The 57,671-nt window shown below is 52.6% G+C and carries 54 protein-coding genes, 1 tRNA gene, 2 pseudogenes and 1 riboswitch (1 of these 58 running past the window's edge); of the genes and pseudogenes, 48 read left to right on the forward strand and 9 right to left on the reverse strand.

Features of this window, described 5'->3' with window-relative positions:
* Positions 1 to 123 precede the first annotated feature (123 nt).
* Positions 124 to 1,092 (reverse strand): annotated as a pseudogene (locus DS743_RS05140) (amino acid permease); the annotation flags it as partial.
* Between the two features lie 77 nt (positions 1,093 to 1,169).
* On the opposite strand from DS743_RS05140, the gene mmuM reads away from it, so the two are divergent.
* From mmuM to mscL, 5 genes are all read left to right on the forward strand, one after another.
* Positions 1,170 to 2,102 carry a homocysteine S-methyltransferase gene (gene mmuM, locus DS743_RS05145; protein WP_035183916.1) on the forward strand — a complete coding sequence of 311 codons (933 nt, stop codon included), beginning with the start codon at positions 1,170 to 1,172 and terminating at the stop codon, positions 2,100 to 2,102.
* 513 nt (positions 2,103 to 2,615) lie between these two features.
* Positions 2,616 to 3,062: a MarR family winged helix-turn-helix transcriptional regulator gene (locus DS743_RS05155; protein ID WP_035183914.1), complete on the forward strand. Its 447-nt coding sequence runs from the start codon at positions 2,616 to 2,618 to the stop codon at positions 3,060 to 3,062.
* On the forward strand, positions 3,059 to 4,066 hold the full coding sequence (locus tag DS743_RS05160) for an asparaginase (RefSeq protein WP_171030685.1): 1,008 nt from the start codon (positions 3,059 to 3,061) through the stop codon (positions 4,064 to 4,066). Before DS743_RS05155 ends, DS743_RS05160 begins: the two co-directional genes overlap by 4 nt.
* Positions 4,067 to 4,182: 116 nt before the next feature.
* Positions 4,183 to 5,013, forward strand: a complete 831-nt coding sequence (locus DS743_RS05165) for a Cof-type HAD-IIB family hydrolase (RefSeq protein ID WP_035183912.1) — start codon at positions 4,183 to 4,185, stop codon at positions 5,011 to 5,013.
* A gap of 85 nt (positions 5,014 to 5,098) precedes the next feature.
* Positions 5,099 to 5,575: a large conductance mechanosensitive channel protein MscL gene (gene mscL / locus DS743_RS05170; RefSeq protein ID WP_035183909.1), complete on the forward strand. Its 477-nt coding sequence runs from the start codon at positions 5,099 to 5,101 to the stop codon at positions 5,573 to 5,575.
* A gap of 79 nt (positions 5,576 to 5,654) precedes the next feature.
* Here the strand turns inward: mscL and DS743_RS05175 are convergent, their stop codons facing one another.
* Both DS743_RS05175 and DS743_RS05180 read right to left on the reverse strand, forming a co-directional pair.
* Positions 5,655 to 7,088 carry a nicotinate phosphoribosyltransferase gene (locus DS743_RS05175; protein WP_035183907.1) on the reverse strand — a complete coding sequence of 478 codons (1,434 nt, stop codon included), beginning with the start codon at positions 7,086 to 7,088 and terminating at the stop codon, positions 5,655 to 5,657.
* 68 nt (positions 7,089 to 7,156) lie between these two features.
* Positions 7,157 to 7,711, reverse strand: a complete 555-nt coding sequence (locus DS743_RS05180) for a cysteine hydrolase family protein (protein WP_035183906.1) — start codon at positions 7,709 to 7,711, stop codon at positions 7,157 to 7,159.
* Positions 7,712 to 7,963: 252 nt separating this feature from the next.
* Between DS743_RS05180 and DS743_RS05185 the strand changes: the two genes are divergently transcribed.
* Complete coding sequence (locus DS743_RS05185; protein WP_035183905.1) at positions 7,964 to 8,821, forward strand: hypothetical protein; 858 nt, start codon at positions 7,964 to 7,966, stop codon at positions 8,819 to 8,821.
* Here DS743_RS05185 and DS743_RS05190 read toward each other — a convergent pair.
* Positions 8,814 to 9,080 (reverse strand): DUF1294 domain-containing protein, encoded by a 267-nt coding sequence (locus DS743_RS05190; protein WP_035183903.1) that lies wholly within the window; start codon positions 9,078 to 9,080, stop codon positions 8,814 to 8,816. The two genes, DS743_RS05185 and DS743_RS05190, sit on opposite strands and share 8 nt — an antisense overlap.
* Before the next feature lie 93 nt (positions 9,081 to 9,173).
* A complete protein-coding gene (locus DS743_RS05195) occupies positions 9,174 to 9,944 on the reverse strand; it encodes an NUDIX hydrolase (protein WP_035183902.1) in 771 nt (256 codons plus the stop codon).
* Between the two features lie 89 nt (positions 9,945 to 10,033).
* On the opposite strand from DS743_RS05195, the pseudogene DS743_RS05200 reads away from it, so the two are divergent.
* From DS743_RS05200 to DS743_RS05215, 4 genes and pseudogenes are all read left to right on the forward strand, one after another.
* Positions 10,034 to 10,561 (forward strand): annotated as a pseudogene (locus tag DS743_RS05200) (RNA-guided endonuclease InsQ/TnpB family protein); the annotation flags it as partial.
* A 269-nt stretch (positions 10,562 to 10,830) separates the two neighbouring features.
* Positions 10,831 to 11,118 carry a bacteriocin immunity protein gene (locus tag DS743_RS05205; protein WP_035183900.1) on the forward strand — a complete coding sequence of 96 codons (288 nt, stop codon included), beginning with the start codon at positions 10,831 to 10,833 and terminating at the stop codon, positions 11,116 to 11,118.
* Positions 11,119 to 11,303: 185 nt separating this feature from the next.
* Positions 11,304 to 11,432, forward strand: a complete 129-nt coding sequence (locus DS743_RS05210; RefSeq protein ID WP_257786106.1) for a hypothetical protein — start codon at positions 11,304 to 11,306, stop codon at positions 11,430 to 11,432.
* 317 nt (positions 11,433 to 11,749) lie between these two features.
* The gene (locus tag DS743_RS05215) at positions 11,750 to 12,418 is read left to right on the forward strand and encodes a CPBP family intramembrane glutamic endopeptidase (protein WP_013439073.1); all 669 of its coding nucleotides are present in this window, start codon (positions 11,750 to 11,752) and stop codon (positions 12,416 to 12,418) included.
* Positions 12,419 to 12,489: 71 nt separating this feature from the next.
* On the opposite strand, the gene DS743_RS05220 is transcribed toward DS743_RS05215, so the two are convergent.
* Positions 12,490 to 12,560, reverse strand: a tRNA-Gly gene (locus DS743_RS05220).
* Between the two features lie 180 nt (positions 12,561 to 12,740).
* Here DS743_RS05220 and trpS point away from each other — a divergent pair.
* The 13 genes from trpS to DS743_RS05285 all read left to right on the forward strand — a co-directional run bounded on the left by trpS (position 12,741) and on the right by DS743_RS05285 (position 27,040).
* Positions 12,741 to 13,766 (forward strand): tryptophan--tRNA ligase, encoded by a 1,026-nt coding sequence (gene trpS, locus DS743_RS05225; RefSeq protein ID WP_002878734.1) that lies wholly within the window; start codon positions 12,741 to 12,743, stop codon positions 13,764 to 13,766.
* Position 13,767: 1 nt separating this feature from the next.
* Complete coding sequence (locus tag DS743_RS05230; RefSeq protein WP_035183896.1) at positions 13,768 to 14,250, forward strand: deoxycytidylate deaminase; 483 nt, start codon at positions 13,768 to 13,770, stop codon at positions 14,248 to 14,250.
* Positions 14,231 to 14,845: a hypothetical protein gene (locus tag DS743_RS05235; protein WP_016395861.1), complete on the forward strand. Its 615-nt coding sequence runs from the start codon at positions 14,231 to 14,233 to the stop codon at positions 14,843 to 14,845. The genes DS743_RS05230 and DS743_RS05235 overlap by 20 nt, the downstream gene beginning before the upstream one ends.
* Positions 14,846 to 14,950: 105 nt before the next feature.
* Positions 14,951 to 15,114, forward strand: a riboswitch (M-box (ykoK) riboswitch).
* A gap of 87 nt (positions 15,115 to 15,201) precedes the next feature.
* Positions 15,202 to 17,892, forward strand: a complete 2,691-nt coding sequence (gene mgtA, locus DS743_RS05240; protein WP_035183894.1) for a magnesium-translocating P-type ATPase — start codon at positions 15,202 to 15,204, stop codon at positions 17,890 to 17,892.
* A 135-nt stretch (positions 17,893 to 18,027) separates the two neighbouring features.
* Positions 18,028 to 20,010 (forward strand): methionine--tRNA ligase, encoded by a 1,983-nt coding sequence (gene metG, locus DS743_RS05245; protein ID WP_035183892.1) that lies wholly within the window; start codon positions 18,028 to 18,030, stop codon positions 20,008 to 20,010.
* A complete protein-coding gene (locus tag DS743_RS05250) occupies positions 20,010 to 20,789 on the forward strand; it encodes a TatD family hydrolase (protein ID WP_002878718.1) in 780 nt (259 codons plus the stop codon). Before metG ends, DS743_RS05250 begins: the two co-directional genes overlap by 1 nt.
* Complete coding sequence (rnmV, locus tag DS743_RS05255) at positions 20,773 to 21,345, forward strand: ribonuclease M5 (protein WP_035183890.1); 573 nt, start codon at positions 20,773 to 20,775, stop codon at positions 21,343 to 21,345. The genes DS743_RS05250 and rnmV overlap by 17 nt, the downstream gene beginning before the upstream one ends.
* Positions 21,320 to 22,210: a 16S rRNA (adenine(1518)-N(6)/adenine(1519)-N(6))-dimethyltransferase RsmA gene (gene rsmA, locus DS743_RS05260; RefSeq protein WP_035183888.1), complete on the forward strand. Its 891-nt coding sequence runs from the start codon at positions 21,320 to 21,322 to the stop codon at positions 22,208 to 22,210. The genes rnmV and rsmA overlap by 26 nt, the downstream gene beginning before the upstream one ends.
* 59 nt (positions 22,211 to 22,269) lie before the next feature.
* Positions 22,270 to 22,521 (forward strand): Veg family protein, encoded by a 252-nt coding sequence (locus tag DS743_RS05265; RefSeq protein WP_002878713.1) that lies wholly within the window; start codon positions 22,270 to 22,272, stop codon positions 22,519 to 22,521.
* A gap of 106 nt (positions 22,522 to 22,627) precedes the next feature.
* A complete protein-coding gene (purR, locus tag DS743_RS05270; RefSeq protein WP_035183886.1) occupies positions 22,628 to 23,458 on the forward strand; it encodes a pur operon repressor in 831 nt (276 codons plus the stop codon).
* A gap of 61 nt (positions 23,459 to 23,519) precedes the next feature.
* Complete coding sequence (gene glmU / locus DS743_RS05275; RefSeq protein ID WP_002878710.1) at positions 23,520 to 24,905, forward strand: bifunctional UDP-N-acetylglucosamine diphosphorylase/glucosamine-1-phosphate N-acetyltransferase GlmU; 1,386 nt, start codon at positions 23,520 to 23,522, stop codon at positions 24,903 to 24,905.
* 169 nt (positions 24,906 to 25,074) lie between these two features.
* A complete protein-coding gene (locus tag DS743_RS05280; RefSeq protein WP_003616888.1) occupies positions 25,075 to 25,830 on the forward strand; it encodes a hypothetical protein in 756 nt (251 codons plus the stop codon).
* A gap of 229 nt (positions 25,831 to 26,059) precedes the next feature.
* On the forward strand, positions 26,060 to 27,040 hold the full coding sequence (locus DS743_RS05285) for a ribose-phosphate diphosphokinase (RefSeq protein ID WP_016395853.1): 981 nt from the start codon (positions 26,060 to 26,062) through the stop codon (positions 27,038 to 27,040).
* Positions 27,041 to 27,111: 71 nt separating this feature from the next.
* Here the strand turns inward: DS743_RS05285 and DS743_RS05290 are convergent, their stop codons facing one another.
* Positions 27,112 to 28,425, reverse strand: coding sequence for an HD domain-containing protein (locus tag DS743_RS05290; RefSeq protein WP_035183881.1), 1,314 nt, complete (start codon positions 28,423 to 28,425; stop codon positions 27,112 to 27,114).
* A gap of 138 nt (positions 28,426 to 28,563) precedes the next feature.
* Here DS743_RS05290 and DS743_RS05295 point away from each other — a divergent pair, with 138 nt between their 5' ends.
* From DS743_RS05295 to alr, 9 genes are all read left to right on the forward strand, one after another.
* Positions 28,564 to 28,962, forward strand: a complete 399-nt coding sequence (locus DS743_RS05295) for a YwiB family protein (protein WP_002878700.1) — start codon at positions 28,564 to 28,566, stop codon at positions 28,960 to 28,962.
* A gap of 45 nt (positions 28,963 to 29,007) precedes the next feature.
* A complete protein-coding gene (gene rpoE, locus DS743_RS05300) occupies positions 29,008 to 29,577 on the forward strand; it encodes a DNA-directed RNA polymerase subunit delta (protein ID WP_003616896.1) in 570 nt (189 codons plus the stop codon).
* Between the two features lie 116 nt (positions 29,578 to 29,693).
* Positions 29,694 to 31,313 (forward strand): CTP synthase, encoded by a 1,620-nt coding sequence (gene pyrG / locus DS743_RS05305; protein ID WP_002878695.1) that lies wholly within the window; start codon positions 29,694 to 29,696, stop codon positions 31,311 to 31,313.
* Positions 31,314 to 31,433: 120 nt separating this feature from the next.
* Positions 31,434 to 32,705 (forward strand): UDP-N-acetylglucosamine 1-carboxyvinyltransferase, encoded by a 1,272-nt coding sequence (gene murA / locus DS743_RS05310; protein ID WP_003616900.1) that lies wholly within the window; start codon positions 31,434 to 31,436, stop codon positions 32,703 to 32,705.
* 99 nt (positions 32,706 to 32,804) lie between these two features.
* Complete coding sequence (locus DS743_RS05315; RefSeq protein ID WP_002878693.1) at positions 32,805 to 33,056, forward strand: type B 50S ribosomal protein L31; 252 nt, start codon at positions 32,805 to 32,807, stop codon at positions 33,054 to 33,056.
* A 107-nt stretch (positions 33,057 to 33,163) separates the two neighbouring features.
* Positions 33,164 to 34,531: a UDP-N-acetylmuramoyl-tripeptide--D-alanyl-D-alanine ligase gene (locus DS743_RS05320; protein WP_002878688.1), complete on the forward strand. Its 1,368-nt coding sequence runs from the start codon at positions 33,164 to 33,166 to the stop codon at positions 34,529 to 34,531.
* A 9-nt stretch (positions 34,532 to 34,540) separates the two neighbouring features.
* The gene (gene cshA, locus DS743_RS05325) at positions 34,541 to 35,986 is read left to right on the forward strand and encodes a degradosome RNA helicase CshA (RefSeq protein ID WP_035183879.1); all 1,446 of its coding nucleotides are present in this window, start codon (positions 34,541 to 34,543) and stop codon (positions 35,984 to 35,986) included.
* Between the two features lie 85 nt (positions 35,987 to 36,071).
* On the forward strand, positions 36,072 to 36,497 hold the full coding sequence (gene acpS / locus DS743_RS05330; protein ID WP_013439088.1) for a holo-ACP synthase: 426 nt from the start codon (positions 36,072 to 36,074) through the stop codon (positions 36,495 to 36,497).
* Positions 36,481 to 37,611, forward strand: coding sequence for an alanine racemase (gene alr / locus DS743_RS05335; RefSeq protein WP_002878684.1), 1,131 nt, complete (start codon positions 36,481 to 36,483; stop codon positions 37,609 to 37,611). The genes acpS and alr overlap by 17 nt, the downstream gene beginning before the upstream one ends.
* Before the next feature lie 53 nt (positions 37,612 to 37,664).
* Here the strand turns inward: alr and cbpA are convergent, their stop codons facing one another.
* Positions 37,665 to 38,363, reverse strand: a complete 699-nt coding sequence (cbpA, locus tag DS743_RS05340) for a cyclic di-AMP binding protein CbpA (protein ID WP_141372479.1) — start codon at positions 38,361 to 38,363, stop codon at positions 37,665 to 37,667.
* Positions 38,364 to 38,528: 165 nt separating this feature from the next.
* Between cbpA and pth the strand changes: the two genes are divergently transcribed.
* The 16 genes from pth (at position 38,529) to DS743_RS05420 (ending at position 57,323) form a co-directional block, all read left to right on the forward strand.
* Positions 38,529 to 39,086: an aminoacyl-tRNA hydrolase gene (pth, locus tag DS743_RS05345; RefSeq protein ID WP_003612856.1), complete on the forward strand. Its 558-nt coding sequence runs from the start codon at positions 38,529 to 38,531 to the stop codon at positions 39,084 to 39,086.
* Between the two features lie 16 nt (positions 39,087 to 39,102).
* A complete protein-coding gene (mfd, locus tag DS743_RS05350; RefSeq protein ID WP_072544246.1) occupies positions 39,103 to 42,579 on the forward strand; it encodes a transcription-repair coupling factor in 3,477 nt (1,158 codons plus the stop codon).
* Between the two features lie 68 nt (positions 42,580 to 42,647).
* Positions 42,648 to 42,890 (forward strand): RNA-binding S4 domain-containing protein, encoded by a 243-nt coding sequence (locus tag DS743_RS05355; protein ID WP_002878680.1) that lies wholly within the window; start codon positions 42,648 to 42,650, stop codon positions 42,888 to 42,890.
* 65 nt (positions 42,891 to 42,955) lie between these two features.
* A complete protein-coding gene (locus tag DS743_RS05360) occupies positions 42,956 to 43,336 on the forward strand; it encodes an FtsB family cell division protein (protein ID WP_002878679.1) in 381 nt (126 codons plus the stop codon).
* The gene (locus DS743_RS05365) at positions 43,336 to 43,689 is read left to right on the forward strand and encodes a S1 RNA-binding domain-containing protein (RefSeq protein WP_002878677.1); all 354 of its coding nucleotides are present in this window, start codon (positions 43,336 to 43,338) and stop codon (positions 43,687 to 43,689) included. Before DS743_RS05360 ends, DS743_RS05365 begins: the two co-directional genes overlap by 1 nt.
* Before the next feature lie 45 nt (positions 43,690 to 43,734).
* Positions 43,735 to 45,030 carry a tRNA lysidine(34) synthetase TilS gene (gene tilS / locus DS743_RS05370; protein ID WP_072544245.1) on the forward strand — a complete coding sequence of 432 codons (1,296 nt, stop codon included), beginning with the start codon at positions 43,735 to 43,737 and terminating at the stop codon, positions 45,028 to 45,030.
* A gap of 71 nt (positions 45,031 to 45,101) precedes the next feature.
* Positions 45,102 to 47,216 (forward strand): ATP-dependent zinc metalloprotease FtsH, encoded by a 2,115-nt coding sequence (gene ftsH, locus DS743_RS05375; protein ID WP_016395842.1) that lies wholly within the window; start codon positions 45,102 to 45,104, stop codon positions 47,214 to 47,216.
* 44 nt (positions 47,217 to 47,260) lie between these two features.
* On the forward strand, positions 47,261 to 48,142 hold the full coding sequence (gene hslO, locus DS743_RS05380) for an Hsp33 family molecular chaperone HslO (protein ID WP_035183870.1): 882 nt from the start codon (positions 47,261 to 47,263) through the stop codon (positions 48,140 to 48,142).
* A 484-nt stretch (positions 48,143 to 48,626) separates the two neighbouring features.
* Positions 48,627 to 50,252: a peptide ABC transporter substrate-binding protein gene (locus tag DS743_RS05385; RefSeq protein ID WP_035183867.1), complete on the forward strand. Its 1,626-nt coding sequence runs from the start codon at positions 48,627 to 48,629 to the stop codon at positions 50,250 to 50,252.
* A 9-nt stretch (positions 50,253 to 50,261) separates the two neighbouring features.
* Complete coding sequence (gene pepT / locus DS743_RS05390; RefSeq protein ID WP_002878670.1) at positions 50,262 to 51,548, forward strand: peptidase T; 1,287 nt, start codon at positions 50,262 to 50,264, stop codon at positions 51,546 to 51,548.
* Positions 51,549 to 51,667: 119 nt separating this feature from the next.
* Positions 51,668 to 52,696, forward strand: coding sequence for a tRNA dihydrouridine synthase DusB (gene dusB, locus DS743_RS05395; protein WP_002878669.1), 1,029 nt, complete (start codon positions 51,668 to 51,670; stop codon positions 52,694 to 52,696).
* Between the two features lie 16 nt (positions 52,697 to 52,712).
* Positions 52,713 to 54,236, forward strand: a complete 1,524-nt coding sequence (gene lysS, locus DS743_RS05400; RefSeq protein ID WP_035183865.1) for a lysine--tRNA ligase — start codon at positions 52,713 to 52,715, stop codon at positions 54,234 to 54,236.
* A gap of 151 nt (positions 54,237 to 54,387) precedes the next feature.
* A complete protein-coding gene (locus DS743_RS05405) occupies positions 54,388 to 54,792 on the forward strand; it encodes a hypothetical protein (RefSeq protein WP_002878666.1) in 405 nt (134 codons plus the stop codon).
* Between the two features lie 12 nt (positions 54,793 to 54,804).
* Positions 54,805 to 55,053 (forward strand): GGDEF domain-containing protein, encoded by a 249-nt coding sequence (locus DS743_RS05410; RefSeq protein ID WP_141372481.1) that lies wholly within the window; start codon positions 54,805 to 54,807, stop codon positions 55,051 to 55,053.
* Between the two features lie 59 nt (positions 55,054 to 55,112).
* Positions 55,113 to 55,283: a hypothetical protein gene (locus DS743_RS05415; RefSeq protein WP_181406074.1), complete on the forward strand. Its 171-nt coding sequence runs from the start codon at positions 55,113 to 55,115 to the stop codon at positions 55,281 to 55,283.
* Between the two features lie 747 nt (positions 55,284 to 56,030).
* The gene (locus DS743_RS05420; RefSeq protein ID WP_035183863.1) at positions 56,031 to 57,323 is read left to right on the forward strand and encodes an O-acetylhomoserine aminocarboxypropyltransferase/cysteine synthase family protein; all 1,293 of its coding nucleotides are present in this window, start codon (positions 56,031 to 56,033) and stop codon (positions 57,321 to 57,323) included.
* A 62-nt stretch (positions 57,324 to 57,385) separates the two neighbouring features.
* On the opposite strand, the gene DS743_RS05425 is transcribed toward DS743_RS05420, so the two are convergent.
* Positions 57,386 to 57,671 carry the final stretch of a DUF5052 family protein gene (locus DS743_RS05425; RefSeq protein ID WP_003616936.1) on the reverse strand. Its footprint extends 341 nt past the window's final position, so 286 of the gene's 627 nt are visible here — the last part of the coding sequence; its start codon lies beyond the right edge, outside the window; its stop codon occupies positions 57,386 to 57,388.

The raw sequence follows: 57,671 nt of genomic DNA on the forward strand, positions 1-57,671 counted from the left end.
ACTCTTCAGCCATAAGTGGTTTGTCCTTTCGTCTTTGTTAGTTATATTTTTGCACAGAAAAAGACACTAGTAAAGGCTAACGACTAGCATTTAAACATATTTTGACATTTAAATCGCCTACTGCAAGATACCCTCATTGCCCAGGGACCAGAGCATTCTGGTTGAGGCATAGAGGCCGGAATTGCCGGCAGAGATGATGGCCGTCAAAACGACGAAGTTCATCAAGTCGCTGGCAAAAGGAATCCCCATCATGTTAAAGACGTGGACGAAGGGACTTTCGGTAACGCCGGCTTGCTTGTAGGGGATAAGGCAGGCCATGATGAAGATGGAGCCGATGAAGAAGATGATCAGCCGCCATAAGGTGGTGTGGATGGCCTTAGGCAGGGTCTTTTCCGGTTCCTTGGCTTCCCCGGCCGTGATCCCGATCAGTTCCGTCCCCGAGAAGGCAAAGTTGACCGTGAGCATAGTGGTAAAAACCCCGCCAAAACCAGTCGGGAACCAGCCGTCCTCGGTCAGGTTGGTCAAACCTGGTGCTCCCTGGCTGCCTTTTAAAGGAATAACTCCGACCACCGCCAGTCCCCCTAAGATGATGAAGGCGACGATTGCCGCCACCTTGACGGCCGCGAACCAAAATTCGCTTTCCGCGAAAATCTTGACCGAGAAGAAATTGGAGAGGAAAATCAAAATCATGAAGACCAGGCTCCAGATCCAGACGGGGACAGAGGGAAACCAGTGCCGCATGATAATCCCCGCCGCGGTAAACTCGCTGCCCAGGGCAATAGTCCAGGTCAGCCAGTAGAGAATGGCGACCGTAAAGCCGGTGGCCGGATTAAGCAGGTTCTTAGCGTAAACGTGGAAGGAACCCGTGTAGGGCATGGCCACCGACAATTCACCCAGGCAGAGCATGACGGCGTAAACCAGGATCGCCCCGAAGAAATAGGCGATAATCGTGCCGATGGGTCCGGCCTGGCTGATGGTATAGCCCGAGCTTAAGAAGAGGCCGGTCCCGATGACCCCGCCCAGGGAGATCATCTGAATATGCCGGGCTTCCATCTTCCGCTCGAGGTGGTCGACTTTTTCTTGTTGAGCCATAAAAATACCTCTTCAAAACAGATTGGTTTTTTATTAAAATAAACAGTAACATGATAACACATGATGGAGGAAAAACGATGGCGGATTTACCAACCCTTCTGACCCAAGGCCCGGTGACTTTGGACGGGTCCATGTCCACGCCGCTTGAAGCCTGGGGCGAAGACACCAATTCCGACCTCTGGACGGCCAAGGCCCTCGCGGATAACCCAGACCTGGTCTACCGGGTCCACCAGGAGTACTTCAAGGCCGGCGCCCGAGTCACGATCACCGACAGCTACCAGGCCAGCCTGTCGGCCTTCATGAAGCACGGATTAAGTGAGGACGCGGCTCGAGGCTTAATCAGAGAGTCAGCTGCCGTGGCCATTAAGGCCAGAGACGACTTTGAAAAAGCGACCGGCATCCACAACTTCGTGGCTGGTTCAGTTGGCCCTTACGGAGCCTACCTGGCTGATGGCAGTGAATACCGGGGCGACTATGCTTTAAGCCATGAAGAATACGTGGACTTTCACGCCCCGCGGATTGAAGAATTAGTTGCCGGCGGGGTGGACTGCCTGGCGGTTGAGACTCAGCCTAAGCTGAGCGAAGTCAGAGCTATTCTGGACTACCTCAAGGCCAAGTACCCGGACCTGCCGGTTTACGTCAGCTTTTCCTTAAAGGATCCGGCCACTATCAGCGAGGGCCTGCCTTTAACTGAAGCGGTCGAGGAAGTCAGCGCCTATGCTCAGGTCTTCGCGGCCGGGGCCAACTGCTTCAAGCTGGCCTGGACTGTCGATGTGGTGAAAAATCTCCGCGCTTCTAAATTGCCAATCGTCGTTTACCCCAATTCCGGGGCCGAATATGATCCTTCTGTTAAAAAGTGGGTCTACCCCCCGGAAGCCGCGGACTTTGGCCAGGCGGGGGCTGACTGGCTGGCGGCCGGGGCAAAACTGGTCGGGGGCTGCTGCACGACGATGCCGGAAGATATCGCCGGACTTGTCGCCGCGGTCAAAAAGGTTTATACTGCTTTTTAAAATATTTCTAATCTTAGATTAATAAGCTTCTTGAGCAGAGAAAGCAGTCTACCCGGCAGCTGGCTCAAGCAACAGCGCTGTCCGCTTGACCATCCCGGCTCTGGAAAAATACTCTGACTATACGGCCTGGGTGGACGTGACCAAGACAGCTTAAGCAAAATAAAGAGAAACAAAAAACGCGAACCGGCTGGTTCGCGTTCTCTGTGATGTGAAAAATTACACTGATAACAATAACAATTTGCCACAGATAAAGTTCAGCGTTTGGTGTTACGCTCAACCTAATCGTAATTTTCTCATCTTAATGATAATACTTTCATTTTATTTCGTAAAGTACTAAGGGTGCTTTTTTAAAAATACTTGGAAAATAGGGGACTTTTGAGGAAAAAATGGCAGATTTAAGCAAGTTGCGGGAGCAAATCGACCAGGCTAAGCGGCTGGAAGAGGACTTTTAACCGGTAAAAATGGTAAAATAGGCTCTTAGGTATTGTTGGTAGATTAGGAGCCGAGGAAACGATGGATTTAGGGTTAAGAGTCAAGAAGATCAATGATTTGATGGCCAAAAGGGGCAACTATGAGCTCAAGAAATTGGGCCTGACCTTTTCACAGTTTCACTGCCTGGTTTATCTGGAGAAATGCGCGGGCCAGCAGGCGCCTTTAAAGCAGCTGGAAAACCACTTTGAAGTGGCCCAGGCCACCATGGCTGGGATTGTCGGCCGCCTGGAAGGCAAGGGCTATGTCAGAAGCCGCCTGGCGGAAAGCGACAAGCGGGTGAAGATCGTCTGCCTGACGGATGAGGGCCGGCAGATTTGCGCCAGCGCTAAAAAGGGGATGCACAAGCTGCAGGAAAAGGTGGAGCAGCTCTACAGCCAGCAAGAACTAAGCCAGCTGGAAAAGTACCTGGATCGTTTGTATGAGCTTTTGGCTGAGGAAAATCGGGAAGCATGCGAGGAAAAAAGATGACCAATAAGAAAATATTGCTACTGTCGACTGGGGGGACGATCGCGTCCGTGGCTTCAGAAGAGGGCTTGATCCCGGGCAAGTCCGGGGCGGAATTGCTCCATACCCTGGGCGGCCTGCCTTATGAAGTCGAGGTCAAGGACATTTTGTCTTTGGACTCTTCCAACATCCAGCCGGAAGAGTGGGCTTTTATCGCCGAACAGATTTATAAATTGCGCCGGGGCTTTGACGGTATCGTCGTCTCCCACGGGACTGACACCATGGCTTACACGGCGTCTATGCTCACCTTTATGTTGCAGGGAATTGACCTGCCCGTTGTTTTAACCGGGAGCCAGGCTCCCATGCAGGCCATCTTAAGCGATGCTCCAGATAACCTCCGGGTTGCTTTTGCCGCGGCCGCAACCTGCAAGCCGGGGATCTATATCGCTTTTAACCGGCAGATCATGCGGGGCTGCCGCTGCGTTAAGATCCGGACGACCGGTTTTGACGCCTTCAAGAGCATCAACGTTGACCCGGTGGCTATGGTGACTTCAGACGGCATTGATATCAAGCACAAAGACTTTGAATACGTGCCAAGCGAGCACGCCATCTGCACTTTGAACACCAAGGTGGAGACCCAGGTGGCCATGATCAAGCTTTTCCCAGGCTTTGACCCGGCGGTTTTGTCCGCCATGGTCGACAGCGGGGTCAGGGGGATCGTCATCGAAGCCTATGGCCTTGGCGGCATGAACTACATGCGGCGGAACATGGTTAAGGCGATCGGGGAGATCATCAAGCGGGGAGTCCCCGTAGTGGCCTGCAGCCAGTGTTTGTATGAACGGACTGACTTGACCAAGTATGAGGTTGGCCGGGCGGCTATGCTGGAAGGGGCGATCAGTGGCCGGGACATGACCAGTGAAAGTGCTGTAACCAAGCTGATGTGGGCCCTGGGCCAGGGGATGGACCTGGAGGACGTCCGGGCCTTTTTCAACAAGGATATTGCCGGTGAGGTAACCATCACCGATTAAGCTGCGGTAAGGCGGCTTTTTTATTTTTTCTTTCCATTTTCTTTTTCATTTTTGTTTTCTTTTTGCTCCTAAAAACGCTATCATACTGGTAGAAAAATGATGAGAAAGGAGGAAAAATGATGATCAAACTGATTGCCAGCGACTTAGATGAGACCTTGCTGGGGCCGGGCAGCCGGGTAGTAGAGGAAAATCTGCGGGCTATTAAAAAATGCCAGGAACTGGGCATCAAATTCGTGCCCGCTACAGGGCGCGGCTTTTACTCTTTAAGGCAGACGCTAGAAGAACTGGGCCAGGCGGATCAAGCTGGCCAGTACACGATTTGTTACAACGGCGGGGCGGTTTTTGAAAACAAGGGGCCGCGCCTGATCTCCTTTACCGGGATGGACGGGGACCTGGTTGAGGAAATCTTCAAACGGGGGCAGGAATTAGGTCTGGGGATGCATATCTACACTGAGGACCAGGTTTACGGCTACCAGCTTACGCAAGAAGAGATCGATTTTTGCCAAGGCCGGGCCGACTTCGCGGCTTTGCCAGGCGGGGACTTAACGGCCTTGCGGGCCAGCGGAGCCCGTTTTGCCAAGATTCTTTACGTCGATACTAATTTTCCCCGCTTGAAAAAATTGCGGAAGGACCTGGCAGATTTTGAAAAAGTCAGTGAGATGAGCTTTTCATCCAACCGCTACCTGGAATTCAACCCGCCCAAGGTGAACAAGGGGACAGGCCTAAAGAAACTGTGCCAGGAGCTGGGCTATCAGCTGGATGAGACCATGGCGATCGGGGACAGCTTCAATGACCTGGCCATGATCAAGGCAGCCGGCACCGGCGTCGGGGTGGCCAATGTCAGCCCGGAAATGCGGGCTGACTGCGATAAGATTACGGAGAAGACCTTTGACCAGGGGGCGGTGGCGGAAGCGATCGGCCGCTGGGTTTTGCCAGATTGTGAGTAAGAAAAAACTTGTTAATTTTTCCCTTAGAATGATATAATTAATTCGCTAATTTATATAAGTACTAAATTATGTTTGGGAGTATCCTATGCCAAATCGAATTAATCTGCCAGACGGCCAGCAGGCTGTCGAATCTACTAAGGGCTTCTTCGGGGAGTTCAAGGCCTTCATCTCTAAGGGCAACGTGATGGATATGGCCGTCGGTATCATCATCGGCGGTGCCTTCACCACCATCGTCAAGTCCCTGGTCAGCGACATCATCAGTCCGCTTTTAGGGGTGGTCGGTGGGATGAATTTTGACCAGTTCTCACTGAAATTTGCCGGGGTAACCCTGGCATATGGGAAGTTCTTGACCGCGGTCATCAACTTCTTGATGATGGCCTTTGTCCTGTTTTTGATCGTCAAGGCCTTCAACCGGGGCGGGTTCTTGATCAAAAAGGAAGAAGAGGTTGAAGAAGAAGCAACGACCAAAGTCTGCCCTTACTGCAAGAGCGAGATCGACATCGAAGCCAGCCGCTGCCCGATGTGTACGTCACAATTGGAAGAAAAAATGGCTGAACAATAAAATAGCAGGCAAAAGAAAACGAAGCTGCTCTACTTGAGCAACTTCGTTTTTTGTTTATGCAATTAAAGCGATGACTTACTCAAAGCTTGTGGTCCTTGATCATCTTGGCTTGCAGTTCAGCCAGGGCAGGAGTCAGGTAAACTGGGTAACGGTCTGGGTTAAGCAATCTTTGCGTTTCTTCAGGCAGTTCAGCCAGCTTTTCGTACATGTGCTTTTGAATCTTAAAGGTGTCAGTTTCAATTGACTGAGCTCTTGGCCCAACTACGACTTGCGTCAGCAATTCAGCATCGAAGTCCTTTAAGTCAGCTTCGGTTTCAGTCATCATTGGGTCCATGTTGATCCCAACAAATTCTTCAGGCAATTCTTCGTCGGCCAGGGCGATCACGTCCGCGAAGGCGTTTCTCGTGCCCTTGTGGTAGAGACGGTAAGCCTTCTTTTCCCCTGGTAGGGTGATCTTTTCCTTGGAGTTGGACAGCTTGATCTTTGGCTGCCATTCCCCGTCGCCAATCTTCAAAGCGGCCAGCTTGAAGACCCCGCTCAGAACCGGTGAGCTGGAGCTGGTGATCAATTGTTCACCAACGCCGAAGCTGTCAAGCGGCGCGCCTTCTTGGAGAAGGGAGTGGATGACGTTTTCGTTCAAGGCATTGGAAGCAGTGATGGTTGCTTCCGGGAAGCCGGCGTCGTCCATCATCTTGCGGGCCTTGCGGGACAATTTGGCGATGTCGCCGGAGTCGATCCGGATACCGAACTTCTTGTGGCCCTTGGCGCGGAGCTCTTTGAAGACTTTGATAGCGTTAGGCACGCCGCTAGTTAAGACATCGTAAGTGTCGACCAAAAGCAGGGCGTTGTCCGGGTAGACTTCCGCCCACTTTTCAAAGGCTTCGAGTTCGGTTGGGTAGCTTTGAACCCAGGCGTGGGCCATGGTGCCGGCAACCGGGATGTTGTACTTGGCTGCTGACAAGACGTTGCTGGTTGACCCGCAGCCGCCGATAACGGCAGCTCTGGCGCCCAGAACGGAAGCGTCCGGGCCTTGGGCCCGGCGGGCACCAAATTCCATGACTGGCCGGCCAGCCGCGGCCAGGTTGATCCGGCGGGACTTGGTGGCGATCAAGGACTGGTGGTTGATTAGGTTAAGGACGAAGGTTTCCAGCAATTGACATTGAATCAAAGGCCCCTTGACCGTCAGGATTGGCACCCGCGGGAAGACCGGGGTGCCTTCTGGAATCGCGTATACGACGCAGTCGAAGGTCATGGTTTCCAGGTAGGAAATGAATTCAGCGCTGAAGAGATTGAGGGACTTCAGGTAGTCGATGTCTTCCTTGGTGTAGTGGAAGCCCCGCAGCTGTTCAACGACTTGTTCCAGGCCGGCGGAGACGACGAAGCTGCCGTTGTCTGGAACAGTCCGGTAAAAGACGTCGAAGACGGCTTCGGTATCTCTTGGCAGGGTTTCAAAGTAGCCGTTAGCCATTGAGAATTCGTACAGGTCGGTAATTAACGCGTGTGATAGAGACATAGTGTAAAAATCTGCTTTCTCAAAAATATAACTGTTAAAAGTAAAAATAAAAACTTAAACGGTAAAGGTTAGTCGACGACTTCAGCGCCCAAGCAGGACTTGAAGTGGTTCAGTGCCCATTCCTGTCCCGCGTCGTTTAAAGCGGCAACCGCCTTTTCGTGCACCGTGATGTCGTAGCCATGGTTGTAGGCGTCCATGGCGGTGTGCAGGACGCAGATGTCCGTGCAGACCCCGGCCAGGTGAACCCGGCTGACCTTGCGTTCACGCAAGAAGAGGTCCAGGCCGGTAGCGCAGAAGGCAGAGTAGCGTGACTTGTCCAAGACAAGGACGTGCTCGTCGTCTTGATGTTTATTATACCAAGTTTGCAGGGGTCCGTAGAACTCCCGGCCCCAGGTATTTGGCAGGTTGTGGGGCGGGAAGAGCTTGGTTTCCGGGTGGTAGGGGTTGCCCTTAAAGTGCTTGTCGGTTGGCAGGATAACCCACTTGCCGGCGGCCAAAAACTGGTCGGCTAAGCTGACGATCTGGCCAGCCAAGGCCTGGGCAGGTGCCCCGCAGGTCAGAGCGCCTTTGTCATCTACGAAGTCATTGGTATAGTCAATGATCAAGAGTGCTTCATTTTCCATCTTTTTCTTCCTCTTTTGTTAAAAGTATAACTTACCTAAAATAGAATAAAAACAAAAAGTAAAATAAACTTTTACTCGCTTGACGTAAACTTTACTCCAGAAAAGATTAATTTGCAAGTTTTTCAGACAAAGAGGGTAAATTAAGCGATTTTTTACCAACAAAAACGGAACTTTCTTTATACAAGATCCGGCAAGATCTATAATTAGGAGTGGAAAGCAGGAATAATTATTGACAAAGAAAGAGTGTAAAAAATGAAGAAGAACAGGAAAAATTTGGCCCTGCTTCTGCTGGCGGCCAGCTTGCTTGCCGGTTGCGCGGGTCAAAGCAATAGTCAGTCCAGTCAATCCAGCCAGGCTAAGAGCGAGAAGAAGGCGGAAAGTAAGGCCAACTCTAAGTCGGCGGCTAAATCCGCGGCCAGTTCTGCCGTTAGTTCGACAAAATCCTCCTCAAGCCGGGCCAGCTCTAAGTCCGCGGCTTCCAGCAGCCAAAGGGCAGATGCAAACCGGATGGGGACTTTAACTAGTCAATTAAGGGTCAAGCTGCCGGGGATGCTTTTGCCGGCGGCTGACGGCTTAGGCCAGGGCAGCAGCAACTTGAATATCCGCTACACCAGCTCAAGCAGCCAGAATGTTGTTTACTACAGCGTCGGAAATAGCCCGCTGGCCTTAAATGACAGCCGGATTGCCAGTGAGAAGCCATATGCCGTTTTAACGGAAAAAAAGAATGTGGCTGACGCCAGCAGCTTGATTAATTACCAAGAGCCCAAGACTGGTCTGCCAGCGGTTAAGATTGCCGGCAATGTGACTGGGACAGAAGAAGGGGCGGCTGGGTCGACTTATCTGCAGTTCAATCAGGGCCAGTGGTCCTTTGTCGTCCGGGCAAGTAATGTCCAGGGGCAAAAGCCGCTGCCAACGGCGAAAAAGCTGCTGGCGCTCTACCAGCAATATGGTCTGCCGGATACGGCGGCAAAGTCCAGCGTGCAGGTTGATGTTGGCGAAAGCCTAGGTTCTTTGAACACGGTGATCACCTGGGCCAAAGGGTCCAGCGTTTATCAGCTTAAGGCCCACAGTACGGAGACCGCCTTTAAGATGCTCAAGAGCCTTAACTAAATCTGAGAATAAGGTAAGCAATCGCGGCCCAGAGGATAAAGCCGGCGAAGATTGCTAAATAGAAGTAGGCCTTGCGGACCTTGTGGTGAAAGACCAGCATGCCTAGGCCGGACCCGGCAGGGGCCAGCAGGCCGCAGGTAAGCAGCAGCCGTTCGGGTATGCGCCAGGCGTGCATCCGGGCTTTAGCCTTGTCGATGCCGTAGAGGGCAAAGGCGATTAAGTTGATAAGCAGCAGGCTGCTTTGCCAAAAGTTGTTCATGTCGTCTCCTGGTTATTTCCTAGTTATTTTTAATAGAATTACAGGCCATTCTGCTTAGGCAGGATGGCTTTTTTGCAAAAATAAAAGCAAGGACTAGCCTTGCTTGTCGTTAGCCTTGCCCCAGAGGATATTGTTTTGCGTTTCCTTAAGGCAGTAGAGCTTTGGCGGCCGTCCGCTCTTGTGGTAATTCTTCTGCACGCCCAGCTCGGTAAAGAGGGAGCCATGGGTCTTGCGGAAGTTGGAGTTGTCGATCTCATCGACTGTGGTCTGGAAGAAGGGGGCGTAGACCTCGCGGGCTTCGCGGAGGGTGAATTCGGGGCCAAGGATCTGCAGGATGCTGGGCTGGTAGTCCAGTTTGTTGCGGATGCGCTGGATGGCCACGGCGATGATTTCGTCATGGTCAAAGGCCAGGGCGTGGGAATTTTCCGCTAATTCAAAGGTCAGGTCCTTGTCAGCGGAAAAAAGCTCATACTTGTGGCCGAAGTTTTCAAAGGCGAACCAGGCAACATCGCTGGCTCCGTAGCCGGGCCGCAGGTTTGGCATGGCGGGCAGGTAGGTCATGTAGGTTAAGGCCAGGGCCCGCTCGCCGGGCGTCCGGTGGGGGGAGGTAAAGGTGGCCAGCTGTTCGGTGGAAGTTTCCGGCAGGTCAAGGCCGATTTTTTCTTTGATCAAGCGCACGGCAGCCTGGTCGGCACTTTCGTTTTCCCGAAGGAGGGTTTCCGGCAGGGCCCAGCGGTCCGCGAAAGGTTCGTCCTTGCGCTTGACTAAAAGCAGCTGAACCCGGTGTTTTTCCTTGTTAAAGCTCCAGATCAGGTTGGTGATGGTGATCAAGGGGCGTTCGACTATCTTTTCTAATTCAGGCATCAAAACGTCTCCTTTCAGTTTTACTACTATCATTATATCATCATTGCGAAGGTGGATTGCTCGTGGAAGAGGGATGAAAAATCAGTCTGATTGCCAAAAAGCGAGTTAGAAATGGAGAAGCTGCTTGCGAAAGCAAGAACTACTTGAAGACGAAAGCCAAGCTTCAAGCATGCTATCGCAAGGCAAGCAATATCCAAAACGACTTGATGCACAAGTTTACGACCGAACTGGTTAATGACTACGACAAGATAGTGATCGAAAATCTGTCGGTTAAGGGTATGCTGATGAGCTATATAGCTTCAAAGGGTGTTCATCGGTCGATGTTTGGCAAGTTTAAGCAGATCTTGACTTACAAGTGCGATTGGTACGGCAAAGACCTTATCCTGGCAAATAAGCTGTATCCGTCTACTCAGCGTTGTGCGGCTTGTGGCAATGTCAAAAAGGGCGATGACAAGATCACCCTTTACGGAAACAAGAAGCATGGTACTAAACACAATGAGTACATCTGCTACAACAAAAAATGCCCGAACTACAATAAAGTCGTAGATCGGGACAAGAATGCGATGCTTAGTCTTTTAGCGCTGACTGAGCATCCAGAATTAAATCATGCGCTATAAATATTAAAGAAAGGAGAGTTAATGGCTAAGGCCCTGGCCTTAGCCATGCGGGTTGGCTGTACCCGAGGATTGGCGAGAGCCTTTCCATGAAGTTGCAAGAGTGGTGCTTCGGTACCTGCGCTGGTCAATGCGGTTACCCCCTTGTTGGGATATCGGAATACCGGTGATGACGGCAATAAGAAAAATATCTGTATTTATGTCTTCGGACATACGTAGTCAAAGATTACTATTTGGCTACATTGCACACGTTTTTTGCAGCAGGCTGTACGATGTTTTTTAACAAGAAAGAAAACGAAGCAGAAGAAGCATTTAAGAAGCAATTGGAAACTGTCGCAAATGACCCGGCAGTCAAGGCAAACGCGGCTTTGAGCAAGCTGATTGAAGCAGCTGTTAAGAAGGCTGAAAAGTCAGAATCAATTCGCTCAATTGCGTCTAACCTGGATACCCAATTGCGGTCCAACTTTGCTGAAAACGAACTGCCAAAGGCCGTTATCAGCCTGCAACTGGACTTGGCTCGCTACTCTGCGGTTGGCGCTAGTGGAGTAGTTCTGAAATAATCTACTGAAAACTTAATCATATTAAAATAAGTGCTGCTGAAGCTTGGTATTCCTTCTTCAACAGCACTTATTAATTTATTTTGAGCAAAAAGTGAAAAAGCGCTACGCTTTGCTCATGATTGGTGCTACAATTGTCGCAAATAAAGCAGATTAGGTATGATGTTTGATTTTAAGGAGGAGTTGCTATGTACCAAGCTTCACGCCTTCCACTTTGGGAACGTGTTTTCCATATTGTCGGTGACAGCACGATTTTCTGGCTGTGGCACCACCTTTTAATCGTGGCTTTAGGCCTTTTAACCTTGCTTGGCTTGTGATCTACCTGGTTGTCAGCGGTATCCGGCAAAAAACGTCGCTAAAGCTGTCTGGCCAGTCGTCATTTTCTGTTCCTGCCTGGGCCTGGTCTACTTTGCCATGAGCTACGCAATTATCGACTAAAATAGAAAAAGCAAAGTGCTGCTTGAGCCAGATATTCCGGCTTTGGCTGCACTTTTTTCATCCCTCCACGTAAAAAGCATGAAACATTGTCAAGCAAAAGTAACCAAAAATATTCATACAAAGGCCAAAAAGGGCCCGATTTCTTTGGTATAATAAGATAATTACAAATGTTTCACGGAGGAGTGAGTGGAATAAGATGAATACGCCACGATCACGCGAAGGTAACCTTGTCCGTTACCTCGTCTATTTTGTAGTTTTTGTTTTCACGGCCCTGGCCGACAACCTGGCGATCAAGAGCCCGTCCATCAGCATCTGGAACGTGATCCTGTTCCTGGTTCTGGCGGCCATGTGCCTGCTCTTTTACATTTACCGCTACAACCGTGAACAGCGCTTCTTCGATTCACGCTTCAATGTCCCCTGGCTGAGCAGTTTCAACTTCACCTTGCTCTTAAGCTTCGTGGTTGCCGCCGGCCGGATCGGGATTTCCTACCTGCAGCTCTACAAAGGCATGCCTGCCTCGGGTCTGCAGCTGGCCTATGCCTCTCATTCCACCAGCGCCTTATACTGGTTCATGATGCTAGCCAATGGGTTAGTCTTGCCGATCCTGGAAGAGTACCTCTGCACCGGTTTCTTGTTCAACTACTGGTTCAGAACTGAGAAAAAGGGCGTGGCCTACGTCGGCATAATCTGCTCGGGTCTCTTTTACGCTATCTTGACCTTCCAGTTCACTCCCGCAATCTTTGCCTTCAACTTTGCCTTTGGCATGCTTTTCGCCTGGAGCTACCTCAGCACCCAGACCATCTGGCTGCCTCTTTACCTGGCAGCCTTAAACGGGGTCTTGACGGTTGTGACCATCGCCGTTTAACTGAAGAGAGTAAAAAATAAGCGGGGCCGTTTGGCCTCGCTTATTTTTTTGTTAATTTATGGTATAAAAAAAGCGGATAGAGTGAATCGAACCCTCATCTCTAGCTTGGGAAGCTAGCGTTCTACCATTGAACTATACCCGCAAGATATTTTAAGTATAGCATGGAAAAAAACTTTCGCCAAGTCCTTTTAGCAACTTTTTTCAAAAAGATTCTTCCGGCCCGGCGGGAGTGGTTTAATCTATTTGTTATTTTTGCTAAAATGATAATAATAACGCCCGATAGAAACAATTTAACAAAGAATTTAGCAAAGGAAAGCGAAGAATGACGAAAGAAATTATTTTGACTGGCGACCGGCCAACCGGCAAGCTGCACATCGGCCACTACATCGGCTCCTTGAAGAACCGGGTCATGCTCCAAAACACCGGCAAGTATGACTCTTACATTATGATTGCTGACACCCAGGCCTTGACTGACAATGCCCGCAACCCGGAAAAGATCCGCAACTCCCTGATCGAAGTTGCCCTGGACTACCTGGCTGTTGGCTTGGATCCGGAAAAGTCAACCATCTTTGTCCAGTCCCAAATCCCGGCCCTGTTTGAACTGACCACTGACTACATGGACCTGGTAACCCTGTCCCGGCTGGAAAGAAACCCTACTGTTAAGACGGAAATCAAGCAAAAGGGCTTCGGTGACTCCCTGCCAGTAGGCTTCTTGACCTACCCGGTTGCCCAAGCCGCTGACATCACTGCCTTCAAGGCGACCTTAGTCCCAGTCGGCGATGACCAGGAACCAATGCTGGAACAAACCCGGGAAATCGTCCGCAGCTTTAACCGGACCTACAATGTCGACGTCCTGGTTGAACCAAAGGGCTACTTCCCGCCTAAGGGCCAGGGCCGCCTGCCAGGACTGGACGGCAACGCCAAGATGTCCAAGTCCCTGGGCAACGCCATCTACCTGTCTGATGATGCGGAAACGGTTAAGAAGAAGGTTATGTCCATGTACACCGACCCTAACCACATCCACGTGGAAGACCCCGGTCAGGTTGAAGGCAACACCGTCTTCACTTACCTGGACGTCTTTGACCCGGACAAGGACACTGTTGCCCAACTTAAGGAAGACTACCAAAAGGGCGGGTTAGGTGACGTCAAGATCAAGCGCTACTTAAACAAGGTCCTGGAAGCTGAACTGGCCCCAATCAGAGAACGCCGGCAAAAGTACGCTGAAAACCTGGATGCCGTTTACGACATGCTCTACCAAGGTTCACAAAAGGCCAACCAGGTGGCTGACCAAACCTTGCAGGAAGTCCGTGACGCGATCGGCTTCAACTACTTCAAGAACCGAGGCTAATATGACGCGCAAACGAATTCCCTGGAAACAGTACTTTATGATGCAGGCCCTGGTGATCGCCCAGCGGTCAACCTGTGACCGGGCCCTGGTCGGCAGCGTCCTGGTCAAGGACAAGCGGATCCTCAGCACTGGCTACAACGGGTCAGTTTCCGGCCAGGACCACTGCGATGACGTGGGCCACCAGCTGGTCGATGGCCACTGCGTGCGGACGATTCACTCTGAAATGAACAGTCTGATTTCCTGCGCGAAAAACGGGGTCTCAACCGACAACACGGAAATCTACGTGACTCACTTCCCATGCTACAACTGCACCAAGCACCTGCTGCAGGCCGGGGTGATCAAGATCAACTATTATTATGATTATCACGACAGTCCTTTGGCCATTCAACTGCTGCGTGATAGTGGAGTACCTTATGAACAAATTAAGCTTGACCGCCAATTCGTCGAAGAACTGGCACACAAACTTGAAGACAGCAGCGACTAGGCTGGCCTGGCTCCTGGCCTTAGTCTGCCTTTTTCCCCTGGTGACCGGGGCCAGCAGCTTCTTCGTCCAGGACAATGCCGGCATCATCAATTCCGACACCTGGAAAATGGTTGACCAAAAGAATGCCAAGTACCAGAAGTCTGACCAGCACCCGATCGTGATCGTCGAGACCCTGCAAAATGCCAAAAAGACCCAGCCGGCCGGCTTGAGCAAGGCAAGCAGAACCCTCTATATTGTGATCAACGTGCAAAAGGACGGGACTAAGAAGGCCTATCTTTACAGCAGCAGCGACCTGCACAGCCAGTTTACCGCCCAGGTCCGGGCCAACATCCTCAGCCACACGGCTTCCAAAATCACGGCTGATGACCCGATCGCCTTCAATGAAGGGGTGCAGGAGCTGTTCAAGATTTCCGTGACCTTGATCGACCAAAGCCTCGGCTTTAAAAAGGACTCCCTTGACCTGTCCAGCGAGGAAGTGAACCGGGTGATCAAGCCAGCTGACCTCAGAATTCCGATCATGCTGGCCCTGTTGGTCTTGATCGCGGCCGTGATCATCTTCCTGCGCTTTACGATAAGACGGCAGGCTAGAAAATAAAGGTTTTTCACAGAAAAAACAAATAAAAACGCTAACTTTACATATAAGTGGTTTACAAGCCTGCTTTAAGCGTGTATAGTCTTCTATGTAAAGTTAAAAAGAGAGCAAATGAACTGTTAGGTGAGACTCCTACGTGAACACACGCTATCGCCCAGAAACATCCAGAGATGCCAACGGGTTAAATAGAAATTGTCGAAATAAGGCACTTTCCAGGTAGCTAGCATGTGCTTACGTCACGTAGTGTTAAAGCTGAGCGATTAGTTAATGGCGTGGCCCTATTTGGAAGGTCCCCCTTACGGTTTGTAAGGGGGATTTTTTGGTTCGTTTGCGAAGTTGTCATAGAGGGGAGAACTATTATGCTCAACAAGACAATGAACAAAGCTGCCAGCGATGACGCAAAGCGGGTTGCAAGAATTGCCCTGGAAAAGCGGAGCGTGACTTTGGCCCAATTGCATACCAACAGCAACGGCCTCAGCACTGAAGAAGCAGCCAATATCCGGAAAAAGACCGGAACCAACGAGATCGCGAGCAGCAGCCAAGCCAGCAAGCTCCACTTCCTGGTCGAAGCTTTCCTGACTCCGTTTACCCTGGTCCTGCTCATTTTGGCGACGATGTCCTTGTTCACCAACTACATCTTCGTCCCGCAAAGGGAAAAGGACCTCAGCACCGTTATCATCATGGTGGTCATGGTCCTGGTTTCCGGGATTACGTCCTTCATCCAGAACGTCCGCACTTCCAACGCCGTCCGGTCCCTTTTGAAGATGGTTTCTGTCACGACCAACGTGCGCCGGGACGGCAAGGACCAGGAAATCCCGACCAAGGACGTGGTGGTCGGCGACATCATCAACGTTTCAGCCGGGGACATGGTTCCAGCTGACATGAAGCTTTTGTCCAGCACTGACCTGTTCTGCTCAGCCAGTTCCTTGAACGGGGAATCAACGCCGACGGAAAAGAATGCCAACTTTGTCCCAACCCCGGACAAGATGGAAAACTACCTGGACTACCCAAACATCCTTTTTAAAGGCACGACTATTGTCTCCGGCTCCGGCCGCGGGGTGGTCTTCGCCACTGGCGAGCACACCGTGTTCGGCAAGATTGCAGCTCAGATCGCCGACACCGAAATGAAGGAGACGACTTTTGACACCGGGATCAAGAACATCTCCAAGCTGCTCTTGACCATGACGGCCATCATCACGCCTCTGGTTCTCGTGGTCAACGGCTTGACCAAGGGCAACTGGACTGATGCCTTGATCTTCGCCATCGCTACGGCGGTGGGCCTGACGCCGGAAATGTTGCCAGTCATCGTGACCACCAACCTGGTCCGGGGCAGCCTGGAAATGAGCAAGCACCAGACCATCGTCAAGAAGATGAACTCTATCCAGAACTTCGGTTCAGCCGACATCCTCTGCACTGACAAGACCGGGACCTTGACCCAGGGCCAGGTCATCCTGGAAAAGCACTATAACCTGGAAATGCGGGAAACCGACCGGGTTTTGAAGATGGCCTACCTGAACTCTTACTACCAGACCGGGATGAAGGATCTGATCGACCAGGCAGTCATTGACGTGGCTGATGACGACCTGGACACCAGCGAAATCCAGCGGGACTACCACAAGATCGACGAAATTCCTTTTGACTTCCAGCGCCGGCGGATGAGCGTGGTGGTTGCCAACTCTGACCAAAAGCACGGCGAGCACCTCCTGGTTACCAAGGGGGCAGCTGAAGAAATGTTGGCCGTCTCCAGCCAGGTGGAAATCGGCGGCCAGATCCTGCCTTTGACTGAAGAAAGAAAAAAGCAGATTTTTAAAGATATCGACGACTTGAACAGTGACGGGATGCGGGTTATCGTCTTGGCCTACAAGGTTGACCCGTCTCCAGTCGGCAAATTCACGGTTGATGATGAAAGCGACTTGATCGTGATCGGCTTCTTGACCTTCCTGGATCCGCCAAAGGAAAGCGCCAAAAATGCCCTGGCTAGCCTCAACCGGGACGGCATTACCGTTAAGATTTTAACCGGGGACAATGAAGCCGTTACCCGGGCCGTGGCCTTGAAGGTCGGCCTTAACATCGATACGGTTTACGGGCAAAAGGACCTGATCGGCAAGAGCGATGAAGAACTGGCCAAGATCGTTGAAGAATGCGACATCTTCGTCAAGCTGTCACCGGAATGGAAGACCAAGATCATTGATGTCCTGCAGAAAAACGGCCACACGGTCGGCTACATGGGTGATGGGATCAACGATGCCCCGGCCATGAAGCAGGCGGACGTCTCTATCTCAGTTGACTCAGCTGTCGACGTGGCCAAGGAATCAGCGGACATCATCCTTTTGCAGAAGGACTTGAGCGTCCTGGAGCACGCGGTCCGGATCGGCCGCAAGACCTTGACCAACACCATGAAGTACATCAAGATCACCCTGTCTTCCAACTTCGGGAACATCTTGTCCATCATGGTCGCCTCAGTCTTCCTGCCGTTCTTGCCAATGCTGCCGCTGCAGCTCTTGATTTTGGACCTGCTCTACGGAACCAGCTGCCTGGCTTTGCCCTTTGACAGCGTGTCTGAAGACTACCTGCACGTGCCGCGGGAATGGGCAACCAAGAACATGCCGAAGTTCATGTTATACTTTGGGCCGACGTCATCAATTTTTGACGTCATCACCTTTGCCGTCCTCTTCTTTGTAATCTGCCCAGCCCTTACTGGCGGCAGCTACGCTTCCTTAGGACCGGCAGGGCAGCTGGCCTTCATGACCATCTTCCACACCGGCTGGTTCGTGGAATCCCTCTGGACCCAGGAAATGGTCATCCACGCCTTGCGCGACGAACGTCTGCCGCTTATCCAGCAGCGGGCATCAAGCACAGTCATGCTTGCTACTTTCGGGGCTGCTATCTTCGGGACCCTGCTGCCATTTTCAAAATTGGCCGGAGCCATGAAGTTCGTCCACTTGAACGAAGAATTCCTGTGGATCGTGGCTGGCCTCCTGGTCTGCTACCTGCTTTTGACGACAGTCGTCAAGCACTTCTACATGAAGAAGGAAAAATTCTTGATTTAACTGAAAAAGAACGGTCTTTAGTAAAAAGGCCGTTCTTTTTTGCCCGAAAGCCCGTTAAATCGCCGATTGGCTTTATAAGGTAAGGCTTTTTGTTGTATGATAGAGAGTATAGAATTTTTGAGGAGATCAAGCACTATGGCAGATAACAAGAAAACTTTTTACATTACCACGCCAATCTACTATCCGTCTGGCCGTTTGACCATCGGCAACGCCTACACGACGGTAGCAGCGGACACCATGACCCGCTACAAGAAAGCCCGCGGCTATGATACCTTCTTCTTGACCGGGACCGACGAACACGGCTTGAAGATCGAACAAAAGGCCGAAAAGCTGGGCATGAAGCCAAAGGCTTACCTGGACGGCATGGTCAAGGACATCAAGGAACTGTGGAAGAAGCTGGACATCAACTACGACAAGTTCATCCGGACCACTGATGAAGAACATGTCAAGGCTGTCCAGAAGATTTTTGAAAAGCTGAAGGCCTCAGGTGACATCTACCTGGGTGAATACACCGGCTGGTACTCGGTTGAAGACGAAGAATACTTCACTGAATCCCAGCTGAAGGAAGTCTTCAAAGACGACCAGGGCAACGTTGTCGGCGGGATCGCCCCATCTGGCCACGAAGTTCAATTGGTCAAGGAACCATCCTACTTCTTCAAGATGAGCAAGTACGCTGACCGGCTTCTCCAGTACTACAAGGACCACCCGGAATTCATCCAGCCAAACTCCCGGGAAAAGGAAATGGTGAACAACTTCATCAAGCCGGGCCTGGAAGACTTGTCAGTTACCCGGACCACGGTTGACTGGGGGATCCCGGTGCCAAGCGACCCGAAGCACGTTGTTTACGTTTGGATCGACGCCTTGGCCAACTATATCACTGCCTTGGGCTATGGGTTAGAAGATGACTCCCTCTTCAAGAAGTACTGGCCAGCTGACGTCCACCTGGTCGGCAAGGAAATCGTCCGTTTTCACACCATTTACTGGCCAATCATGCTGATGGCCCTGGACTTGCCGCTGCCTAAGCAGGTCTTCGGCCACGGCTGGGTCTTGATCTACAAGGACAAGATGTCCAAGTCCAAGGGTAACGCCGTTTACCCGGAATCCTTGATTTCCCGCTACGGCCTGGACCCGGTCCGCTACTACCTGATGCGGGCCATCCCATTTGGAGCTGACGGTTCCTTTACCCCGGAAGACTTCGTTGAACGGACCAATTTTGACCTGGCCAACGACCTGGGCAACCTCTTGAACCGGACTGTTTCCATGATCAACCAGTACCAAAAGGGCCTGGTTGCCCCGGTTGACCAGGAACAGGACAAGTACGGCCAAGACCTGGCTGACGTTGCTGCCAAGGCCATCAGCGACTACTACGGCAACATGGACAAGATGCACTTCTCCAATGCTTTGGAAAATGTCTGGCAGCTGATTTCCCGGGCCAACAAGTACATCGATGAAACTACCCCATGGGTGTTGAACAAGGAAGGCAAGACTGAAGAACTTTCCAGAGTCATGAGCAACCTGGCGGAAAGCCTGCGCCTGGTAGCCATCATGATCGCTCCGGTTATGACCGAAACTCCAGGCAAGATGTTTGCCCAGCTGGGCCTGGACTGGGAAGACGAAAGCCAGAAGGACTTGCAGTTCGGCGGCTTTGCCTGGGACGTAAACGTCGTTGCCAAGCCAACTCCAATCTTCCCACGCTTGAAGAATGACGAAGAAGTGGCCTACATCAAGGAAGAAATGAAGAAGGCCAAGCCAAAGAAACAGTCAAGAAGAGAACAAAAGCAGGAAGAAAAGCAGATCACGATCGACGACTTTGCCAAGGTCAAGATCCAGGTCGGCAAGATCCTGTCTGTTGAACCAGTCAAGGGATCAAGCAAGCTCTTGATGTTCAAGCTAGACTTCGGCAAGACCGGCGAGCGGCAGATCTTGAGCGGGATCCGCAAGTTCTACCCAGATGAAAGCATCCTTTTGGGCAAGAAGGTTCTGGCTGTAACCAACTTGAAGCCGCGCAAGATGCTGGGCCACGAAAGCCAGGGCATGCTTTTGTCCAGCGAAGCTGACGGCGATGTTAAGCTGGCCCTGGTCGGCGACGAACACCCGGTAGGGGCTGAACTGGGCTAATGAAGATCTACGACAACCATACCCACTTAAACGACAAGCCTTTTGCCGGCAAAGAAGCCGATTATATCCAAAAAGCCAGGGACTTGGACGTGGTTGGGATGAACTGCGTGGGCCAGGACCCGGAAATGAACCTGGGCGCCCTGGAATTAGCTAAGCGCTTTGCCAATGTCAAGGCCATCATCGGCTACTGCCCGGACGTGGCTAAAGACTATGACCAGGCAGCTGAAGACCTGCTGGTTGAGCAAGTTAAAGGCGGCCAGGTAGTTGCTATCGGGGAAATCGGCCTGGACTACTACTGGGATGAGTCTCCCCGGGATGTGCAAAGGAAAGTTTTTGCCCGGCAGATTGAAGTTGCCCGCGATTTGCAATTGCCGGTAAATATCCATACCAGGGACGCCTTCGCGGACTGCTGGCAGATCTTGAAAGAAGCAGACCTGGAATACGGGGCGGTTTTGCACAGCTACAACGGGGGCCCTGAATGGACGGAAAAGTTCCTGGACTTGAACGTGAACTTTTCTTTCTCCGGGGTCGTTTCCTTCAAGAAGGCCGCGGAAGTGCATGAGTCAGCCAAGCTGGTTCCTTTGGACCGGCTTTTGGTTGAAACTGACGCGCCGTTTTTGACTCCGGTGCCTTACCGGGGACGGCAAAACGAGCCTGGCTATGTCCGCTACGTTGCCCAGGCGGTCGCGGACTTGAAGGGGCTGGATCTGGCCGAAGTTGCGGAAGCAACTTATGCTAATACAATGAGGATTTACGGATTAAATGCAGAAGAATTTTAACGCCGTCGTTGTCGTGGAAGGCAAGGACGATACGATGCGCTTAAAGCAGTTTTTTCCAGGAATTGAGACGGTCGAGACGAATGGCTCGGCCGTTTCTGATGCGGTCCTGGCCAAGCTGAAGAAACTGGCCCAAAGCCGCGAGATTATTGTTTTTACCGATCCTGACGTCAATGGCGAGCGGATCCGCCGGATAGTGACCGAAGCCGTGCCAACGGCCAAGCAGGCCTTTATTACCCGCAAAGAAGGCGAACCGCAAAAAAAGGGGAGCCTGGGGGTAGAGCACGCTTCAAAGGAAGCTTTAGAGCGGGCCTTGAGAGACTTACGCGAGGTCCAAGCCCAAAAGGCTGACTTTGACTACGGGGACTATGTCGACTTGGGCCTGGCCATGGGTCGCCAGTCCCGGCAATTACGGGAGGCAGTCGGGATCAAGCTGGGGATCGGCTATGCCAATTCCAAGCGTTTTTACCAGCGCCTGCAGACTTTTGGCATCAGTTTGGCTGAACTTAAGCAGGCAGTAGAGGAGGCGGAAAATGACCAACAGAATTCCAATCGCTAGTCCGGTAAGGACGGCGGCCATCGTCAATCGTTACTTTGTGCACGCCAAGAAGAACCTGGGCCAGAACTTCCTGGTTGACCTGGATGCCGTCCAGGGGATCGTCCGGGCAGCCGGGATTGAGCCCGGCGACCAGGTAGTGGAAGTCGGCCCGGGGATCGGCTCTTTGACTGAACAGCTGCTTTTAGCCGGAGGCAAGGTGGCGGCTTATGAAGTCGACCATAGCCTGCCGGAAATCCTGGCCAACGAACTGCCGGAAAAGGTGGACGGCCAAGACCTGGACCAGCGCTTCAAGCTGATCATGAAGGATGTTTTGAAGGCGGACTTTGCAACTGATCTGGCGGGCTTTTTTGATTTAAGCAAGCCCGTCAAGGTTGTGGCCAACTTGCCTTACTACATCACCACGCCGATTATTTTCAACCTGCTGGAATCCAGCCTGGACTTTACCAGCCTGACCTTGATGATGCAAAAGGAAGTGGCTGAGCGTCTGGCTGCCCAGCCGGGCTCTAAGGTCTATGGCCCCCTGTCCATTGCCGTGCAGACTCAAATGAGCGTGGACCTGGCCTTGGAAGTTGGGCACGCTTCCTTCATGCCCCAGCCAAAGGTTGACTCAGCCGTAGTGGTTTTAACGCCTTTGGAAAAGCCAGCTGACGTTGGCGACCGCAAGCAGTTCAACCGGGTGGTTAAGCTCTGCTTTGCCCAGCGGCGCAAGACCCTGGCCAACAACATGAAGACTTTGCTTCCAGACAAGGAAGACCGGGAAAAGCTGCTGGCCGACCTGGACCTAGGCCCGCGCCAGCGGCCGGAACAACTGGCCATCAGCGATTTCATCAGAATCAGCCAGGCTATAGCGGAAATGAATAAATAATTCAGTCTTGATTTGAATAGGAAATTATGTTATAATGTTCTAATAAAGGAGTGTCATAATTGCCAATCAATATTCAAGACATTAAGCAGAAGTTAGATACCCACCTAGGCGAAGAGTTGACAATCGTTGCCCAAGCGGGCCGCAAGAAGGTAACCAGACGCCGCGGCATTTTGACGAACACGTTTCCTGCCGTGTTTGTAGTGGCTCTGGACCAGGACAGTAATAATTTTGAACACGCATCATACAGCTACACTGATGTTTTGACCAAGAACATCCTGCTGGAATTTGATGATGAAAGCGATGCAGAGTAAAAATACGAATTTTTGCACTAACATTTCTTGAAAATGTTAGTGATTTTTTTTGCCCTTTAGAGTATATTAGTATAAGTACAAAAACAGACATTAGGAAGGAAAGAGAATGAAACGTTCTGAAAGATTAGTAGATATGACCAAGTTTTTGATGGAGCGCCCGCATACTTTGATTGCTCTGCCCTTTTTTGCCAAGCGCTACGGGGCAGCGAAGTCATCAATCTCTGAAGACTTGGCCATTTTGAAGCACACCCTGGCCAGCAACGAGGATGGGATCCTGGAGACCGTTGCCGGGGCAGCCGGCGGGGTCCGCTATATCCCGTTCTTAGGCCAGAAGCCGGCTGAGAAGTACCTCAAGGACCTGGCAGGCCGCATCCAGGACTCCAGCCGGATTCTGCCGGGCGGCTTTGTCTACCTGTCAGATATTTTGGGCAGGCCATATGACCTGGAGATGATCGGCAAGCTGATCGCCACCCGCTATGCTTACGCCAATATCGAAGCCGTCATGACGGTGGAAACCAAGGGGATTTCTTTGGCCAATGCCGTGGCCAGCTACTTGAACGTCCCAGCGGTAACCGCCCGCAAGCGGTCCAAGGTGACGGAAGGGGCTACTGTGTCCGTTAACTACATGTCCTCTTCAACTTCCCGGGTAGCCAAGATGGAGTTGCCGACCCGGGCCCTGGGCAAGGATACGAACGTTCTGATTGTGGACGACTTCATGAAGGGCGGCGGCACTCTGGACGGGATGCGGCAACTGGTCAAGGAATTTGATTGCCAGGTGGCCGGCGTCTGTGTTCTTTGCGAAACTGAATATGAAGAGGAACGCAAGATCAAGGACTACGTTTCCTTGGTCAACATTGACCAGATCGACAGTGAAAAGGAAATCATCCTGGCTCAGCCGGGCAACTTTTTGACTAGAACTAACTTCGACCGTTTCTAAATGTTACAATATAAGCTAGCCATGAAGGCTAGCTTATTTTGATTTAGAAGGTTATAAACAGATGGGAAAATATGTCGTAGTTTTGGCTGCCGGCAAGGGCACCAGAATGAAATCCAAGCTTTACAAGGTCTTGCACCAGGTTTGCGGCAAGGCCATGGTTGAACATGTCGTTGATGCCGCCAGAGCGGTCAAGCCAAGCAAGATCGTGACCATTGTCGGCCACGGGGCAGAAGACGTGGAGAAAGTCTTGGCGGGCAAGTCTGAATTTGCCATGCAGGAAGAGCAGCTGGGCACCGGCCACGCGGTTATGCAGGCGGAAGGCCAGCTGGCTGCTTTGGAAGGGGCAACGCTGGTCGTAACCGGGGATACCCCGCTTTTTACCAGTGAAACTTTCGAAAAGCTCTTCGCCTACCATGAAGAAGAAGGCAACGCGGCCACGGTTTTGACGGCTGAAGCTCCGGATCCTTTTGGCTACGGGCGGATCATCAGAGATGACCAGGGCAATGTTTTGCGGATCGTGGAACAAAAGGACGGCAAGCCGGAAGAACTGAAGGTCAAGGAAATCAACACCGGGGTCTTCTGCTTTGACAACCAGGACTTGTGGGCTGCTTTGAAGCAAGTCGGCAACGACAACTCTCAAGGCGAGTACTACTTGACTGACGTTTTGGAAATTTTACGCAAGGCCGGCAAGAAGGTCGGGGCTTACAAGATGCCGGACTTCAGCGAAAGCCTGGGGGTAAACGACCGGATCGCCCTGGCTGAAGCCACCCGGATCATGCAAAGAAGAATCAATGAAGGGCACATGCGGGACGGGGTTACCTTTATCGACCCCGCCACGGCTTACATTGACGCTGACGTGGAAATCGGTAATGACACGGTGATTGAAGGCGGCGTGACAATTAAAGGCCACACCGTGATCGGGTCAGACTGCTTGATCACTTCCGGGTCAAGAATCGTTGACAGCCAGATCGGCAACGGCGTGACGGTAACTTCTTCCACGATTGAAGAATCAATCATGGAAGACAACACGGACATCGGGCCAAACTCCCACTTGCGGCCAAAGGCTTTGATTAAGCGGGGAGCCCACCTGGGCAACTTCGTGGAAGTCAAGAAGGCGGAAATTGGCGAAAACACCAAGGTCGGGCACCTGACTTACGTTGGGGATGCTACTTTGGGCAAGGACATCAATGTCGGCTGCGGGGTCATCTTCTCCAACTTTGACGGGGTCAAGAAGTTCCACACGACGGTTGGTGATAAGTCCTTCATCGGGGCCGGGTCAACCCTGGTTTCTCCGATTAATGTGGCCGACCATGCCTTTATCGCGGCTGACTCAACCATTACCAAGGACGTTGGCAAGTATGAAATGGCCATCGCCCGGGGCCGGCAGGTCAACAAGGAAGACTACTGGCACAAGCTGCCTTTGTCTGAAGACGAAGAATGGAAATAATCTCGAAAAGGAGCTCCGGCTCCTTTTTTTAATAAGTAAAATGCATCCGTTTACAGTAGCTTTTAAGGAAAAATTGCCTTTCTTTTGAGAACTTTAATAAGCAATTTTTAAACAGAGGGTGTATAATCTAGGCAATGTACAAAAAGAAGCAAGAAAGGTTTGCATATCGATGAAGTTTACTAAGAAAATTGCTTTTGCATCAGCATCATTGGCTTTGACCATGGCTACTCCAGCCGCCCTGCTTACTCAAAACGCGGCTTTTGCCAAGACCACCACGGTTAAGCAAGCAACCAAGGTTAAGGTAACTAAGAAGACCACTCCTTTTTACCACAAGGACGGTTCTAAGTTCACCAAGAAGAAGCCTTACGTTTACGGCAGCTGGAAGAGCACTGTAGCTTACAAGAACACCAGCTACAACGTAGTTAAGACTGTAACCATCAAGGGTGCTAAGTACTACTACATCGGCAACGACGCTTACCTGAAGGCCAGCGACGTCAAGGTAACTGCAACTAAGACGGTTAAGTCCAGCTCAACTTCAAGCGCAAAGAAGGCAAGCACTAGTTCAAGCAAGACTACTTCCAAGAAGACTAGTTCAACTTCAAGCTCAAGCAAGTCTAGCTCCAAGAAGACTAGTTCAACTTCCAGCTCAACTTCAAGCAGCTCTTCTTCCAAGAAGACCAGCTCAAAGAAGACTGTAACTCAAATTCAAGTAACTAAGAAGACCACTCCTTTCTACCACAAGGACGGTTCAAAGTTCACTAAGAAGAGCCCATACGTTTACCAAGGCTGGAAGAGTACTGTAGCTTACAAGGGGACCAAGTACAAGGTTTCCAAGACTATCACCATCAAGGGAAGCAAGTACTACTACATCGGCAACAGCGCCTACCTGAAGGCCAGCGCCGTTAAGGTAATCGCATCTAAGTAATCCAGAAGAAACTTTGACAATTGTCAGAGCTTTTTTCTTTGCCCGAAAACAGACGATTTTTTCTATCCGCTTGAAAAACAAAAGGCTTTCTTGCTCTTCTTTCAGGTCAAAACAGGAGTAAGAGGAATTTTTTGCTTAAAAACTGAACACAAATCCCTTTTTTCCAACAAAAGAATGCCGGATTTTGTTAGAATAGAACTGTTAAATGCTGTTTTTTTCGGAGGGAATTATGTCTTACAAGGACAACATCAAGCTTTTTGCGCTTAACTCAAACAAACCGTTGGCAGAAAAGATCGCTAAGCGGATGGGGTTAAAGCTTTCAACCTCAAGCGTCGTTCGCTTCAGCGACGGTGAAATTCAAGTCGACATCGACGATTCTGTCCGTGGCAAGGACGTCTTCTTGATCCAATCCACAAGCGCGCCGGTCAACGACAACCTTATGGAACTTTTGATCATGATCGACGCTGTCCGCCGGGCCAGTGCCGCTTCCGTAAACATCGTCCTGCCTTACTACGGCTACGCTCGTCAAGACCGGAAGACCCGGGCCAGAGAACCAATCACTGCTAAACTGGTCGCAGACATGATTCAAGCTGCCGGGGCTGACCGCGTCCTCTCACTGGACCTGCACGCTCCGCAAATCCAAGGTTTCTTCGACATCCCTGTCGACAACTTGATGGGCGCTCCTTTATTGGCTGACTACTTCCTGAGCAACCACCTGGAAGAAGACGCTGTTGTCGTTTCTCCAGACCACGGTGGCGTTACCCGGGCAAGAAAATTAGCTGAATTCCTGGGCACTTCAATCGCCATCGTCGACAAGCGCCGGCCAAAGGCCAACGTTTCCGAAGTCATGAACATCATCGGTGACGTCAAGGGCAAGCGGGCCATCTTGATTGACGACATGATCGACACTGCCGGCACTATCACCCTGGCTGCCCAGGCCTTGAAGGACGCCGGTGCTACCGAAGTTTACGCCTGCGCGACCCACGCCGTTTTGTCCGGCCCAGCCGTAGACCGCTTGAACAATTCCGTAATCAAGAGCCTGGTCTTGACCGACTCAATCCAACAGCCAGCCGAAAAGAACCTCGATAAGATGATTCTCGTTTCCGTTGGGCCTTTGATGGGTGACGCTATCAAGCTGATCATGGAACACAAGCCAATGAGTCCGCTCTTTGACACTCGTTACGACGCTAACAAGTACAAGGACAAGTAAGGACCTGTATGCAAAAACAACCGCTGCAAATTCTGCAACGGTTGTTTCCTTTTGGAAATTATTCTTTTGCCTTATTTTTTCGTAAGCAATTCCCCGTTTTTCAGGTACTGCTGAAAATCTGCCTGCTTGAGCATGGCAACCGGGAAGAAGAAGCGCTCATCGCCCTGCAGGGTTCCGTTTAAGGCCTTGACCAGGGGGCTGAGCTGGGACAACTCAATCAAGCTGCCGTCTTCCTGCATGATCTCGATCTGGCTGTTGGCGTTCTTGCCACTTGGCTTATAAGCGTCATATGGCTCGTCAAAGGCTGACCCTACTCCGGTATAGTAGTCCGGGTCAAAGCCGGCCTTCTTGATCAAGTCCTTTAATTGCGGTAAAAGCTGCTTGCTTTCTTCGTTGATCTTCGCGCTGGCTAAAGGCCGCCGGAAGAGGTAGCGCTTGGTTAGGTCCGCTAAAACCGGGTCGCTGGACTCAGTCCACATGCTGAAGTTGGTCTCTATGACCCCGTCATCCATCTTCAAGTAGTCTTGCAAGTCCCAGGTCCCGGCCAAAAATCTGGCTAAACTTGGCGTAACCGGCAGTTCTTTTTCCTGGTAGAGGTACTGGGCCCGCTTCAAAAGGTGGTGAAGGATGACCTCCATGGACCGGTTGACCCGGTGGTAGTAGATCTGCTGGTACATCTGGTAGCGGGAGACGATATAGTCTTCAACGGCGTGCATCCCGTTAGCCGTAAAGCAAACCCCTTTTTCATAAGGGCGGATGACCCGCAAGATCCGGGACAGGTCGAATTCCCCATAAGAAGCCCCCGTGAAGTAGGCATCCCGCAAAAGGTAGTCCATCCGGTCGGCGTCCGCCTGGCTGGAGATGAGCTTGACCACCTGGGGATTAGGGTAGGTCTTGGCGATCACGCTGGCCACCGCCTTTGGGAAGTCCGTGTCGACCTTGCTCAAAGCCTGGTTGACCTCAGTGGAAGGATCCAGAATGATCTGCTGGCCGATCTGCTCATGGTTGGTGCCGAAAAGGTGCTCAAAGGTGTGCGAGTATGGGCCATGGCCGATGTCATGCAAAAGGCCGGCCATCTGCACCAGCAGGTTTTCGCTGGGGTCCCAGAGTCCGTCGCCGGTGCTTCGACTAGGGTATTTGTCAGTAAAAAGGTTGCTGATCCGTCGGGCCAGTTCGTAGACGCCCAGGTTGTGCTCAAAGCGGGTGTGGGTGGCGCCGGGGAAGACGAAGGCCGTCGGGCCCAGCTGCTTGATCCGCCGCATCCGCTGGAATTCTTGCGAGCGGACGACTTCCAGGGCCACTTGAGTGTCCAGGTGGATATAGCCGTGGACCGGGTCACGGACGACGACTTCGCGGGCCAGTTTAGGACTGTCAAATTTTGTCAAAAGTAAATCCTCCATTCTTATTGTTTTATATTTTTGCCAAAACATAGTAAGATGTGCTTGATTAGCTATAGAAATTATAGCAAAAGTTGCCAGAGGCCGCTGCTTGCGGCTGTTAAAGGAGAAGATTTTTTTATAAAGATGAGCAAGATTAAGATCGATTTGACGAGCAAGATTACCCAGGGCGAGCAAACGGAAACCATCCGCCAGCAGGCAGAAGGCGAATTGCGGGAAGACGGCGCGGTGAAAAGAATTTTTTACGAGGCGGAAAAGGTGCCGGTCAAGATGCTCGTAAAAGAGCAGGAGCTCTTAATCCGGCGGGGGACTGACCACAGCAACTTCTCCCAAATGCATTTTATTTTAGGCGAGAAGGGGCAGTGCAAGTATGTGGTTGAGGGCCGGCAGCTGGATCTCTTGTCGGAAACCAAGCGCCTGGAATTGAAAGAAAATGCCGCTGGTCAGCAACTTGAAGTTGAATATGACCTCTTTAGTGGTGTAGACTTAATTGGTAGTTATGCCGTCTCGTTGATTTTTGCTTAAATGACGTGTAAAATGGACAAGATTGAATAGAGAGGACGTTCAACTGTGGGATTAGCTGATTTTAAAGACGTGGATCGCAACGAATTGTCAATGATTGAAGTTGCACACGCAATTTTGGAAGACCGTGGCGAAAGAATGGCTTTTGCCGATATCGTTAACGAAATGCAAAAGTACCTGAACAAGAGCGACGAAGAAATTCGCCAGCGCTTGCCGCAATTTTACACGGACATAAACACCGATGGCCGCTTCATTTCCATGGGTGAAAATGTCTGGGCCCTGCGGACCTGGTTCAAGTTCGAAGCTGTCGATGAAGAAGTCGACCACCCAGAAGACGACGGCGACGAAGCATCAACTCGCAGGCACCACAGGAAGGTCAATGCCTTCCTGGCCACGACTGAAGGCGATGACGTGATCGACTACGAAAACGATGATCCAGAAGACGAAGACTTGTCCGACGACAGTGACGCTGACGAAGATGACGCTGACGACAATTACGATGACGATTACGACGACAATGAAGACGACGAAGATGACGACTCATTGCCAGACGGGATCGAAGGTCAGCTGTCACAAATGGATGACGACGACCTTGATGACGGTGAAGACGAAGAATAGGATTTTGTCCTTGACTTGCGGCTGAAAAGTCGTTATTATTTTGCGTGGGCACCCTATGTGCGTTTAGCTCCCTAATTGCTAGGGAGCTTTTTTATTATTTTTCAAAGGAGAGCTCAATGACCAAATATATCTTTGTGACTGGCGGCGTTGTTTCATCATTGGGGAAAGGGATTACTGCATCAAGCATTGGTCGCTTGCTGAAGAACCGCGGCTTAAAAGTTACCATGCAGAAGTTCGACCCATACATCAACATCGACCCCGGTACGATGAACCCTTACCAACACGGTGAAGTTTTCGTGACTGACGACGGTACGGAAGCTGACCTTGACTTGGGCCACTATGAAAGATTGGTCGACGTTAGAACCAGCAAGTACTCTAACGTGACGACTGGCAAGATCTACCAGGAAGTCCTGCAGCGCGAACGGCGCGGCGACTACCGCGGCGGCACTGTACAGGTGATCCCGCACGTAACTAACATGATCAAGGAAAAGGTCATGCGGGCAGCGCAAATGACCGACACTGACGTGGTTATTTCCGAAATCGGCGGTACGGTCGGTGACATGGAATCAACTCCGTTCATGGAAGCCATCCGGCAAATGCGGCGGGAAGTCGGCTCAGAAAACGTCATGTACGTGCACGTTACCTTCGTTCCTTACCTGCGGGCAGCCAAGGAACTGAAGAGCAAGCCGACCCAGCAATCAGTTTCCATGCTGCGGTCAATCGGGATCCAGCCAAACATGCTGGTTCTTCGCTCAGAAATGCCAGTTCCGCAGGAAATGAAGGACAAGATCTCCACTTTCACCGACGTTCCAGTCGACTACATCGTGGAATCTTTGGACGCGCCATCTCTGTTTGACGTGCCGTTGTCCTACCAGGAACAAGGCGTTGACCAGAAGGTCGTTGACTTCCTCCACATCGACAGCCCGAAGCCGGTTGCCGACATGGACGAATGGCGCCGGATGGACGAACGGGCCAAGAACTTGAAGTACAAGACCAAGATCACTCTGGTCGGCAAGTACGTCGAACTGGAAGATGCCTACATTTCCGTAACTGACGCTTTGCAGCACGCCGGCTACCTGTACAACAGCAAGATCGAAGTTGAAAAGATCCAGGCTGAAGACATTACTGAAGACAATGTAGCCGAACTTTTGAAGGACACCCAGGGCTTGATCGTGCCAGGCGGTTTCGGCACCCGGGGTCTGGAAGGGATGATCACTTCCATCAAGTACGCCCGCGAACACGACATTCCATTCCTGGGGATCTGCCTGGGGATGCAGATGGCCAGCGTGGAATTCGCCCGCAACGTTTTGCACCTGGAAGACGCCAACTCAGCTGAAGCAGAACCAAACTGCAAGAACAACATCATTGACTTGATGGCTGACCAGCGCGACCAGGAAAAGATCGGCGGCACCTTGCGTCTGGGCTTGTACCCAGCCATGCTGAAGGCCGGCACTAAGACCCGGGAATGCTACGACGGCCAGGAAGTCATCCAGGAACGTCACCGTCACCGCTACGAATTCAACAACAAGTACCGGGAAGACTTTGAAAAGGCCGGCATGACCTTCTCAGGTGTTTCTCCAGACAACCACCTGGTGGAAATCGTTGAAATCACGGATAAGAAGTTCTTTGTTGCCGCTCAATACCACCCGGAATTCCTGAGCCGGCCAAACCGGCCAGAAGGGCTCTTCAAGGGCTTTATTGGGGCAGCCAGCGGTTTGCAGGTCGACAAGTTCTAAATTTTGTACGATAATAATAGATAGTGACAAGAGAAGAGAAACCTCTTCTCTTGTTTTTTTGACGAAGATCTATTAACATTATTATGATAATTTGACAAAAGAAAAGGACTACTTTCCCAAATGAAGCAAATGATAATTCACGGAGGGAAACCCCTGCAAGGCGACATCTGGATTGGCGGCGCGAAGAACTCAACGGTAGCGCTGATTCCGGCCTCAATCCTGTCGAGAACGCCGGTGACCCTGGAATCAGTTCCGCGGATTGCCGACGTTGACAATTTGATGGACTTGTTGAGCGAAATGTACGTGCACTGCGACTTCCGCGAAACGACCCTGCAAATTGACCCGACTGAAATCAAGATGAGTCCCCTGCCAGCTGGGAAGATTAAGAGCTTGCGCGCGTCTTACTACTTTATGGGCGCTTTGCTCGGTCGTTTTGGCAAGGCGGTTGTAGGTTTTCCTGGTGGCGATGACATTGGCCCGCGGCCGATTGACCAGCACATTATGGGCTTCCAATCCCTCGGCGCCGACGTTAGATATGAAAATGAGCAGATTGTAATTACCGCGCCTGATGAAGGGTTGAAAGGGGCCCAGATTCACCTGAAGATGGCTTCTGTTGGGGCAACGATGAACATCATCATGGCCTCAGTCACGGCCAGCGGCCGGACGGTGATCGAAAACGCGGCCAAGGAGCCGGAAATCATCGACCTGGCAACTTTCTTGAACAACATGGGGGCCAAGATCCGCGGGGCGGGGACTGACACCATCAGAATCGACGGGGTTGACCGCCTGGAGGCCAAGGTGCCGCACACGATCATCCCTGATCGGATTGAAGCCGGGACTTACATTTCCATGGCAGCCTGCATCGGTAACGGGATCCGGATCCACAACATCATCGCTGAACACCTTGACGCCTTTTTGGCCAAGGTGGAAGAAATGGGCGTGGTGATCGACACTGATGAAGACTCCCTCTTCGTTTACCCGGCCGGGGACCTGCGCATGGTCCAGGTCAAAACCGGGACCTACCCGGGCTTCGCGACTGACTTGCAGCAGCCAATTACGCCGCTCTTGCTGACGGCTAAGACCGGGGAAGGGGTCATCATCGACCCGATCTACCCGAAGCGGACCCGGCACGTGCCGGAACTGCAGAAAATGGGGGCTTCCATCACAGTCGTTAACAACATCATTCTGGTTCAACCGGGCAGCCGCCTGCGCGGGGCGGTGGTTCACGCTGACGAAATCCGGGCCGGGGCCTGCTTGATGCTTACGGGCTTGATGGTTGACGGCGAAACGGTGATCAACAATGCTGGCAACATCTTGCGCGGCTATGACCGGGTGGAAGAAAAGCTGCGCCAGCTGGGCGCTGACGTGGTCATCCGGGACGTGGAAGATTAACTTGAGCCCTTGTCAAACGGGCTGGATAGTGGTACTATATTAGAGTTAACCGATTAATCTATGGCCTGTAGAAGGCTATGGCAAAGGAGTTTTAGAATTATGAAACAAGGTATTCACCCAGATTATCAAGAAGTTTGCTTCATGGACTCAGCAACTGGTTTTAAGTTTGTTGCCGGCTCAACTTTGAAGTCATCAGAAACTATTGAATTCGAAGGCAACACTTACCCATTGATCCGTGTTGAAATTTCATCAGATTCCCACCCATTCTACACTGGCAAGCAAAAGTTTGCCGCAGCCGATGGTCGAATCGAACGTTTCAACAAGAAGTACGGCTTCAGCAAGAAGAACTAATCGTTCTCTTTACTTTAAAAGCAGCCCTCTTGGGTTGCTTTTTTATTGCGAAGAGCGCTAAACAACGTATAATATACTAAGTGTTATTCTCAAGGAGCAGCATTGGAATGAAAATGCAGTTGGCAGAAATCGCCCAAGCCTTAAATACCAGTTGTGAAGGGGACGCAGAAACGGTCATTACCTCAGTGGCCTTTGACTCAAGAAAGATTAGCCAGGGCGCCCTCTTTGTCCCGATCAAGGGGGAAAGAGACGGCCACGATTTTGTGGGTTCAGCCATTGAAGCCGGCGCCAGCGCCACTTTGTGGGAAGCTGGCCACCCAAACAAGCCGGAAGGCATCGCGGTTTTAGAAGTTGCCGACACCTTGAAGGCCATGCGGGATCTGGCCCGCTACTACCTGCAGAAGGTCAACCCAACCGTGGTCGGCATCACCGGCTCAAACGGCAAGACCACGACCAAGGACATGGTGGCGGCGGTTCTGGCCAAGCGCTTCAACGTTTACAAGACCCAGGCCAACTTCAACAATGAAATCGGCGTGCCGATGACCATTTTGGAAATGAAGCCGATCACTGAAATCCTGGTTTTGGAAATGGGGATGGACCGGGCTGGCCAACTGCATGAACTGAGCCAGCTGGCCCGGCCGGATGTGGCGGTCATCACCATGATCGGGGAAGCCCATATCGAATTCTTCGGCAGCCGGGACAAGATCGCCGACGCCAAGATGGAAATCACGGACTTTTTGCAAGAAGACGGCGAATTCATCTACAACGGTGATGAACCCCTCCTGGCGGAAAGAGCCGCAAAGCTTTCCCAGGACAAGTCCACCTTCGGTTTCGCGGACTCTGACAGCATTCATGCCAGTGACCTCCGCAGCACCATGCACCATTCCTTCTTCAAGATTAACGGGACTGACCGGGAATTCTCAATTCCAATGATCGGCCGCCACAATGTGGCTAACGCCATGGCCGCTATTCTGGTTGGCCGCCACTTCGGGGAAAGTGACGAGGAAATCGCCGCTGGCCTGGCCAACTTCGTGCCAACGGCCAACCGGATGGAATGGGAAAAGGGCGACTGCGGCGAAGACATCATGAGCGATATCTACAACTCCAACCCAACGGCAGTTAAGGCCGTGACTGCCTCCTTTGGCCAGGTTCCAGTCAGTGAAGGCGGCCGCCGGATCGCGGTTTTGGCCGACATGCTGGAACTGGGCAGCCGGTCAGCCGACCTGCACAAGGGTCTGGCTGCCTGCCTGGACCCGGACAAGATCAACGTCCTTTACCTTTACGGGCCGGAGATGAACCACCTTTACCAGGCCCTGCTGGGCAAGTACGACCAGCAGAATCTGCACTACTACCCAGAAGACGAGATGAGCCATTTAATCGATGATTTAAAGAGCGACATCCACAGCCAGGACATCGTTTTGCTGAAGGGGTCCCACGGGATGCACCTGGAACGAGTCCTCGACAGACTGAAATAGGAGAACAATTTGAAATTTACTGAACTAGGATTGAACGATAATATCTTAAAGGCAATTAAGCGGTCAGGCTTTGAAGAAGCCACCCCGATCCAGGCCCAGACCATTCCTTTGGCTCTGGCAGGCCAGGACGTGATCGGCCAGGCCCAAACCGGGACGGGGAAGACAGCTGCCTTTGGTCTGCCAATCCTGCAAAAGCTGGACCTGGACAAGCAGGAGCAAGCCATCCAGGCCATCGTAATTGAACCAACCAGAGAACTGGCCATCCAGACCCAGGAAGAACTTTTCCGCCTGGGCAGAGACGAAAATGCCAAGGTCCAGGTCGTTTACGGCGGGGCGGACATTGGCCGGCAGATCCGGGCCTTGAAGAAGGTGCCGGAAATCCTGGTCGGAACTCCTGGCCGGCTTTTAGACCACTTGAAGCGCAAGACCATCAAGCTGGACGGCGTCAAGACAGTTGTTTTGGACGAAGCCGACGAAATGCTGGACATGGGCTTTATCCAGGATATCGAAAGCATCTTAACCTATGCTGAAAACCGGGACCAGACCCTCTTGTTCAGCGCGACCATGCCAAAGCCAATCCAGTCTTTGGGCGAAAAGTTCATGCATGACCCGCAAGTCGTGAAGATCCAGGCCAAGCAACTGACGGCTGATTTGATCGACCAGTACTTCGTCCGCGTCCGGGAAAACGAAAAGTTCGACACCATGTGCCGGCTGATCGACGTGGAAAATCCGGACCTGGCCGTGGTCTTTGGCCGGACCAAGCGCCGGGTTGACGAACTGACCCGGGGCCTGGTTGCCCGGGGCTACAACGCGGCCGGCATCCACGGCGACCTGACCCAGGCCCGGCGGATGCAGGTGCTCAAGCGCTTCAAGGAAGGGGAGCTTGACATTCTGGTGGCTACTGACGTGGCTGCCCGGGGCCTGGACATTTCCGGGGTTACCCATGTTTACAACTACGATATTCCGCAAGACCCGGACTCCTACGTCCACAGAATCGGCCGGACCGGCCGGGCCGGCAAGAGCGGGATGAGCGTGACCTTCGTGACGCCAAACGAGATCGGCTACATGCGGACTATCGAGGACTTGACCAAGAAGAAGATGTCTCCTCTGCGTCCGCCGACAGACGCCCAGGCCTTTGCCGGGCAGATGAAGCAGGCGGTCTTGAAGGTGGACGACCTGTTGAGCGGGGATTTGAGCAAGTATGACGACGCGGCGGAAAAGCTGCTGGAAAATTACTCAGCTGAAGACATCGCCGCTGCTTTGCTGAAGGAACTCTCTAACGACAGCGAGGTCACGGTTACCATCACCCCTGAAAACCCTCGCTCTTACCGGGGCAAGCACTCAGGCGGCCGCGGTAGCCGCAGCCGGAGCGGTAACAATAACTTCAAGGGCAAGCGCAATTTTGACAGAAAGAAGCGCAAGCCAGGCTTTAAGTTCCACGGCCGGAAGGGCTAAATTTTTAAAAAAAGTAAAAAGGACCGGGCTTTTGTCCCGGCCTTTTTCTCTTTGTGCTATTATTTAAACAGCGTGAGGTGGAAAGATGATCAAAAATATCGGTGTGGACCAGATTGAGGTGGACCGGATCGCCAAGGTCGTTGACCGGGGGGACGGCTTTGCCCGAAAGGTTCTGACCGACCGGGAATTTGCTCAGTACCAGGACTTGACTCATAAGCGGAAGATTGAGTACCTGGGCGGTCGCTTCGCCATCAAGGAGGCCTTCTCCAAGGCCTGGGGATCCGGGATTGGCCAGGCAGTTTCCTTTGAAGACGTGGAAACCTTGAGGACTGAGTCCGGAGCGCCCGTAACGACGTCGCGGATTTTTACGGGGCGGATTTTTTCCAGCATCGCGCATGATGATCACGAGATCGTCGCCGTGGTCGTGCTTGAAGAGCCGGCCGGCTGGCGCCGCGCGATCGGCAAACTATCGCACCTGTTATCTGGGAGGAAAAATGATCACAGCAGTTAATCGACCAGCAGCCCTGCATATCAACCTGGCTGCTATCAAGGAAAACACCCGGCAGGCCAAGGACCACTTGAAGCCGGGCCAGAAGCTCTTTTGCGTGGTTAAGGCCAATGCCTACGGGCATGGGGCATCGCGCCTGGCGCCGGTGATGGAAGAAGCCGGAGCAGACGGCTTCTGCGTGGCCATGCTGGATGAAGGGCTGGAACTACGCCGGGCTCAGATCGTCAAGCCAATCCTGGTCTTGGGCCTGCAACCGGCTGAAGAAGCCGCCCTGGCTGCCGTCAACGACATTTCTTTGCCGGTGTCCAGCCTGGACTGGCTCAAGAAAGCGGAAAAGGTCCTCCGCAAGGAAGGCCTGCAGCTGAAGATCCACCTGGCCATCGACTCCGGCATGGGCCGGATCGGCTTTAGCGAAGACGAAGACTTCAAGGCAGTCAACGAATATCTGCAAGGCAATGATGCCTTCTTTGTGGAAGGGATGTTCACCCACTTTGCTTCCGCTGACTCTGCTGATGCCAGCTACTTTGACTACCAGGTCAAGCGCTTCAAGCACATGGAAAGCCTGCTGACGGTCAAGCCAAAGTGGATCCACGTGGACAATACCGCGGCCATCCTCTTTGACAAGGACGTAGCCAGCGATATTGTCCGCTTCGGGATTGGCCTCTACGGGCTCAACCCTTCATCAGCCCCAGGCAGCCGGGACTTAGAGCCTGCTTTTGCCCTTAAGCCGGCCATGTCTTTTGTCAGTGAACTGACCTATGTCAAGCAGATCCACAAGGGCTACGGGGTCGGCTACGGGTCAACCCACATCGCAGAAGAAGACGAATGGATCGGGACCGTGCCGGTTGGCTACGCTGACGGCTGGATCCGGAAGTTCCAGGGCTTCAAGGTCAAGGTTGGGGACACTTACTGCCCGATCGTCGGCCGGGTCTGCATGGACCAGTTCATGGTTCTTTTGCCCAAGGAAGTGCCGGCTGGCACGCCAGTTGAACTGATCTCAGCTGATCCGGCAGCGCCAAACAGCCTGCGCCGGGCAGCTGACTGGCTGGATACCATCCACTATGAAGTGGCCTGCCAGTTTAACGACCGTCTGGACCGGATTTACGATAACGAATAAGATCAGGAAAAAACCTCCGAATTTTGCTTCGGAGGTTTTTAATATGCTTTTGCTTATTCTTCGTTCAAGAAGACGCCTGGCTTTTCTTCGCTCATAATGTTCATGCCGGCAGCCAGGTCTTCAACGGCAACGACTGGGAAGCCCTTGGCCTTGAGCTTCTTGCAGATGGCCTTCAGTTCAGTTTCCGGGGTCCCTTGCGGCAGGGTGAAGAGGGTCCGGCGGACGTACTTGCCGTCAAATTCGCTGGCTGGCGCGTCCAGAGTCATGGCCCCGGCCAGGTTGACAAACTTGGCGATGATCTTGGTCATCTTGGCCAAGTTGCCGCTGTCGTTGGTTGACAAGACAGTCAAGACGTAAGCCCCGGTCTTGATGTTCCAGGCTGAGGACAGCATGTCCAGCAGGCGGGCGTGGGTCAAGATGCCGTAGAAGGTGTTGTCAGTGTCCAAAACAGCAATGTAAGGCAAGTCCTTGATGGTAAAGAAGACTTGGAAGAATGGCGTGTTGATCTTGATGGTCTTGGTGGCGTTCTTCAAGAGGTAGGTTACCGGCAGGCTCATGTCCCCGCCTTGGGACTTGTGGCGGTAAATGTGCATCTTGTAGATGTTGCCGCGGAAGATCTTGCCGCTGTCATCCAGGATCGGCACGCAGCGGTAGCCGGAGCTTTCCAGTACCTTCAAGGCTTCTTCCAGGGTAGCATGTTCGTTGACAGTCGTCAGGTAGTCTTTCTTGATGACCAGTGATTTGATTAACATAGGATAACCTCCGTTATGTGGATTTACATGTAAATGTTTTCTTATCTCATACTTTCACATTATAGCATGCAGAAAAAATTAAAGACAGGTTAAAAGACAGGAAAGCGTAAGATTTTTGCCAGTTGTGCTAAAATTATTAAGATACAGCAAGTGAGGAGACTTTTGATGAAATTAATCGTTGCTTTGGGCAATCCTGGCCTTAAATATGAAAAAACCAAGCATAATACCGGCTTCATGGCCCTGGATCACTATTTAGATGAAAAAGGCCTGCGCCTGGACCGCGACAAGTTCACGGCCCTCTACGCCAAGGAGAAAGTGGCGGGCGAGGACGTGATCTTCATGGAGCCGCAGACCTACATGAACGAATCCGGCAGAGCCGTGGGCGCGGCGGCCAAGTTCTTCAAGATCGACCCCAGCGACATCCTAGTTATCCACGACGACATGGACATGCCAATCGCCAAGCTGCGGATCCGGGCCGGCGGCAAGTCGGGCGGCCACAACGGGATCAAGAGCATCATTGCCTGCCTGGGGACTGAGAAATTCAACCGCCTGAAGATTGGCATCCGGCACCCGGACAAGCAGAGCGTGGTTTCCTGGGTCCTGACTCCTTTTAATCCCGACCAGCAAAAGGAGCTGGAAGCCAGCTTTGCCAAGGTTGATCAGATCATTGACGACTTTATCGCTGGCAAAGACGCCCAGTATTTAATGAACCGTTACAATTAAAGACAAGCACACGAACATGCAAGTAATTGATTTTTTGAAAAAAGATCAAGGAGTGACTGCTTTTATCGCGAAAACGTCCCGGATCAAGAACTCCCTGCTTACAGGAGTCGAACGGGGCGCTTTTGCTGTCCTCATCCAGGCTTATTTAGCCCAGGTGGGCCAGCCCCTGCTTTTGATCGAAGAGAATGAATACAAGGCCCAGGAACGCTACAACGACCTAAGCCGGCTTTTGGCCGATGATGACCTGGAGCTTTTTGCCCTGGACGGGAACCTGGCCACGCAAACGGCGGTCAGTTCACCGGATGAACTCAGCAGCCGGATTCAGTGCTTGAACCTGCTCTTAAGCGGCCGGCCTGGTGTCGTGATCGCGACACCGCAGGGCCTGCAGTATCCGTTAAGTGCCCCGGCCCTGTTTAAAAAGGGACAGAAGCATTTTGCAGTTGGGGATGAAATTGCCCTACCCGACCTGGCCCAGTGGCTGAACCAGGCTGGCTACCACCGGGAAAACCTGGTAGTTAAGCCGGGCGAGTTCGCTATGCGGGGGGACATCGTCGACCTTTATCCTTTGGACCGGGAAAGCCCCCTGCGCCTGGAATTTTTCGGCGACGAAATCGACACGATCAAGACTTTTGACCTGACCAGCCAGCGCAGCCTGGAGGAATTGCCGGAAGCGACCGTACCAGCGGCCAGTGACCACGTCTTTACGGCAGAAGACTTGGACCGGGCGGGCCGGGAACTGGCCGGCGACCTGCCAAAGGAAGCAGCCGCCAGCTTGGAAATCGCCCAGGAAGCCTTAGCTAACGGGCAATTGCCGGATGACTGCGACCGCTACCTGGACTACCTTTTGCCTGAGTCTTTCAGTCTGCTGGACTACCTACCGGCTAAAGGATTGCTTTTGTTTAACGACTGGCAGCTGATCGCCGAAAGCGTCAAGAATATGGGCGCTATCAATGATGACTACCTGGCCAGCCAGATCGCCAGCAAGATGATGACCAGCCGGCAGAAGCTGCGCTTGGATTTTGACGCGGTGCTAAAGGCAGATTGCCACCACCGCCTCTATGTCAGTATGATGGCCCACTCCATGGGCCGGCTCCGTTTTGGCCAGCATTTGGCCTGGGACAGCCGGGAGCCGCAGCAGTTTTTCAGCCAGATGGAGCTTTTGAAAACTGAGCTGGACTCTTATGCCAAAAAGGGGCAGACGGTGGTCTTGCAGGTGTCCAGCCGCCGGCAAGCGGAGGAATTCAACCGGAGCTGCCGTGACTATGACATCTACCTGCCTTTGGCAGAAGCAGACGGCTTAAAAGAAGGCCGGGCCCAGCTGGTTATCGGCGGCTATGCCAGCGGCTTTGTCCTGCCGGACAGCGACCTGGTCTATCTGACGGAAAAGGAGCTTTTTAACCAAAACAAGCGGTCGAAGAAGCGGATCAAGACCCTGGAAAATGCCCAGCGCCTGCGCAGCTATACAGAGCTCAAGCCTGGCGACTATGTGGTCCACGTCAACCATGGTATCGGCCGCTTTGAAGGCATCCAGACCTTGGAAACCGACGGGAAAAAGCGGGACTACATCACTATCACCTACCAAAAGGGTGACCAGCTGTTTGTCCCGGCTGACCAATTGAGCTTGGTGCAAAAGTACGTGGCTTCAGAAGGCAAGCAGCCCCACGTCAACAAGCTAGGCGGCAGCGAGTGGGCCAAGACCAAGAAGCGGGTTGCGGCCAGAGTTGAGGACATCGCTGACGACTTGATCGACCTGTATGCAAAAAGAGAGGCGGAGAAGGGCTTTGCCTTTTCCCCGGATGGATCAGACCAGGCGGCCTTTGAAGCTGCCTTTCCTTATGAGCCAACCCCTGACCAATTGCGGGCTACTGCGGAAATCAAGGCTGACATGGAAAAGGCCAAGCCGATGGACCGGCTTTTGGTCGGGGATGTCGGCTTCGGGAAAACCGAAGTAGCCATGCGGGCAGCCTTTAAGGCCATCTGTGACGGCAAGCAGGTCGCCTTCTTGGTGCCCACGACCATCCTGGCCCAGCAGCACTACCAGACCATCAAGGACCGCTTTAAGGGCTTCCCAGTGGAAATTGCCAGCTTCTCCCGTTTCCAGGGCCAGGCCGAAAGCAAGAAGATCGTGGCCGGCCTGAAAGACGGCAGTATTGACTTGGTAGTCGGCACCCACCGGATTTTGTCCAAGGACGTCCAGTTCAAGGACCTGGGCCTGCTCATTATCGATGAAGAGCAGCGCTTTGGGGTGGCCCACAAGGAAAAGCTCAAGCAGCTGAAGACCAATATTGATGTTTTGACCCTAACGGCCACTCCGATCCCGCGGACTCTGCACATGTCCATGATCGGGATCAGAGACCTGTCAGTCATGGAAACGCCGCCGCAAAACCGGTATCCAATCCAGACTTATGTCCTGGAACAGTTGCCAGGCACGGTCAAGGAGGCCTGCCAAAGGGAAATGCAGCGGGGCGGCCAGGTCTTTTACCTGCACAACCGGGTCGGGGACATCGAAGAAACGATTGCCCGCTTGGAGCAGCTTTTGCCAGAGGCCCGGATCGCCTATGCCCATGGGCAGATGAGTGAAAACCAATTGGAAGACATCTTGAGCCGCTTTTTGGACCGGGAATTCGACATTTTGGTCACCACGACCATCATTGAAACCGGGATCGACATGCCTAATGTCAACACCATGATCATTGAAGATGCCGACCACTACGGCCTCAGCCAGCTCTACCAATTGCGGGGCCGGATCGGCCGGTCAGCCCGCCTGGCCTATGCCTACTTCCTCTACCAGCCAAACAAGGTTCTGACGGAAGTGGGGGAAAAGCGTCTGGACGCCATGCGGGACTTTACCGAGCTGGGGGCAGGCTTCAAGATCGCCATGCGGGACTTGTCCATCCGCGGGGCCGGCAACATGCTGGGGGCCCAGCAGCACGGCTTTATCGACAGCGTCGGCTACGACCTCTACTCCCAGATGCTGGCTGACGCCATCAAGGAGCGGCAGGGGAAGAAGCCAGTCAAAAAGAGCAATGCCGAGGTCGACCTGGGCCTGGAAGCTTATATTCCAGAAGACTACATCGCCGACCAGGAGCAGAAGATCGAATTTTACAAGAAGATCAAGGGGATCGGCAGCCTGCAGGATCGGGAAGACATCGAAGATGAGCTCCTGGACCGCTTTGGTGACTATCCGGCAGCTGTTGAGAACCTGCTCAACGTGGCCAGCCTGAAGGCCAGCTGCGACTTGGCCCAGATCTTGACTCTGGTCAAGGAAAAGGCCCAGATCCGGGTCATTTTCAGTGATTATGGCAGCCGGGAAATGGAAGGTCCAAACATCTTCAAGGCCCTGGAACATGTTTCCTGGAAGGCCCGGATCGCACTTGGCGCCCAAAAGCGCCTGGTGGTTACCCTGCTTTTGCCAGACAAGCTGACCCGGCGGGCCATGTTCACGGAACTGGGCACTTTTGCCAAGGACGCGGCGGAGATCATCCAGCGGTAATTTTTTAAGAGCAAAAAGTTAAAGTAGGAAAAGTTAAAAAAGCAAAAATTAACAGACAGGAGACAAGCATGAGAATCGACAAATTTTTGAAAATATCCCGCCTGGTCAAGCGCAGAACGGTGGCCAAGGAAATGGCTGACCAGGGCCGGGTAAGCGTGAACGGCAAGACCGTCAAGTCCAGCTACAACGTGGTTGTCGGCGATGTAATCGCCGTCGCTTACGGAACCAGGGTAATTAAGGCCAGGGTCCTGGACTTGCGGGAAACGACCAAAAAGGCGGAAGCCGGGGACTTATACGAATTAGTCGACTAATGACTTTTTTCACCAAAGCTGATATACTGAATCTGTTATATGATTTTAGGATAGGGTAGACAGTGATGGGGAACAACAGAGGAAATCAGCAAAATGTAACGCCGCTGCGGCCGGACCAGGATGTCCGCCGCCTGAAGAAGCGGCAGATCAAATTCAGGGAAGTCCACCGGGTCCGGCGCAACCGGCTGCTGGCCTTGATCTTGCTGGTCTTTGCCGTCTTGGGCTTCCAGCTGGCCATGACCAAGGCCCGGACGGCCAAGATCCAGAAGCAGGTCAGCCAGAACCAGGCAACCTTGACCAAGATCAAGAAGAATAAGGAAAAGCTGACCAATGAGCGCGACGATATGAAGGACAGCGACTACGTGGCTAAGGTGATCCGCTACAAGTACAAGTACACTAAAGACGGTGAGCGGATCTACAACATCAAGGAAAAGGGCGATAACTGATGAATTACAAAGTTGGCCAGCGCCTTGACGGAGTAATCAACAATGTGACAGACCTGGGCATCTTCGTGACCCTGCCCAAGCATAAGAGCGGCCTTGTTCACCGCAATGACTTTGGCAGCGACTGGCCAAGAGAGCGGCAGCACTGGCAGGCAGGCGACCAGGTTAGAGTAGTGGTCCAGAACCTGCGCAAGGGTCGGCTGGACTTGTCCATCCGCCGGGTCAACGATCCGGATCTGATCGACCCGACCAACCAGTTCAGCCAGTTGCGGGCCGGCGACTTTGCCCGGGTCCTCAACCAGGTTGACCAGGAGGCGCGAGCAGAAATAGAGCAGCTGGAAGCTGCCTTGAAATAAAAACGGCCCGAGGGGCCGTTTTTTGTATGGACGAGGGAGTAAAGCATGGACATTGAAAAAAGACTATTGGCCTTTTTCGCCGAAGAAGGCCTGCCTTTGGAAGGAAATTTCTTGGTCGCGGCCAGCGGTGGTCCGGATTCCATGGCGCTTTTGGATTTAATGCGGCGCTTGCCAGGCGGCTTTCAGCTCTACGCGGCCCACTTAGACCACCAGCTGCGGGCTGACAGCCAAAAAGAGAGCCAGTTGCTGCGGGCCTACTGCCATAAGTACCAGCTTTCCCTGTATGAAAGCGTCTGGCCCAAGTCCCTTCATCCGGAAAGCGGCCTGGAAGCAGCGGCCAGGGACTACCGCTATAACTTCTTGTTTGAAGTGGCCCGGCAGGTCAAGGCAGACTACCTGCTGACAGCCCACCACGGGGACGACTTGCTGGAAAATATCCTGCTCAAGCTGGTCCGGTCAGGTATTCCCAGGGAAATGAACAGCCTCAAACCTGTCAGCCAGCGGGGGCAGGTCAAGCTGGTCCGGCCGCTTCTGGCGGTTGGCAAGGCGGACCTTTTGGCTTACGCGAAAAAGCAGGGGCTGGAATATGTCGAAGACGAGACCAACTTTACAGGTATCACGGCCCGCAACCGCCTGCGCCAGGAGGTCGTCCCGCTTTTGAAAAAGGAGAGTCCGGACCTCTTGGAAAATGCCTGGCGCTTCAGCCAGGAAATGACGGCGGAAGAAGACTACTTTGCCCAGGCAGCTGGCAAGTTGCCGGAGCCGGAGCCCTTCTTTGGCGGCTGGCGGATTCCTAAAGCGGCCGGGCAGGCGGAAAGCGAGCTGGTCAAGGCCTACCTGGAGAATTTTATCCAAAAAAAGTACAATAAAAGAGTCCAGCTGGACCGGATTCTGTTAGCCAACCGGCAAAGCCAGGAAAAAGGGGGGCTCCATCTCAGCTTTTACCAGGGCCACTACTGGCTTTATCCGGTCAAGCAGCCGGCTCCCAGCCCCCTGGAAGAAGTTGTGGCCGGCCAGCCCTTCTTTTTCAGAGGAAATTGTTATCTGTTAAGTGAGGAAAAGCGAGAGGAAAGTCCCCTGGCGGAAATATCATTTCCCGGGAAATTATCTGCCGGGAGCTTGCCAAACGGCCAGCGCCTGCTTTTAAAAGACGGCCGCCGGACTAAGAGCAAGAAGCTTTTTGCGGCGGCTGGAATTCCGCTTGCCTTGCGGGGCAACTGCCTCAGCCTTTTTGCTGGCCAAGAAGCAGTTTATGTTGCAGGCTGCTACCAGCAGGCAGTTAAAGAAGGAAAAAGGCCGCTGTATTTGTACCAAGTGAAAACATGCAAGAAAGGCAGATAAAAACTTCGATAGTTGCCGGCTTTTATGTTAAAATTTGGGGGAGTAATTCTTCGATCTGACGGAGGTCATTTATGAAAAATAATCGGAATCGACTATTTAGCAATGGTCTATTCTACATAGTCGTATTTTTGCTTCTCCTCTGGGGAATCAATTGGGCCCTTGGCGGCAGCAGCAATTCCGGTGCAACTGAAACCATCAGTTACTCGGAATTCGTGAAGAAGCTGCGCAATGGCGAAATCAAGGACTTTAACGTGCAGCCGTCCAACGGGGTCTACTCCGTAACCGGTAGCTACAAGTCAAGTCAAACCAAGTCATCCTCAAGCTCAGATATCTTTGGCGGAAACACCTCCTCCAAGGTGACTGGCTTCTCAACCACGATGCTGGGAAACGACTCCAGCGTCAAGAAGGTCCAGGACCTGGCCCAGTCTGAGAACGTCAAGATGAGCACCCAGGGTGAATCACAATCCAGCAACTGGATCTCAACGATCATCATGCTGGTGCCAACTGTCCTCTTCATCGTCTTGATGGTCATGATGATGAACCAAGGCGGCAGCCGCGGCCAGGGCGGCGGCATCATGAACTTCGGCCGCTCCAACGTCAAGCCGCAGGACCCGAAGAAGAACAAGGTCCGCTTTGACGACGTGGCCGGTGAAGAAGAAGAAAAGCAGGAACTGGTGGAAGTTGTCGAATTCTTGAAGAACCCGGCAAGATACACCAAGCTGGGGGCAAGAATCCCGTCCGGTGTCCTGCTTGAGGGGCCTCCGGGTACTGGTAAGACCTTGCTGGCCAAGGCCGTAGCCGGTGAAGCGGGCGTACCTTTCTTCTCCATCTCTGGTTCAGACTTCGTTGAAATGTTCGTCGGGGTCGGGGCCAGCCGTGTCCGTGACCTGTTCACCAACGCCAAGAAGAACGCGCCAAGCATCATCTTCATCGACGAAATCGACGCCATCGGCCGCCAGCGTGGCAATGGCCAGGGCGGCGGCAACGATGAACGTGAACAAACCTTGAACCAGCTGCTGGTTGAAATGGACGGCTTCGAAGGCGACGAAGGCGTTATCGTCATGGCCGCGACCAACCGGTCTGACGTGCTTGACCCGGCCTTGACCCGGCCAGGCCGGTTTGACCGGAAGGTCCTGGTTGGTCCTCCGGACGTCAAGGGCCGGGAAGCCATCCTGCGCGTTCACGCCAAGAACAAGCCGCTGGCTGACGACGTCGACTTGAAGGAAGTTGCCCGTCAGACTCCTGGCTTTGTCGGGGCTGACCTGGAAAACGTCCTTAACGAAGCTGCCTTAGTCGCAGCCCGCCGGAACGGGACCAAGATCACCGCGGCCGACATCGATGAAGCTGAAGACCGGGTAATCGCTGGTCCAGCCAAGAAGGACCGGATGATTTCCAAGAAGGAACGCGAACGCGTGGCCTTCCACGAAGCCGGTCACTCAATCTGTGGTCTGGTCCTGAGCGACTCAAGAACTGTCCGCAAGGTGACCATCGTGCCTCGTGGCCGGGCAGGCGGCTACAACATCATGCTGCCGAAGGACGACCAGTTCATCTTGACCAAGAAGCAGCTCTTTGAGCAAATCGTTGGTTTGATGGGTGGCCGGGCCGGTGAAGAAGTCGTGGTCAGCGACCAGTCAACTGGGGCTTCAAACGACTTTGAACAAGCCACGGCAATCGCCCGCAGCATGGTGGTCAACTACGGGATGACCGATGAACTGGGCATGGTTGAACTGGAAAAGGAAGGCGAAGGCACTCCTTACGGCTTCAAGCCTTATAGTGAAGCAACTGCGGCCAAGATCGACGAAGCGGTCAAGAAGATCCTGGACGAAGCCCACGCCAAGGCGGTTGAAATTGTTGAAAACAACCGGGAAAAGCACCGGATCATTGCTGAAGCCCTGCTGAAGTACGAAACTCTGGATGAAAAGCAAATCTACTCACTCTACAAGACTGGGAAGATGCCTGAAAAGTTCAGCGAAGAGTTCCCATCTGAAGCCAAGGCCTTGAGCTATGAAGAAGCCAAGGAAGCTGCGCAGAAGCGGGCAGAAGAAAAGGTGGAAGAAGATACTGCTGAAAAGCAAGCTCTGCCGACGCCAAGCGAAAGCGACCTGTCAAAGGATCCTGAAAAGGACGACAATGACGCTCCTAGTCAGAAGACTGAACAAACAGACGATTCAGACAAGGATGAATAGAAGAAATAGAGCCGGCAACGGCTCTATTTTTATGGAGGAAAATCATGAACGACTACTTAATCAAAGCAATCAATGCCAGCAAGGACCTGCGCCTTTTGACCATTAACGGCAAGGACCTGGTCGCTGAAGCGCAAAAGCGGCACGACACCTGGTCAGCTTCTTCAGCTGTATTAGGCCGGAGCCTTTTGGGCGCGCTTCTCTTAGCCGGGGCAGAATTAAAGGGTGACCAGGAACTGACTTTGCGCCTCTTGGGCGATGGCCCGGTTGGGGCAGCCGTGGTTACGGCCAAGTCAGATTTGACTGTTAAGGGCTATGTCCAAAATAACCACGTGGCCTTGCCGGCCAGAGAAGACGGTCACATCGACGTTAAGAGGGCTGTCGGCAAGGGCTGGTTGCAGGTAACCAAGGACCTGGGCTTAAAGCAGCCTTACACCGGTGAAGTGCCGATCGTGTCCGGGGAAATCGCTGAAGACTTGACCTACTACCTGGCCAAGTCAGAACAGATCCCGTCAGCTGTTGGCCTGTCGGTTTTCGTCAACCCGAACGACACCATCGGGGCCGCGGGTGGCTTTTTGCTCCAGGCACTGCCAGGGGCCAGCGAAGAACTCCTGCAGGAAACTGAAGACCGGATCAAGGCCCTGCCGCAGCTCTCATCCGCCTTTTTGGACGGGATGACGCCGGAAGACTTGGCCAAGAAGATCCTGGGCGATGACTGCAAGATCCTGGAAAAGGACGAGGTCTCCTACCACTGCGACTGCTCCAAGGAAAAGTACGCCGGCATGCTGGAGACTTTGAAGGGCAGCCAGCTCAAGGAAATGATCGACGAAGACCACGGAGCTGAACTGGTCTGCAACTTCTGCGGGAACAAGTACAATTTTACGGAAGCAGAACTGCAAGCCATTTTGGACAAAAAGCTGGGAAAATAACATTTTCTCCCTTGACGAAAAGTAAAAATTACTTTATGCTCTAATTATAGTTAAATTAAGTAAAGCTTAAAAAGATGAGTAGTCAGGGGAAGCCTCTACAGAGAACTGTTGGTGCTGAGAAACAGGAGGCGGAAGCTGGCGAAGATGGTCTTGTGTTGGCATGGTCCCGGCGAGTCGCTGATAAGCCGGACCCGCTTAACGCCCGTTAGCGCGTTCAGATCTTCTGACTGGAAGACTTCAAGGGCCCTGGCCGTGAGGCGGGGCTGAATAAAGGGTGGTAACGCGCGAAGACGTCCCTTGGCCTCTGGGCCAAGAGGCGTCTCTTTTTCTGGCAGAGCATCTGTTGAGGAAGCTTTTTTGCTTTGAATGATGGGTGGTAACACGCTACTAGCGTCCCTGAGAGTTGATCTCAGGGGCGCTTTTCTTTTTAAGCTGCGATGTGTTTGTTAATAGTTGTTATTTCTAGTAAAAAACGGAGGAAATCATGACCTTGAAGAAAATTACCGCTGCCGGTCTTTTGACCGCCTCAGCCATCGTTTTAGCCGCTTGCGGCCAGCAAAAGAATTCCCAGTCCCAAACCAAGCAAGTCCTTAATTGGACCGAAAGTGCCCAGATCTCAACCCAGGACCCGTCACTGACGACTGACTCCACTTCCTTCCAAGCCCTTTTGAACACCCAGGAAGGGCTCTACCGCCTGGACAAAAAGCAAAAGCCCCAGCTGGCCCTGGCCAAGAGCGCCAAGGTTACTGACGGGGGCAAGACATATACTTTTGTCTTGCGAGACGCCAAGTGGTCCAACGGCCGGGCGATCACGGCCAATGACTTTGTCTACTCCTACCGAAGAAGCTTGAACCCGAAGACCAAGTCTTCCATGGCCTTCTACCTCTACCAGATCGTAAACGCCGAAGCCATCAATGCCGGCAAGAAGCCTGTCAGCAGCCTGGGCGTCAAGGCCTTGAGCAAAAACAAGCTGCAGATCAAGCTGGTCCGGCCGGTTTCTTACTTTAAGCTCCTGCTGGCCTTCCCGCTTTTCTTCCCGGAAAACCAGCAGTTTATTGAAAAAGTCGGCAGCAAGTACGGGACGGCGGCCAAGTACACCATTTCCTCCGGTCCTTTCAAGCTGACCAAGTGGACCGGGTCCAACAAGCAATTTACCCTGGTTAAAAACCAAAACTACTGGGACAAGAAGAACGTGAAGCTGGACAAGGTCAACGAAACCATCAGCGAAACTTCTTCAACTGCCTACAACCTTTACCAGGCTGGCAAGCTGGATGAAACTTACCTGACCGGGGAACAAGTCAAGGCCAACAAGGGCAAGTCCACCTTCTACGGCCGGCCGGCTTCCGCTATCCAGCGCCTGGAATTAAACCGCAAGAAGGTCAAAGCCTTTAACAACTTCAACATCCGCCGGGCCCTGTCCTTGGCTATCGACAGAGAGAGCCTGGCCAAGGTCTTGAGTGACGGGTCAGTGGCGGCCAAGGGCTTCGTTCCATCCGGCATGGGGAACAACCCGACGACCGGGGAAGCTTTTTACAAGGAAGCCTATGTCAAGGAAGCAGTCAGCTACAACCTGAAGGAAGCCAAGAAGTACCTGGCCAAGGGCTACAAGGAACTGGGCATCAAGTCCCTTAACCTCAACCTGACGGTCAGCGATACTGACTCCGCCAAGCAGGTGGGCGAATTCCTGCAAAGCAAGCTGGGCGAACTGCCAGGGGTGAAGATCACCGTGACGACCCTGCCATACACGACCTTGATCTCCCGGCAAAGCGCTGGCAACTACCAGCTGACCATCAAGAACTGGCAGGCTATCTTAGGTGACCCGATCAACTTCCTAGATGTTTTTGAAAAGGACTCCAGCTACAACACCAGCGGCTTTGCCAGCAGCAAGTACGACCAGCTGCTCAATGAAGCCGAAAACGTCTACGGCAACAAGCCGGTTCAGCGTTGGAAGCGGCTGGTGGCAGCTGAAAAGCTGTTGATGAATGAACAGGGGACTATCCCGCTGATCCAGACGGCCAAGCCGCAGCTGGTGCAAAGCTACGTCAAGAACGTGTCCTACAACCCGCTGGGCATCCCTTACGACTTCAAGCTTGTTTACATCAAGAAATAGGAGGCAGGCATGGCTTTTTCTGACTTTGATTTTTTAGAGAAAAACTTCATCCACTACGCCAAGGAAGACACCCAGTCCAAATACGCCAATAAAGACCAGGTTCCGACCACGCCTAATCAGGTCAAGATGATGAAGGAACTGGCTGACCAGGTCAAAGACTATGACCTTGAGTCTTATTACAATGAAAAAACTGCCTTCGCGATCGGCCACCTGGCCGCTAATACGGCAGGCGTTGCCCCAATCGGCTTTTTCGCCCATGTGGACACGGTTGAATTTGACGACCGCTTCCCCATCCGCCCCCAAGTCCACCGGGACTACCAGGGGCAAAAGCTGGCCCTGGATGAAGCGAACGGCATTTTCCTGGACCCGGAAGAATTTCCTGACCTGCTGACCTTAAAGGGGCAGACCCTGATCACCAGCGACGGGAAAACGGTTCTGGGGACTGACGACAAGGCCGGGGTGGCAGGCCTGCTGGCAGCTCTCAAGTATCTCCATGAGCACCCGGAAGTTGAACATGGCGATATCTATGTGGCTTTTGGCCCGGATGAAGAAATTGGCCTGGGCGGGCAGCGCTTTGACCCGGCTGATTTTCCGGGAGTGGAATTTGCCTATACCTTGGACAATGGCCGGCCAGGCGACTTTGAATACGAGACCTTCAATGCCTCAGCCGCTGATTTGACGATCAAGGGAACCGTGGTCCACCCGGGTGAAGCTTACGGGCTGCTGGTCAACGCCACGACGATCATGACGGAATTTTTGGCGGCCTTGCCCCAAGACCAGGTGCCGGAAAAGTCCCGGGGCCACGAGGGCTTTATTATGGTTACGGACGCCCAGAGCAGTGTCGATTCAGCCCATGTCGGCTTGATCATCCGCGACTTTGACTGGGATGAATTTTTGGCTAAAGAAGATTTGGTCAAAAAGCTCGTCGCTTCCTTAGGGGAAAAATACGGGCCAGACCGCTTCCAGCTGGACCTGCGCCGGCAGTACGAGAATATCTACAACGGGGTCAAGGACCGGCCTTATGTGGTCAACCTGGCCTTAGACAGCTATGAAAAAGCAGGCCTGGCGCCAAATGTACAGACCTTTAGAGGGGGAACCGACGGTAACTTCATCACCAAAAAGGGAATCCCGACCCCCAACCTCTTCAATGGCGGGGGCAACTACCACGGCCGCTACGAATACGTGACGGTCGAGCAGATGGACAAGCTGGCCGAGGTCTTGGTGACGATCGCGGCTGAGCATGCCCGCCAGAGCAAGGAGGGGCAAGACAAGCGGCCTCTGGAAAAATACTGGTAAAGATAAGAAGAGCATCCTTTTTTAACGGGGGATGCTCTTTTAGCGGACTTTTGATTTGTCCTTCAGGCCTATTCTTGTTATGATATAAAGTTGTAGTTATTGAAAGGAAAAAGATGGCAATGGACACTACTTGGAAGATACGTGAAATCGAAATCCCCAACCGGGTGATGGTGGCGCCGATGGCTGGCGTTTCCAACATGGCTTTTAGAAAAGTCTGCAAGGAATTCGGCGCCGGCATGGTTGTCTGCGAAATGATTTCCGACCACGGGATCATCTACGGCAACGAGAAAACTTTGAGCATGCTGGACGTCGACCCGGGCGAGCACCCGATGAGCATCCAGATCTTCGGGGGGACGGAAGACAGCCTTTTGCAGGCGGCCCAATACATCGACCAGCACACCGATGCCGATATCATTGACATCAACATGGGCTGCCCGGTGCCGAAGGTAACGAAGACTGACGCGGGTTCCAAGTGGCTTTTGGACTCAAACAAGATCTACCAGATGATCCACAAGGTTGTCCAGAACGTGGAAAAGCCGGTGTCCGTCAAGATGCGGATCGGCTGGGACCGCAAGCACATTTTTGCCGTGGAAAACGCCCTGGCCGCCCAGGAAGCCGGTGCTTCCATGCTGGCCATGCACGGCCGGACCAGAAAGCAGATGTACCAAGGCGAAGCTGACTGGGAAACCCTGCATGAAGTAGCCCAGGTCATGGACATTCCTTTCGTGGCCAACGGGGACATCACGACCCCACAGCTGGCCAAGAAGGCCCTGGACGAGATCGGCTGCACGGCTGTCATGGTTGGCCGGGCTGCTTTGGGCAATCCTTGGATCTTAAAGGAAATGACCCACTACCTGGCAACGGGCGAAGAACTGCCGAAGCAGTCCGTCCGGGAAAAGGTGGAAACCGCCAAGCACCAGCTCGACGGCCTGGTCCAGCTGCATGGGGAAAAGCGGGCCGTGCCGGAATTTCGCCAGCAGGCAGCATATTATTTGAAGGGAATTCCCCGTTCAGCCCGGACTCGTGCTAAAATAAATGAAGTCTGGACGCGTCAGGAGGTTTTTGACCTGCTTGACGAATTCGTCGAAATTTACGAAAAAAGGGCGCGGCAGAAGCAAGACCGCGTCGCTGATACCCAATCTATGTAAATGGAGGAAAAACACGTTGGCAAAGAACGAAATTAACGACCAAGTGCTTGTTCGTCGGCAAAAGCTTGAAGAACTCAAGGAGATGGGGATTGAACCCTTCGGCCGCAAATATGACCGGGAAGCCTTGGCCCGCGACCTGGACGAAAAGTACTTGGGCCTTGACAAGGATGAATTGAACGCAAATATGCCGAAGACCAAGATCGCTGGCCGGATGCTGGCCAAGCGGGGCAAGGGCAAGGTCGGCTTTGCGGACCTCTATGACCGTAGCGGAAAGATCCAGATCTACGTCCGCAAGGACATGGTCGGTGAAGAAAACTACCAGATTTTCAAGAAGGCCGACCTTGGTGACTTCCTGGGCGTTGAAGGCGAAGTCTTCAAGACTGACTCAGGCGAATTGTCTGTCCGGGCCCAGCACGTGACCTTCCTGTCCAAGGCTTTGCGGCCACTGCCTGACAAGTACCACGGTCTTAAGGACGTTGAATCCATTTATCGCCAACGCTACCTGGACTTGATCACCAACCACGAAAGCTACCAGCGCTTCGTTAACCGGACCAAGATCATCCAGGCCATCCGTGACTACTTGAACGGGCAGGACTTCCTGGAAGTTGAAACGCCAGTTTTGCACAACATCCCAGGCGGGGCTGAAGCACGTCCGTTCATCACCCACCACAACGCTTTGGACATCAACCTCTACATGCGGATTGCCTTGGAATTGCCGCTGAAGCGTCTGATCGTCGGTGACATGGAACGGGTTTACGAAATCGGCCGGGTCTTCAGAAATGAAGGGATGGACCTCAAGCACAACCCTGAATTTACTGAACTGGAAACCTACGCTGCTTACTACGACTTCCACGATGTCATGGATGAAGCCGAAGGCATCATCCGGGCAGCGGCCAAGGTTGTTTCAGAAGACGGCAAGATCAACTACCAGGGCACTGACCTGGACTTGGGCAAGCCATTCCGCCGGGTGCACATGGTTGACCTGATCAAGGAACTGACTGGCGTTGACTTCTGGCAGCCAATGACTCTGGAAGAAGCCCGGAAGGTTGCCGCTGAACACCATGTTGAAGTTGAACCTTACTGGCAAGTTGGCCACATCATCAACGCCTTCTTTGAAGAATTTGGTGAAAAGACAATCGTTGACCCAACCTTCGTTTACGGCCACCCAGTTGAAGTTTCACCGCTGGCCAAGAAGAACGCGGATGACCCGCGCTTCACTGACCGTTTCGAAATCTTCATCATGGGCAATGAATACGGCAACGCCTTCTCAGAACTGAACGACCCGCTTGACCAGCGGGAACGGTTCGAAGCCCAAATGGCTGAACGTGACGCCGGTAACGACGAAGCCGACATCATCGACGAAGACTACCTGCGGGCTATGGAATACGGTATGCCACCTACGGGTGGTCTGGGCATCGGGATCGACCGTCTGGTCATGCTTTTGACCAACGCGGCTTCAATCCGCGACGTCCTCCTCTTCCCAACCATGCGGCCGGAAAAGATCGTCGACGACGAAAAGAACATTAACCTGGACAAGTAGTTCAGATCGCTAAATTTAACTCTCCAGCTTTGCCTGGAGAGTTTTTTGTTTGAAAAAATAAAACGAATCGTTTTCAAGATATGAATATTAGAGCTTTTTTGCTAGAATATAGGCAATTAAATTGCGAGCTGCTATTAGAAAAGGTGAATTTTTGCCAATCTACAAATACTTATTGTCGATCTTAACCACCATCTCCGCCTTGGCTGGGGCCTTTTTGGCTGCCAGCAGCGGCTTACCGGCTTATTTGGCCGGCCAGCCCTTAAAGGCGGGTATTTTTGCCGTCCTCTGCCTCTTAGAGGGGCTTAGCGCCTACCTTCTCTGGCGGCCGGGGAAGCGGGCATTAGCTGTTTTGAATGGCGGCCTGCTGGCGGCAGCTTTGCTTTTGTTTTGGCAGGGAGAAGGCCTGGCAGCTGGAAGTGCCCTGGCTTTATTGGCAATCAACTATTTGCTGAAAAGGGAAGAGACCTGGGCCTGGACTCTGGCTTTAGTCTTGAACCTGGTCTTTGCCGCTTTGACCATGCTGCCCCACCAGTTTATGTCTTTCCCGGCTGCCTAGTTTTTTCATATCGTGCAAAGAGAGCGGATCGCCTCTTTCCTGCTTTTTAACAAGTACAAGGAGAACCAGCGCGAGCTCCGGGTCCAGGCTAATTTTGACCACTTGAGCGGGGTGATGCTCCGGTCGACCTTCATGGACCTTTCGCAAAAAGCAATCCAGCAGCCGGAGTGCACTGACCTCTTCATCGGCTTGGTTGACATCGACTACTTCAAGCAAATCAACGACAATTACGGCCACCGGATGGGGGACCTGGCCATTTAAAGGCTTGCCAGTGCCTGGAAAAAGAGCTGAAAGTCGATTACCGGGACCGGGCTGACTTTGTGGAAAAGTTTGACCCGGCCAAGGACAATGTTTTGGCGCGGCTGGGGGGCGACGAGTTCGTTTTTGCCTGCCACTGCCCGTCAGAAGCTGCTTGCCTTGAGAAAATGCGGGGCCTGCAGGCGGCTTTTGCCAAGGAGGAGATCGCATTAGACGGCCAGCGGCTCAGCTAGCTGCGTTTTTCCTGCGGGGTCATCCACTACCTAAACAACTTGCCTAATGTCGATCAGCTCTACCAAAAGGCCGACCAATTGATGTACGAGGTGAAAAAGCAGGGCGGGGGCAATGTTTTGCTGGCCCGGTCCTGATTTTTCCCGGAAAAGAGATTGACTTTGGACAAAAAGCTCGTATACTTTAAATACAGATTAGGTTTAGCTGGGAAAGTGCTCTCAGCGGCTTGATTTGGTGAATAGGACGATCAACCAGGAAATCACTGCCATGATTTCCTGGTTTTTGTTTGCCCTTTTTTCTAAAAAACGGATTGACATTTTCCCTAAGGCTAGTATACTTAAAACTAAATTAAGAACTGATGAAGAAAGGAGAACTGAGATGGAATTCGCAGCTAAGAATTGTCAAATGCAAGTCATGCCAATGAACATGCTGATGTCCAGCATGCCTTTTAGCATAGAAGCGAATACCTGTGGTTCACCATCCTAAGATCGTTACTGTATTGAAGATAGTAAAGGCCGCCTGAACTACTGGTTAGTTGGGCGGCTTTTTTACGAGGTAAGGTTCATGTGCAGGAAACGGTATCAACAGACGAAACGCTGGCTGATCCTCTGGCGGGGAGCAGCGATTGGGGCCAGCTGCATGTGTCGCTTGTGTTTGTAACAGCAATATTTCAGCAATCTAATCATTTCCAACAACTAACAACTAAAAAACAAATATTACACAGCAACAACACAAGCGAGGTAAAAAACATGAGTAAAGAAGCTATCAGCAACGAAGGTTTGTCATTTGAAACTTTGCAGGTCCACGCCGGCCAGCCAATCGACGAAACTGGCGCCCGGGCAGTGCCGATCTACCAGACCACGTCCTATGTCTTTGACGACGCTGACCAGGCAGCTGGCCGCTTTGCCTTGACCGACGCCGGCAACATCTACAGCCGTTTGACCAACCCAACCACGGCTGTTTTTGAAAGCCGGGTGGCTGCCCTGGAAGGCGGCACTGGTGGTGTATCTTTGGCAACTGGGGCGGCAGCGATTACCGCCGCTATCTTGAACGTAGCCGGGGCGGGCGACGAAATCGTAGCTGCTTCCACCATTTACGGCGGGACCTACGACCTGTTTGCCCAGACCTTGCCGCCATTGGGCATCAATACCCACTTCGTTGACCCAAGCGATCCGGCCAATTTTGAAAAAGAAATCAACGACCATACCAAGGTGGTTTACGCTGAAACCATCGGCAACCCGAATGCCAACTTGATCGACATTGACGCGGTAGCAGCAGTGGCCCATAAGCACGGGGTTTTGGTCATTATCGACAACACCTTTGCTACCCCTTACCTCTACCGGCCATTTGAACATGGGGCTGACGTGGTTGTCCACTCAGCGACCAAGTTCTTCGGCGGCCACGGGACGACTATGGGCGGGGTAGTCGTGGAAAGCGGCAAGTTTGACTATGAAAAGTCCGGCCGCTACCCGACTTTCACTAACCCTGACCCGTCCTACAAGGACGTGACTTGGGCCAAGCTGGGGGCTGGGGCCTTCACTACCAAAATCCGGGCAACAGTTCTGCGCGACACCGGGGCCAGCCTCAGTCCTTTCAACGCCTTCCTTCTTTTGCAGGGCTTGGAAAGCTTGTCCTTGCGTGTTGAACGCCACGTCTACAACGCGCAAAGAGTAGCTGAATACCTTAGCAAGCATCCAAAGGTTGCCTGGGTCCGCTACCCGGGCCTGGCCGACAGCCCGGACCATGCCCTGGCTGAACGGGACTTCCCGAAGGGGGTCGGCTCAATCTTCACCTTTGGCCTGAAGGGCGGGGAAGAAGCCGGCAAGCAGCTGATTGACAACTTGAAGATCTTCTCTCTTTTGGCCAATGTGGCTGACGCCAAGTCCTTGATCATCCAGCCAGCTTCAACCACCCATGCCCAGCTGAACGGCGAAGAACTGGCCAGCGTCGGGATTACTCCGGACTTGATCAGAATTTCCGTTGGGGTGGAAAATATCGACGACCTTTTGGCCGATCTGGACCAGGCCCTGGCCAAGCTGTAATTTTTGAAAAATACTCCTTAATACTAAAAAACGTTTCCTGCTTGAGGAAACGTTTTTTGCGTCTACATCTTCTTGATAGTCTCCATGTCATAGATGGAGTAGTCGCAGCGGTAGATAAAGAGCCGGTGGCCGTCGACATTGATCTGGGTGGTTGATGGCATGTCAGTGGCACTGACCCGGACCTTGTTACCGGCATAAACGGCGATCGGCTTGCCGGCTTGGGACCGGATCATGATGACCTTGCCCTTGGAGAGCCAGTCGTTTCTGAAATTGTTGTACATTATTGACAGAACCGGAATGGACCGCTGCTTGTCGGTAATGGTGACCTTTTTGGAAAAAGTATCTTCG

Source organism: Lactobacillus leichmannii (assembly GCF_024701915.1).
GTDB lineage: Bacteria > Bacillota > Bacilli > Lactobacillales > Lactobacillaceae > Lactobacillus > Lactobacillus delbrueckii.

Coding starts and splice junctions, on each gene's coding strand:
- DS743_RS05420 (WP_035183863.1), top strand. CDS start 56,031: ATGAGTAAAGAAGCTATCAGCAACGAAGGTTTGTCATTTGAAACTTTG.
- DS743_RS05285 (WP_016395853.1), top strand. CDS start 26,060: ATGTCTTACAAGGACAACATCAAGCTTTTTGCGCTTAACTCAAACAAA.
- DS743_RS05180 (WP_035183906.1), bottom strand. CDS start 7,711: ATGGAAAATGAAGCACTCTTGATCATTGACTATACCAATGACTTCGTA.
- DS743_RS05195 (WP_035183902.1), bottom strand. CDS start 9,944: ATGCCTGAATTAGAAAAGATAGTCGAACGCCCCTTGATCACCATCACC.
- acpS (WP_013439088.1), top strand. CDS start 36,072: ATGATCAAAAATATCGGTGTGGACCAGATTGAGGTGGACCGGATCGCC.
- DS743_RS05360 (WP_002878679.1), top strand. CDS start 42,956: ATGGGGAACAACAGAGGAAATCAGCAAAATGTAACGCCGCTGCGGCCG.
- rsmA (WP_035183888.1), top strand. CDS start 21,320: ATGACCAACAGAATTCCAATCGCTAGTCCGGTAAGGACGGCGGCCATC.
- pepT (WP_002878670.1), top strand. CDS start 50,262: ATGGCTTTTTCTGACTTTGATTTTTTAGAGAAAAACTTCATCCACTAC.
- DS743_RS05160 (WP_171030685.1), top strand. CDS start 3,059: ATGACCAATAAGAAAATATTGCTACTGTCGACTGGGGGGACGATCGCG.
- DS743_RS05165 (WP_035183912.1), top strand. CDS start 4,183: ATGATGATCAAACTGATTGCCAGCGACTTAGATGAGACCTTGCTGGGG.
- DS743_RS05295 (WP_002878700.1), top strand. CDS start 28,564: ATGAGCAAGATTAAGATCGATTTGACGAGCAAGATTACCCAGGGCGAG.
- murA (WP_003616900.1), top strand. CDS start 31,434: ATGAAGCAAATGATAATTCACGGAGGGAAACCCCTGCAAGGCGACATC.
- DS743_RS05205 (WP_035183900.1), top strand. CDS start 10,831: ATGTTTTTTAACAAGAAAGAAAACGAAGCAGAAGAAGCATTTAAGAAG.
- DS743_RS05215 (WP_013439073.1), top strand. CDS start 11,750: ATGAATACGCCACGATCACGCGAAGGTAACCTTGTCCGTTACCTCGTC.
- mfd (WP_072544246.1), top strand. CDS start 39,103: ATGCAAGTAATTGATTTTTTGAAAAAAGATCAAGGAGTGACTGCTTTT.
- dusB (WP_002878669.1), top strand. CDS start 51,668: ATGGACACTACTTGGAAGATACGTGAAATCGAAATCCCCAACCGGGTG.
- DS743_RS05155 (WP_035183914.1), top strand. CDS start 2,616: ATGGATTTAGGGTTAAGAGTCAAGAAGATCAATGATTTGATGGCCAAA.
- ftsH (WP_016395842.1), top strand. CDS start 45,102: ATGAAAAATAATCGGAATCGACTATTTAGCAATGGTCTATTCTACATA.
- DS743_RS05210 (WP_257786106.1), top strand. CDS start 11,304: ATGTACCAAGCTTCACGCCTTCCACTTTGGGAACGTGTTTTCCATATT.
- mgtA (WP_035183894.1), top strand. CDS start 15,202: ATGCTCAACAAGACAATGAACAAAGCTGCCAGCGATGACGCAAAGCGG.
- DS743_RS05185 (WP_035183905.1), top strand. CDS start 7,964: ATGAAGAAGAACAGGAAAAATTTGGCCCTGCTTCTGCTGGCGGCCAGC.
- DS743_RS05355 (WP_002878680.1), top strand. CDS start 42,648: ATGAGAATCGACAAATTTTTGAAAATATCCCGCCTGGTCAAGCGCAGA.
- DS743_RS05385 (WP_035183867.1), top strand. CDS start 48,627: ATGACCTTGAAGAAAATTACCGCTGCCGGTCTTTTGACCGCCTCAGCC.
- rnmV (WP_035183890.1), top strand. CDS start 20,773: ATGCAGAAGAATTTTAACGCCGTCGTTGTCGTGGAAGGCAAGGACGAT.
- trpS (WP_002878734.1), top strand. CDS start 12,741: ATGACGAAAGAAATTATTTTGACTGGCGACCGGCCAACCGGCAAGCTG.
- DS743_RS05250 (WP_002878718.1), top strand. CDS start 20,010: ATGAAGATCTACGACAACCATACCCACTTAAACGACAAGCCTTTTGCC.
- DS743_RS05315 (WP_002878693.1), top strand. CDS start 32,805: ATGAAACAAGGTATTCACCCAGATTATCAAGAAGTTTGCTTCATGGAC.
- mscL (WP_035183909.1), top strand. CDS start 5,099: ATGCCAAATCGAATTAATCTGCCAGACGGCCAGCAGGCTGTCGAATCT.
- mmuM (WP_035183916.1), top strand. CDS start 1,170: ATGGCGGATTTACCAACCCTTCTGACCCAAGGCCCGGTGACTTTGGAC.
- DS743_RS05175 (WP_035183907.1), bottom strand. CDS start 7,088: ATGTCTCTATCACACGCGTTAATTACCGACCTGTACGAATTCTCAATG.
- DS743_RS05230 (WP_035183896.1), top strand. CDS start 13,768: ATGACGCGCAAACGAATTCCCTGGAAACAGTACTTTATGATGCAGGCC.
- DS743_RS05280 (WP_003616888.1), top strand. CDS start 25,075: ATGAAGTTTACTAAGAAAATTGCTTTTGCATCAGCATCATTGGCTTTG.
- alr (WP_002878684.1), top strand. CDS start 36,481: ATGATCACAGCAGTTAATCGACCAGCAGCCCTGCATATCAACCTGGCT.
- pyrG (WP_002878695.1), top strand. CDS start 29,694: ATGACCAAATATATCTTTGTGACTGGCGGCGTTGTTTCATCATTGGGG.
- DS743_RS05365 (WP_002878677.1), top strand. CDS start 43,336: ATGAATTACAAAGTTGGCCAGCGCCTTGACGGAGTAATCAACAATGTG.
- glmU (WP_002878710.1), top strand. CDS start 23,520: ATGGGAAAATATGTCGTAGTTTTGGCTGCCGGCAAGGGCACCAGAATG.
- cbpA (WP_141372479.1), bottom strand. CDS start 38,363: ATGTTAATCAAATCACTGGTCATCAAGAAAGACTACCTGACGACTGTC.
- metG (WP_035183892.1), top strand. CDS start 18,028: ATGGCAGATAACAAGAAAACTTTTTACATTACCACGCCAATCTACTAT.
- DS743_RS05320 (WP_002878688.1), top strand. CDS start 33,164: ATGAAAATGCAGTTGGCAGAAATCGCCCAAGCCTTAAATACCAGTTGT.
- tilS (WP_072544245.1), top strand. CDS start 43,735: ATGGACATTGAAAAAAGACTATTGGCCTTTTTCGCCGAAGAAGGCCTG.
- purR (WP_035183886.1), top strand. CDS start 22,628: ATGAAACGTTCTGAAAGATTAGTAGATATGACCAAGTTTTTGATGGAG.
- DS743_RS05190 (WP_035183903.1), bottom strand. CDS start 9,080: ATGAACAACTTTTGGCAAAGCAGCCTGCTGCTTATCAACTTAATCGCC.
- pth (WP_003612856.1), top strand. CDS start 38,529: ATGAAATTAATCGTTGCTTTGGGCAATCCTGGCCTTAAATATGAAAAA.
- hslO (WP_035183870.1), top strand. CDS start 47,261: ATGAACGACTACTTAATCAAAGCAATCAATGCCAGCAAGGACCTGCGC.